Genomic DNA, 57,671 nt, shown 5'->3' on the forward strand with positions numbered 1-57,671 from the left:
GCCGACGAGGCCTACCCGCTGCATGGTTCCACCGGCGCCGACACCTACCTGAACATCGGCAAGATCATTCAGATCGCCAAGGACTGCGGCGCGGATGCTGTGCACCCCGGCTACGGCTTCCTCTCCGAGAACGCCGACTTCGCCCGGGCGGTGATTGATGCCGGCCTGAGCTGGATCGGCCCCTCGCCGGAAGCGATCGAGGCCCTGGGCAACAAGGTCACCGCCCGCACCATCGCGGTGAAGGCAGGGGCCCCGCTAGTTCCGGGCACCGACGGACCGGTGGACAACGCCCAGGCGGTGCGCGAGTTCGCACAGGAGCACGGCGTCCCGGTGGCCATCAAGGCGGCCTTCGGCGGCGGCGGTCGCGGACTGAAGATCGCGCACACCATGGATGAAATCCCGCAGGCCTTCGAGTCGGCGGTGCGCGAGGCGACGGTGGCGTTCGGCCGCGGCGAATGCTTCGTCGAGCGCTTCCTGCAGCGCCCGCGCCATGTCGAGGCCCAGGTGCTGGCCGATGCGCACGGCAATGTCATCGTCGTCGGCACCCGCGACTGCTCGCTGCAGCGCCGCCACCAGAAGCTCGTGGAGGAAGCCCCGGCACCGTTTTTGAGCGACGAGCAGCGTGTCCGCATCCACGAGTCGGCCAAGTCCATCTGCCGCGAGGCGGGCTATGTGGGCGCCGGCACCGTGGAGTACCTGGTGGCCCCCGACGGGCTGATCTCCTTCCTCGAGGTCAACACCCGCCTGCAGGTGGAGCACCCGATCACCGAGGAAACTGCGGGAATCGACCTGGTGGCCGAACAGTTCCGCATCGCCGACGGCCTGCCACTGTCCATCACCGAAGACCCGCAGCCGGTAGGCCACGCCTTCGAATTCCGCATCAACGTGGAGGACCCGGCCCGCGGCTTCCTGCCGTCCCCCGGCACCATCACCCGCTTCGAGGCGCCCACCGGTTCAGGCATCCGCGTGGACTCCGGGGTGCGCAGCGGATCGATCGTCCCGCCGTTCTACGACTCGCTGATCGCCAAGCTCGTGGTGCACGGCAAGGACCGCACCCAGGCACTGCGCCGCGCCCGCATTGCGGTGAAGGAAATGCTGGTGGACGGCGTGCCCACGGTGCTGCCCTTCCACCAGGCGGTGCTTCAGCACCCGGACTTCGCCTCGGAAGAGCAGCTGAAGGTGTACACCACCTGGATCGAAGACGAGTTCATGGAGCAGCTTGAATCCAGCGAGCAGCTGGACCTGCCGCAGCGGGACACTGCCCGTGAAACCATCACCATTGAGCTGGACGGCAGGGCCATGCAGCTGGGCCTGCCCTCGGCCATGGTCCAGGCCCTGCACCGCACCGGCGGTGCGGCGGCCTCAGGGCCCGAAGCAGCCCCCGCGGCAGAGCTCAACCAGAACGCGGTGACCAGCCCCATGGACGGCAACCTGGTGCGCTTCACCGTCCAGGACGGCGCCGAGGTTTCCGAAGGGCAGACCGTTGCCATCGTGGAGGCCATGAAAATGGAGTCGCCGGTGACGGCGCAGCGCTCGGGGATCTTCTCTCAGGGGGCACTGCAGGTCGGCACGGCGTTGACCCGCGGCCAAGAGGTCGGACAAATCCAGTAAATTTGATCCTATGAACGCACGCAGCATGCTCACCGAACAGCCAGCCAAGGCACCCCACGCGCATTCAAGCACCTGGGCCGCGGACCTGCTGCGTGCGCAGATCGCCTCCGGCGAGCTGCTGCCTGGCACCAAGCTGTCCGAGCAGGCGCTCGCCGAATCGCTGGGACTCTCGCGCAACACCCTGCGCGAGAGCTTCACGCTGCTGGACAGCGAACTGATCATCACCCGCATCCCCAACCGCGGGGTGTTCGTCGCCTCTCCCGATGCCGACGACGTGCGGGAGATCTACGCGGTGCGCCGCACCATCGAGCCTGCCTGCCTTGCCTGGGGGCCGAATGTCGATCTCGGGGCGCTCTCGGCCATCATCGCCACCGCACGCAAGGCCTATGCAGCCAACGACGTGGCGAGGATGGCCGACGCCAATCAGGAGTTCCACAAGCAGCTGGTGCTCACCTCCGGCAGCTTACTGCTGCAGGAACTGATGGGCCGGGTGCTGGCCCGCATGCGACTGGTCTTCCATGCGATGAGCGACGCCCCTGATTTCCACTCTCACTACGTGGAGCAGAATGCCACGCTGGTTGAGCTGCTCGCCGCAGGCCAACGGCAGGAAGCCGCGCAGACGCTGCGCGGATATTTGGATATGGCCGAGGCCGAGCTCCTGCGGCATTTGGCAGTCTCCGACCCGGAATAGGTTCACCGCCACGGCACTGTACTTCCATGCACTGTGCACATCACTTGCCGGATTGCCCGCGTGCTACTGGATATGCTTGCAGACATGAAACCTAGCCGCTCTCCTGCGCTCGGCTCTCGCAGCGTGACCTTTGCCCCGCTCCTCACCGACAGCCGTTCCTCCCAGGTGGCCCGCAGGCTTGCCGATGCCATCCTGCTCGGCGTCATCGTTCCCGGCGAGCGGCTGCCCATTGAAAGTGAACTGGCCAAGAAATTCGGTGTGGCGGTGGTGACCGCCCGCGAGGCTCTGGCAGAGATGCGCGACGCCGGTTTGGTGGAAACCAGGCGCGGCCGGGAGGGCGGATCATTTGTCACCGCTGATGCACCGCACAGTTCGCAGAAGCTCTTGGACTCGCGGCTGCGCGCCGTGTCGCGCACCGAGCTGTTGGATGCAGCCCTGTTCGGCGAAGTGATCACCGCCGGCACTATCGACCGCGCCTGCCTGGTCTGCACGGATTCTGAGATTCAGGCGCTCACGCTGTGGTTAGCCGAGGCAGATTTTTCCACCCCCGCGACAGCCGCAAGGGACCACGGGGGCTTCCTCCTAGAACTCTGCGTGCTGTCACAGTCGCCGCGGCTGGTGCGCGAACAAATCCAATTCCAGGCCCGCTATGGCCAACTGCTCTGGATGGGGCTCTCCGACGCTGCCCTCTCCCGGGCTGTCGCGGATATCGATGAGAAGATCCTGCAGGCGCTCTTCGAACGCAACACGTCGCTGTGCCGCGAGCTATGCCACAGCCTCTTTACGCAATTGGCCACGTGGCTGCTGCGCCGCAAACAAGAAATGGAAACTGCCTAATGGATCCGCTGTTATCCCTTGCAGAAATTTTCGACAAGCATTTTTGCAACCTCGATGCATTGCAACAACAACTGGTACAGTCCCCCGAGCCGAGCGGCGGGTCACTCATCCGTACACTGGTCGAACCATGGCTCATGGATCCGAGTTCAGCCGTGGTAGGTGCCGGATACATAGGACGCAATGAGCACGGCATGGACTTTGACTGGTGGCTGGCGCCCATGCAGGACAATCCCCTGTTTGCCGCTTCAGAGCAGATCACAAGGCTGCACCTGGAGCAGCGCGAGTATGCGGACTACGTCCGTGACTACTATCAACTCGAATGGTTCAAGGGTCCGCAGGATTCGGGCCAGCGCCATATCACCGGGCCGTTCGTCGACCACCTCTGCATCTGCGACTACGTGCTGACCCTGACGGTTCCAGCCACCGCAAGCACCTCGGGAGTGCTCGGGCTCGATCTTCAGGTGCGAGACATGGAACCGGAAATACAGCGCCTGTTGGCGAAGTTTGACGGCGAGGCGGCGCTGGTTTCACATCAGGGCAGGGTGATTACCTCCACCGACCCCCTGCACGGCCTCGGGGAAATTATTGCGGTGGACTCAACCGCGCAAAGCCTTCAGGTTCCGGGGACCAGCCTGAGAGTTGTCACGAAAATATTTAATCCTTCTAAATAGAATCTTTAAATGCTAGTCTCGATGTGTTCCAGTTCACACGCTCTATTGCGTCCACTCGCTTCGGGATTTCCATGCCTACAGATCGTCAATTACAAGATGGCCAGCACCTCGCCGTGCTCGGCTACGAGCAGTCCTTCGACAGGTCGATGTCGCTCTGGGCGAACTTCGCCCTAGGGTTCACCTACCTGTCTCCGCTGGTCGGCGTGTACTCGCTCTTTGCCATCGCCATGTCTACGGGTGGACCGCCCTCCATCTTCTGGATACTCATCGTTGCCGGCGGACAGTTTCTGGTGTCGTTGATCTTCGGCGAGGTGGTCTCCCAGTACCCCATCCACGGAGGAATCTATCCGTGGACGCGGCGCCTGTGGGGCAAGCGCTACGCCTGGATGGCCGCCTGGATCTACATTTGGGCAATGATCGTCACCATTACCTCGGTGGCGCAATTTGGTTCGAGCTTCGTCGCCAGCACCTTTAATATCGAGCTGACCCGCGCCAGCACCTTCTGGTTCGCCACCGCACTGCTGTTCATCGCCCTGCTGTTGAACTTCAGCGGCACCAAAACCATGGCCCGCATTGCCCGCATTGGATTGGCGGCCGAGCTGATCGGCGTCATCGCGGTCGGACTCTACCTGCTCATTTTCCAGCGTCAGCAGTCATTCAGCGTCTTCTTCGACTCCATGGGGGTCCAGGGCGACTCAAGCTACGCCAGCGCCTTCATGGGAGCGGCGCTCACCGGCCTCTTCCTGTTCTACGGCTTCGAAGCCTGCGGCGACGTCGCGGAAGAAGTCAGCAATCCAGCCCGCCGCATTCCCAAGGCAATGATGATGACCATTCTGGTCGGCTGCGTCTCGGCATTGCTGTCATTCTCCGGATACGTCATGGCGGCGCCGAATCTTCAGCAGATCGTCAATGGCGAAGATCCCGACCCGATCCCTGCAATTCTTGAGGCAAGCTTGGGCACCGTGGGGTCAAAGATCTTCTTGGTCATCGCCTTGACGGCGTTCCTCTCCTGCGTCCTTTCACTCCAGGCTGCGGCTTCGCGGTTGATCTATTCCTTCGCCCGCGACGGAATGCTTCCGGGACACCGTTGGCTCAGCTCGGTGTCCACCAAGGGCAAGGTTCCAGCCAACGCACTGCTCGTCGCCTGCTGCATACCGTTTGCACTGTGCATCTGCATCTATGTTGGACCGGAGTCGCTGCTGACACAGGTCACCAGCTTCGCCATCCTCGGCATCTACGTTGCATTCCAGGGTGTCGTGCTCGCCTCGCTGCGTCAGCGTCTGCGCGGCTGGAAACCAGCGGGCCCCTTCAGCCTGGGCTCCGCCGGAATGCTCGTCAACATCCTCGCTCTCGCCTACGGGATTTTTGCCATGGTACTACTGGCATGGCCTGGCTCTACGGGAGACTTCGTCGCCGACTGGATCGTGCTCATCGGCTTCGCGGTGGTCGCCGGCGCCGGAGCCCTCTACCTCTTCATCGCGAATCCGGACCGGAAGTCCGACGCCCCCAGCGATGACGCAATTGAGGTGGCGGCCAAGCTGCGCGCAGCGGCGCACGGCCCCGCTGCCGCTAGGGCGGACGAGTCGACAACACCGTCGCATTAAGCATGGAGTATCGCAGCATCATTAGCCGTCTTGGACATCGACCCTATAGAAATTTCTACGGAGCGCTTTGCCGAAGGCAGGGTACTACCAACGATTTCCAAGGGGCTGGTCACTGAAGGCAAAGAACAGAAAACCACAAGGGTTGCACGAATAAGAGCTGGGGTGGCGATACTTCGGTATCGCCACCCCAGCTCTATCTGCGAAGAAGTAAATTACGTGTCCACGGGCAAAACCGGCACCGGATTTAGTTCTTCGAACGCAGACGGGCATTGGCAAGCACTGGAAGACCTGCCCGGACGCGCTCCACTTCCTGCGGATCGATCTCGACGATGCGCAGAGCAGGGGACTTGCCCAAATCCTCCAGCACTGTTCCATCCGGTGCAATGAAGGAGCTGTGGCCCACTCCCAGAGGATCGTCAGTCACCAGCGCCTCAGGCACCGCGTGTGGGTCAGCTTGGTCCACAGCCACGACGTAAGTGGTGCTGTCCATTGCGCGGGCCCGGGTTGCCAGCTGCCACTGTTCCACTTTTCCTGGTCCCATTGCCCAGGAAGCACACACGATGTTCACCGAAGCTCCATTAGCTGCGTTCGCAAAAAAGATTTCAGGGAAGCGCACGTCATAGCAGGTAGCAACACCGAAAGTGATGCCGTCCACAATGAAGGTAAGAGTCTTGTCACCAGGAGTGACGGAAACCGATTCCTGGTAACCGTACGCATCGTATAGGTGGATCTTGTCGTAAGAACCGTCTACTTGAGGTCCGGTGATCAGCAGAGTGTTGCGTACGCGTTCACCTTCCCCTAGGGTGAACATACCCACCACGATAGTGATGTTGTATTCCGCTGCTATAGCACGCACAGCGTCAGCCCAGGACACACTGTTCTCCTGCGCTACCGACAACAGATCATTACCGAAGGAACGCATCGTCGCCTCCGGAAAGACAATCAGTCGTGCACCTAGAGCAGCCGCGTCGGCACTATGGGATTTCACCAGCTCGAGATTCGTTTGAATATCGGCTGTGCTAAGGATTTGTGCAAGTGCGATTTTCATTTTTCTACTCCTAGTTTTTTGCCTGAACCGGCTGATACTTCATTGGGTCGCAAGCTCAATGCTTGCGACTCAATGAAGATTATTGTGCTCCTAATGACGCCCTGTTAGAACAACCAGGGTGCCCGTTCATGGTGGAAGTCTTCGAAACTTCCGAACTTGCCGGCGTTGAAGGCCAGTCCGCTGCCATCACGGTCTCGGCTGGCTGTAACTTGGCCGAAGAACACCTGATGATCTCCGATGTCATACTGGTGAACTACCTTGCATTCGAGCTGGCTCAGCGCCTCGCTGATCACAGGCAGACCCCCAGGGGTTACGTCAAAGCTGCCTGCTTCAAATCGTGCACCACCACGAGTAGCGAATTGTCGTGCCACAGCCTCCTGCTTGGAACCAAGGATGGAGATTGCGAAACGTCCACCGTCCCGAATTGCATCGCCGGTACGGGTGTTAAAGTTCAGCGATACCATCAGGATCGGCGGTTCCAAGCTGATAGAGGTCAGCGAGTTGATAGTCATTCCTGAGCCCTCACCTTTATGCTCGGTGGTGACTACAGCAACGCCGGTCAGGAAGCGTCCCATTGCCTGGCGCATCCCCAGGGGATCTGGGACCGCAAAAGTCTGTGGCAATGCCATGACTCAGTTCTCCTTCTGGTAGTAGCGCACTTCGAACATTTTCGCGCCGTTCTCGGAGATCCATGGACCGTGTTCCATGCCAGGTGGGCGAGTTGCCCAGTCTCCTGCCTTGAAAGTACGGTTCAGCCGCTGGTCGACGAAGGAGCCTTCGAAGATGTAGACCTCTTCCCAGAAGTCATGGGTGAGTGCTCCGTTAGGGCTGGTGTCCGTGCCCGGCTCGAACTTCAAGATTCGGGTCACCGCATCGCTGGAGTCATCACACGCCAAGATCGCTTCAGAAAGACCTTCAACGTGAGGGTTGCAGTTGGTGAATTCAACGGCCGCGGTCGGGCCGAATTCGAATTCTGGCTTTGCCATTTTATGTCTCCTTGAAATTTAGTTTGTGGCGAATACAGCGGTGGTAGAGCTGTAGCTATTGAGGAATTCATCAAGTTCAGCGACATGATGCTCGTATCCGTAGTTGCGGAAGGTATATGCACCCTTCACTACGAATGGTGCGCCAGCGTAGAACATTTCGTATTGCTGGTGACGGCCGGCGAACTCGGTGCCGATGATGTCCCAGGCCAGGCGGAAGAGCTTGATTCGTTCTTCGCTACTGACATTCGGCGAGGCAATATAGCGCTCGACATCCGGTCCAGTGATTGAACTGTGCATGTCGTTGACGCCTGATGGCATCTGCAGCACACCGCCACCTACAAGATCGCGCAGAATTTCGATGACCTTTGGATAGGTCTCGGATTGCAAGCCCATTGCTCCATACAACGCACGCTTGCCTGGAATCAGGTAGCCCTGGGCGTCAGGTTCAGCAGTGTACTGTGCAGCGATCAGTGCTGACTCTACCGAGGAGATGGTTGCTGCCAATTCGCCAAGCTTCTCTTGTACGCCGGGGATGCGTTCGGTGCCGTTAACCTGAGTGATCTTGCGAGCTACAGCGCCGATGAATTGCAGTTTAGTGTTCAGACGAGTCTGTGCCTGCCAGTTGCCCAGAGCATGCGCTCCTGTTTCGAAGAACTGGCGGCGAAGCTTGTCGACGTCGCGGTCGATAAAGACCCGCTCCCAAGGAACCAATACGTCTTCGAAGATGACCAGAGAGTCCGGCTCGTCGTAGTTGCTGGTTAGCGGGTAGTCATACTCGCTACTTGCCTGCGGAGCGAAGGGTCGGCGGCACAAGAGTTTCAGGCCTTCGGTATCTACTGACAGTGCAAAGGAAACTGCAAAGTCGACGTCATCAGGGCCCAGAGGTTTGATGCAGGTGATGAAGATTTCGTCGGCGATGGCAGCACCGGTAGCCAGCATCTGGGAGCCACGGACAATCAGACCTTCCTCAGTCTCACGGACCACGCCCACCTGAATGAAATCTCCTTCCCAACCCGATGCAGTGGTTGCCCGCGAGTACTGCGGCGGGATGATCGCGTAGGAAACGTAGAGGCTTTCGCGAAGGATGCGCTCGTAGAAGCGACGTACGTTGCCTGCGAAATCGCGCTCTGGGTGTTCGAAGACTTCCAGGTGGGTGCCGAATGCCGAGAAGAAGGTGCCCACGTGGTCAGGGCTGCGGCCCACCCAGCCATGGGTGTGCTTAGCCCAGCGTTCGACAGCGTTGCGGCGCAACTGCATTTCCTCGGCGGTGCGCGGCGCGCTGAAGACCAGGTTTGCCGGTGCATCGATTTCTTCGGCGTGATACTGCATGCCGTTGGCTGGGTCGGCTGCAATGTCATAGAGCTCCGCGACGGTGCGGGCTACATTCGCGAAGGCAGGGTGGTTGACTACGTCGCTGACGACCTGTCCGTCGAGCAAGATGCGGCGGTTGTCGTTCAGAGAGTTCAGGTATTCCTGTCCGGTACGCATTATAGTTATGCTCCTTTGTAGGTGTTGTAGCAGTGAATGATGGTTGTTTCTGGATTGAGTTCGAGTTCGATACGCCAGTGGGATCCGTAGGTGAAGTGTCCGCCGATCACAGGCAGCGTGCCTCCGAGGCAGACGAAATCCTGATCACCGATATCGTGGCGTTCTAGGAACAAACCGACGACATTGGCAGGGGTTCGCAGGTTATTGAGTGTTCCGTCCTGGTACAGCACCCCGTCTACCCAGGTGCGGGCCCTTGCTTCGTCGAGGCTGAAGTTTTCGAGATCCGTAATCTCGACGACTTGGCGAGATACGGGTTTGGGGCAGGCGCGCTTGGATTCTGCGATGTCTCTGGTTTCAACTTCGCGGTCGGTGTGGTCTGAAGCGAGCCCTAAGTAGTAGCGCCCTTGATGGCGGATGTAAAGAGGTTCCACTTCGCCGCTCGTTGCAGTTCCCGCAACAGGGAGAGACTCAACTGAGGAGAATGATTCGACTTCAACCGGGTAGAACATAGGTACTGATGGTGGCGGTGCGATGCCGATGGCAGCTAGTTCATCGATATGTTCTTGAACTGCATGCTCATCTCTGCCGGTGTAGCCGGCGACCATGCCGGTGAAATCTGTCAGGCGGATGACTTCTTTACTTTCAATGACCTCGAATTCAATTACATGATCAGTGAGGGTCACGAGGTGCTCCTTTTCGGTTTTGATTGCTGACCGACGGTAAGACTGGGATCGATACTTGCACGGAGGAGTTGTCCGAAATCCGCATATTCACCGTCGAACTTTGGTTCAAGTTCATCGACATGCATCAAGGTGAATTCCATGTTTTCCACTGAACCTTTCTGATTTTGGGTGCACAGAACTAAGGCAAGGTGACTTCGTCGTTTTTGGGTACACAGAACTAAGGCAAGGTGCCTTCGTCGTTTTTTGGGTGCGCAGGCCTAAGGTCAGGTACTTTGGATCCTGACGTTAGGTCCTAATTAATTAGTAGTTTTTGCGGGAACCTATGGCATCTCTGGTTGAGTGGATGTGGCGTCGCGCTGACTTTTGTGCAAGGTCTGGGTCGCCAGACTTAATTGCTGACAACATATCTTCATGTTCGTGAAGAACTGCCTCATATCTTTGAGCAGTAGCCAAAACCGCTTGGATTCCTACGCGTTCCTGCTTGACTCGCTGAGAGTCATACACCTGCTCAAGCGTTGAATTGTTTGCCGCCTGAACAATGGCCTTATGGAAAGCAATATCTAGTTCAATGAACTTGACGGGGTCATCTGTGCTCTCGCGTTGTTGCTCCAGCAGTTCTTGAAGTACCTCAACAACCTGTGACCCACCGCTGGTGATCCTCCTAGTTGCCCACTCCCCAATGACTTGACGTACTTCCATCATTTCGTCGATGTCGGATTCGGTCATCGCTGGAATGTAAATTCCCTTGTGCGGAACTCTGCGAATAAGACCTTCCGCTTCCAAACGCAGAAGCGCTTCTCGAACCGGAGTGCGTGACACGCCCGTGGACTCGGCAATATTGTTTTCGCTCAGAAACGATTCCTGGTTCCACGGCAGATGTGCGATATGCGCCCGCAGCCACTGATAGGCACGTTCTGGTGCTGTCATTGGTGCTTTCTGATACACGCTCATAGTCCATGTCCTAAGGTTGTCGTTCTGAGTCAACTTGTAGTTCCTTTCTCTAACTTTAAGCGTCGAGGTCGGTGAGTTTGATGTTTTTGGTCTCTTTAGCGCAGAGAACAGAAATGATCGAGACCAATCCCATAACTGCTAAGTACAGCCCAATTGCTAAACCAGACCCAAACGCCTGATACAGCGCTAGAGCAATAAGGGGTGACAGCGAACCAGCGACAAGCGAAGCGATGTTATAGGACACAGATGTTCCGCTATAACGAACCTCAGTGGGAAAGAGCTCCGAAAAGAATGCACCAATGACTGAGCTGTACGCAGCGAAAATCAGCAGTCCGCCCACTGCCGCAAGAATGATCAGTCCACTTTGCATAGTGTCGAGCAGCATGAAGAAAACGAATCCCCAGACCACTGTTGCACCTGATGCTGTCAGAAGGATCGGCCGGCGGCCAAGTTTGTCCGCCAAGATCGCCATCAACGGAATGGCGACAACGGCCACGCCTTGGCCAATCATGACTGCTGTCAGGCCGACGCCACGGTCAAGATGAAGGATTTCAGTAACGTAAGTGATGATGAACAGGGAGTAGATATAGAAGCCCGCGTTCTCCCCCATACGGCTACCGGCGGCAATGAGAATCTGACGCCAATGTCCGCGAATCAGAACAGTCAAAGGTGATTTCTTGTGCGCATTACTCTCTTTATTTTTCTCCTGCTGCGCCTTGAATAGTGGAGTTTCTTCCACGTAAAGGCGGAGGATTAGACCAATGACTACAAGTAACGCAGAAAGCCCAAAGGCGATGCGCCAACCCCATGCAAGAAACTGTTCTTGAGGCAACGTTGCCGAAAGAACAGCAAGCACACCGGCTGCCAGCAGATTACCTAGCGGAGGGCCAACATTTGGCCAAGAGGCCCAGAACGCGCGCCGCTTCGAATCGTTGCTGTATTCCGAGACAAGGAGAACAGCACCGCCCCATTCGCCACCGAGCGCGAATCCTTGAATCAGGCGTAGCAGCAGTAGCAGCAACGGAGCAAAAATCCCGATTGTGGCGTAGGTAGGAATAATCGCAATGAGCGTTGTGGAGACGCCCATGAGCATGAGGCTTGCAACAAGTGTCGCTTTCCTACCCTTTTTGTCGCCGAGATATCCGAGAACGATGGCGCCCAGTGGTCGTGCTAGAAAGCCTGCGGCGAAAGTTCCCATCGCAAGCATGGTGCTGACGAATGGGTCAGAGCTTGGGAAGAACAACTTATTGAAGACTAGGGCGGCTGCGGTGCCGTAAAGAAAGAAGTCATACCATTCAACCGCTGTGCCGGCAAGGCTTGAAGCAGCAACGGTCGGTAGTGAAGTGTGCTTTCGAATTTTTGGAGCAGATGCGATTTCACTCATCTATCTCTCCTCTGTTTTGGTGAAGGATGACGGGATTACCGCCACTAAAGTCAGGTGATGTGCTTCACAGCATCAACTGTAGACGAGTTGTATACAACTTGTCTACATTTACTTCAACGGCAAGTTTGAGAAAACGCACTTCGCGCTGAACGCTCTAGCGATATGCACGTACGCCGACGCACTTGTGCTCATGAAAGAACAAGACTGATTGGCGAGTACTATCGATCCGGACTAGAGGCCGAAACACCACATCTACTAATGAGCGTCTCCAAATCACCATGTGGTTTCGCGCCAGAACTCCTTGCCGCCCGGGGAAACTCGATACATCATGCAAAGTAGTGGACTACCTTCCAGAGTTTCCGGCAAGTGAGTTCGATGACTGCAAAGCTCGAGAGGCTCTAGACATGTGCATCCCAGATAACATCGGACAAACCGCTCAACCCTCAGTTGTGAACTGCTGCCCTAAGGCTGTTTGCTTTTACAGTCCAATCTTTTTTGAGGAGCATTTCACCGATTCAGCAACGAGATGGCCCCTACTGCATCATGTCAATACCTTCGGCAAAACCTTTGCGAGGGCCGCGGCACCGCCCTCTTCCGCTGGACTGGCACCAACCACGAGAAACTCGGGAGTTTCCATCAAGTCCGAACGCGTTAGCCATTGAAGGTAGCAAAGATTAAAAACGAGCACTGTATCTTTCGGCGTTCAAATCCACCCGCTTTGCTCCAGCCAGCCGAGAGTGCTAGAACCGGAAACGGGTGCAGGGAAAACGTCAATACCAAGCACTCATCACTCTGACCCGCCGATTTCTCTCGGTGCCGTTCGCACCGCCCCGGGACGGGACGCTCTACAATGTTCCGGAGCTGAACATCGCTTGATCATCAGCATAGGACCGCAAGAACCACCCAGCGGTCCGAAGGCAAACTCCCGCGACATCTGGTTCATCTCGTCCAGCTGCCGCCCGCGCTGGCCTAAGGTAGATAGAAATTGTCGTCCCACCGCTATTGAGGGGTCATATCGTGAAGCTGCCAGTCGCCGAACTGCACATCCATCTTGAGGGCACCCTAGAACCCGAGACAATCATGGAGCTGGCGCAGAAAAACAGCATCGAGCTCCCCTATGAGTCCGTGGAAGATCTCAGGGCACGTTACAGCTTCACCAACCTGCAGTCCTTCCTGGACCTGCTGTACACCAACCTGATCGTGCTGCGCACCTCGGAAGACTTCCAACAGGTGACCCTGGCCTACCTTGAAAAGGCTGCGCAGAGCGGGGTACGTCATGTGGAGTTGTTCTTCGACCCACAGGCTCATGTGGAGCGCGGACTGAGCCTGGCCGAGGTCATCACCGGCATCCGCGCCGGCCTTGAAGAAGGTCAACAACGCTGGGACATCACGCACCGGCTCATCGCCTGCTTCTGGCGCCACGCGCCCGCCAGCGAAGCCTTGGAACTGCTGCAGACGCTGGTTGAAGAGCAGCACCCCATCGACGGCATCGGCCTGGACTCCTCGGAGATCGGCTTTCCGCCATCGCTGTTCGCCGAGGTCTACGACTATGCCCGCGAGCACGGACTGCATCTGGTGGCCCATGCAGGCGAAGAGGGCCCGGCCGACTACATCTGGCAGGCGCTGGACCTGTTAAAGGTGGAACGCATCGACCACGGCATCCGCTGCATCGAAGACCGTGCACTGGTGCGGCGCCTAGTGGCGGAACAGGTCCCACTGACCGTCTGCCCGCTGTCCAATGTGCGGCTGCGGGCCGTGGACTCGATCTATGCCCACCCGCTGCTGCAAATGCTGGAGATGGGCCTGAACGTCTCGGTGCACTCCGACGACCCTGCCTATTTCGGCGGATATATGGATGCGAACATCGCCGCCGCCATCAAGCCGCTGGGGCTGAATGCCGCCCAGTTGGCGCAGCTGGCCCGCAACTCTTTTGAATCCTCGTTCCTGGATGAGGAAACGAAGAAGAAGTATCTCGCAGAAGTTCAGCAGTGGGCCGACGCGCACTAATTTTCCTTCTGCACGACAAAGGCGATGCACCGTGCATCGCCTTTGTCGTATTCATGTCTTGTGCAGGGCGCGCGCCTACGGCACCTGGTACCGCGAATCCCTCGCGTCGGTGATCAGCATGTGGCCCGGCGCGTGGCCGATGGCCAAGGCGGGCCTTGACTCCATGACCGCCGCCTGAGGCGTGACCCCGCAGGCCCAGAACACCGGAATGCTCCCTTCGGGGATCTGCACAGCATCGCCGAAGTCGGGACGCGACAGGTCCTGAATGCCCAGCTCTTCGGGATTGCCGATGTGAACCGGAGCCCCGTGCACCGCCGGGTAGCGGGAGGTAATCCGCACGGCATCCGCAACTTGCGAGGCAGGGATGGGACGCATGGAAACCACCATCGGTCCGGACAGGGATCCAGCCGAGCTGCTGCGCCGGTTGGTCTTGTACATCGGGACGTTCACGTCCTGGTCGATGTGCGCCACGCGGATTCCCTCGTCCATGAGTGCCGATTCAAAGGTAAAGGAACAGCCGACGATGAACGTGACCAGGTCATCGCGCCAATACTCGTGCAGGCTGGTCGTTTCGGCGACCTTCATCCCATTTTCGTACACGAAATACAGCGGGACATCGGTGTGGATATCTCCGCCCGCCAACAGTTCGCTGGTCACTTCGCCGGCTTCCAGCACCCCGAGGATGGGGCAGGATTTGGGGTTGCGCTGGGCAAACAACAGAAAGTCGAATGCCAGCTCCTGGGGAACGATCATCAGGTTTGCCTGAGCGTAACCGGCGCTGATCCCGGCGGTGGGAAGCACCTGTCCAGCCCTGAAGTATTCACGGGCCTCGGCCGGGGTCAGCTTAGCCTTGCGTGCGGGGCTCAGCGAGCGAAGTTCTTCCATTTCCGGCTCCTCCTAGGAGTTCCACAGTGCGGCAAGGCCGGACAGCGAGCTGTAGCCAAGGTACACGGTCAACAGCCAGGCCAGTGTTCCGATGATCAGCAGGAACTTCGGGTATTTGTAGCCGTGCATCAAATCGCGGCGGCGCCACGCCACCCAGAGGAGCACCGCCAGACCTACCGGAAGGATCAGGCCGTTGAAAGCTCCGGCGAAGATCAGCAGGGTGGCAGGAGCCTTGCCCAGGAAGATGTAGATCACTGCGCAGACCGCAATGAAGCCCACGGTGATCATGTTGCGGGTTCGCTCGGGGGTGGTGGTCTTGGTGATGAAGGAGACCGAGGTGTACGCGGCGCCGATGACACTGGTCAGGGCCGCGGCCCACAGGATGATGCCGAAGGAGCGCAGACCCACCTGGCCCGCCGCGGCGCCGAACGCTTCGGCCGCCTTGTTGTCGCTAGTCAATGCCACGCCCCCGGCAACAACACCGAGGATGGCCAGGAAGAGCAGTACGCGCATCACGCCGGTGACAATGATGGCAAGGATCGAGGTGTTGGAAATCGACTTCACGTTCTCCACACCCGAGGTGCCCGAGTCGAGCATGCGGTGCGCTCCCGCGTAGGTGATGTATCCGCCGACGGTGCCGCCGATCAGGGTGGTGATGATCAGGAAGTTAACTTCCTCGGGGAACACTACATTCTTCAACGCTTCTCCGACCGGAGGTGCCGCCACGATGGCCACATAGAGCATCAGCAGGATCATGATCGCGCCGAGCAGCACCACGATGCGGTCCAGCGCCATGCCAGCCCTCTTGGACAGGAAGATCAAGATCGCGATGGCAGCGGAGATGACTCCGCCGATCTTGGGATCGATACCGAGCATCGCGTTCATGCCTAGACCGGTGCCAGCGATATTGCCGATGTTGAAGACCATGCCGCCGATGAACACCAGCACCGCCAGCAGCCAGCCCACACCCGGGATGACCTTGTTGCCCAGCTCCTGGGCGCGCAGTCCGCTGACGCCGATGACGCGCCAGACGTTGAGCTGAACTGCAATGTCTACGAGGATCGACACGACGATCGCGAAGGCGAAAGCTGCGCCGATCTGAACCGTGAATTCAGTGGTCTGGGTAATGAAACCTGGGCCGATGGCACTGGTGGCCATGAGGAACATTGCACCAAGTAATGCTGTGCGCTTGGCCTTTGAGCTGGCCTTTGGCGTGGAGTCAGAGACGGTCATTGTCTTATCCGATTCGCTAGCGGTGACGGCTGTCACAAGAACTTGTAATGCACAAGACAATACAGGTTGTTGAACAATCTAGGCAAGTAGTTGTTGAACAATATTCGACTTAGGAATCTCGCCCACCAGCTAATGCAAACGCCAGCCACTCGTTGACCTGTGCAGAGTTATGCCATCACTTTCCGCTTCAACCTCGAGAATTTCAATAAATTTTCCACCCCATTTTCTTCGCGCGGCAACACCCCTTCTCGGCAAAGGCTAAAAGAATGATCACGAAGGTCAACCACGAAATTCTTGTCGATCGTGGGGGCTGCAATGCTCTTCGAGCTCTCACCATATGCACGAAAAGTACGACGACGACCGGCGCCTGCCGGAGATTAAAGCGACATTATTGATCTACACGCGATACCGGGAGCTGATTGTCAAAAACCCACGAGGTACGGAACGACTCAGGCCCGAATACGAAGAGTAACCGCGAACGTCAAACGATAACTGACGAAACTGCCCCACCCAAGATTAGGGTGGGGTGGATTCGATCGTTAGGGTCAACCCTGACGGAACACGTAAAATCTGAAATCTGATCATCCACTAACCGCGTCACTCAGTTTGTCTTCTTCATCGTTAACCATCACTGAGCGGTAGGCAATTTTATAGATACCCCAGCCAATAACTGCACCAATGGCATAAACGAGAATGTCAGTCATGGTTAGCGCTCTCCCCCAATTGGTGATCCACTGAGTGATTTCGATGAGAACACCGAAGCCAACTACCGTAGCAAAAGCGGCCCTTGCACTCATCCGAGTAGCCCACAAGGTCAGAATCATACCTGGAACGAAGAGCAGCGTATTGAGTGCAGACTCCTTTACAGCGGCCAGGTTCAAACCATACTGGTCAAACCAACCGTCAAATGGGATAAATGAGTAGTTTGGCGCATCGCCTTCGAAACGTTCACGGACTAGTCCACTCTCAGGGATGACGGCAATCATGATGACACCGATATACCAGCAAACTAGGAGCCATAATCTAATCACTCCGCTGAGATCTCGTTTGTCCGCCCGCTTTGATACCTGGTTGATCAAGAGCATCGCAACTAAAACAATGACTACGAGAATGAGGAACCAAGGAATGAGCCAGCCGAATGCCCGAATTGCATTTGTCATGTAAGAGACGACCTTAATTACAGATAGCTGATTATTCCGACGATGGTGACAGCTCCACCGTCATCGACCGCAAAAATATACCGACGGCCAAACCTTGGGCATGTTCTCAAAAGTCTTCAATCCTGTGCAGTTGTAATTTGCGGTGAAGGTTCCCTTGTTCCGCCAGTCCAAGTTCACGCGTTCGAGTCTAACCATTTCTTTCATATTTGCCTTTGAACCGGTGCCGTAAACGATACTTCCCGCTAAAACCATAAGTTTCATATTCACTATCTTGCTAGCGTGAACCTTACGAGAAGTAACTCCACAATTAATATGCGCCCACAAGTTCATGTTTGAAATCGCGTCCTGAGCTGGTGCAACAGGAATGAGTACCGCAAAAACATTACCGAAACGGCACAGAGGCTAAACTTCCCACTGCACTTGTTCGTGTTCTTTCTGCTCCTCATGGTGTTCTCACTCCATAAGACCCCACTGCCACAAGCAAACTAGGCCCGGAGTCCAAGAAATCTTGGACTCCGGGCCTAGCAATTTTTGAGGTGAGGGTAAGCCCTCGAAGTTCCCTAGAAGTGGGTGCCGCCGTCGATGCGGATTTCGGTACCGGTGATGAAGTAACCTTCCTCGCTGGCCAGCATGGCAACCACGTTGGCCACAGCATCGGCGCCACCGAAGCCCTGACCCAGGGCCGGGGCAAGCTTCATGAACAGCGACATGTCGGCGTCTTCAGGCAGGCCTGGGCCTACGCTCTGCTGGCTGGCGCCGGAGCCATCGGTCATGCCCGATGAGATCGAGCCCGGCTGCACAGCGGTGAAGCGGATGCCGTCCTTGGCGAATTCCGAAGCCATGGCGTGGGTCATGGACTGGATGCCGCCCTTGCTGGCTGCGTAGGCAGACATGTATGGGTGGGCGAACATTGCCGAGGTGGAACTGAAGTTGACCACAGAAGGCAGCTTGCCGTCGCGCAGGTACTTGATGGATTCGCGGATCATCTGGAAGGTGCCGACCAGGTTGATGCGCAGGATCTGCTCGAAGGATTCGGTGCTGGTCTGCTCGGTGTGCGAGGAGCGCAGGATGCCTGCGGCGTTGACCAGCGCGTCAAGGCCGTCCAGCCATGCAACCGCTTCGGACACGCCGTCCTTGACCGACTGCTCCTTGGAGACGTCGATGATGACGGTCTTCAGGCGGTCGGCCATGTCGCCCGCCTTCTGACGGGTGTCTTCCAGACCCGCCGCGGACACGTCAGCCGCGACAATTTTTCCGCCCTCGCGCAGCATGCGCAGTACGGTTGCCTGACCGATGCCCGATCCGCCGCCGGTGACGATGACTCGACGATTTTCAAAACGCTCCATGATGAGCTCCTCTCCAAGTTCGATAACTTCACCATACGCCTAGTTGACACATTGTGCCATAGGTAAATTATGTGACGTTATAGATAGCGCTATCGTAGAACTGTGAAAGAACGGATGAGCCTGACCCAGCGACGCAAGGCCGCTACGGAACTTGAGATTGCCCGAGCCGCGGCGGCGCTTTTCGCGCGCCAGGGCATCGAATCCACCACGGTGGAAAGCATTGCAGATCAGGCTGGAATTTCCCTGCGTACCTTCTATCGTTACTTTCCCACCAAGGAAGAATCCTTGGCCCCCCTGATGCAGGTGGGCGCCGAAACCTGGCAGAAGACCCTGCGCGAGGAAGAAACCGGCACCCTGGGGCAGCGCATTGACGCGGCCCTGGCGACAACACTTGACCCCGCCGCTTTTGAAGTGGGAGACAACGGACTCGCGCTGCATGAACTGTTGGCGCTGCGGGAAAAGAATCAGGGCATTGAAGATGTCTGGCAGCGGGTCAATACCCGCTCCGAGCACGTCCTCGCCCGGCTGCTCCAGGAGCTCGAAGCTGGCCTGAGCCAGCGGACCGCCAAACTCTGGGCCGCCGCGGCAACCTGCGCCATCCGCCTGGCCTTGGAAGATTGGGCCGAAGGGGAGCTGGGCGCGAACCTCGACGTGGCCGCGCTGGCGCGGGAGAATTTCTCGTGGCTCAGCGCCGGCATCAAATAGCTGATTAAATACTTCAAGCCATGAGTCCTTGCCGGACTCATGGCTTGAAGTATTTATGGACTCAAGGCCCGTTGCTTCCTAGTGGAAGAAGTGGCGTGCACCGGTGAAGTACATGGTGATGCCTGCTTCGTTGGCGGCCGCGATGACTTCATCGTCGCGCACCGAGCCACCCGGCTGTACAACTGCCTTCACACCTGCGTCGATCAGGATCTGCAGACCGTCGGCGAAGGGGAAGAACGCATCCGATGCAGCTACCGCGCCGGTGGCGCGCTGTTCGGAAGCGCCGGTGGCGTTTTCCGCACCGCCGGCCGCGTCGGCACCGGATTCAACCTTCACACCGAGGGTGTTGGCACGTTCGACAGCAAGCTTGCAAGAGTCGATGCGGTTGACCTGGCCCATGCCAATGCCCACGGCCGCACCGTTCTTGGCCAGCAGGATGGCGTTCGACTTGGCTGCACGCACCGCACGCCATGCGAAGGCAAGATCGGCCAGGGTTGCCGCGTCGGCCGCCTCGCCCGCGGCGAGGGTCCAGTTGGCAACATCGTCGCCCTCGGCGTTGATCTTGTCGCCGGCCTGGACCAGCATGCCGCCGGAAACCTGGCGGAATTCGTTGGCGTTGCGGTCGTAGCCGTCCGGCAGCGACAGCAGGCGGATGTTCTTCTTGGCCGAGAGAATCTCAACTGCTTCCGGCTCGAAGTCCGGTGCGATGACTACCTCGGTGAAGATGCCCTTGACGGTTTCCGCCATGGACTTGGTGACGGTGCGGTTGGCTGCGATCACGCCGCCGAAGGCAGACACCGGATCGGTGGCGTGGGCCTTGCGGTGTGCATCGGCGATGGCGTCTGCTGCATCATCGGAGGCCACCGCAACGCCGCAGGGGTTTGCATGCTTGATGACTGCCACCGCTGGCTTCTCGAAATCGAAGGCTGCGCGCAGGGCCGCGTCGGCGTCAACGTAGTTGTTGTAGCTCATCGGCTTGCCGTGCAGCTGATCCGCCTGGGCGATGCCTGCAGGGGCTGCTTCGTCAACATACAGGGCCGCCTGCTGGTGCGGGTTTTCACCGTAGCGCAGCACCTCTGCACGCTGCAGGGCAACGCCGGCGTAGGCAGGCCAATCGATGACGCCGTCGCCGTCCTCATCAAGGAACTGGCTGGCGGTCCAGGAAGCCACCGCGGTGTCATAGGCTGCGGTGTGGGCGTAGGCCTTGGCAGCCAGGCGCTGGCGGGTCTTCAGGTCGAAGCCGCCGGCTGCAGCAGCGGCCACAACCTGTGGGTAGAAGCTTGGGTCCACCACGATGGATACTGCCTGGTGGTTCTTGGCTGCCGAGCGGACCATCGCTGGGCCGCCGATGTCGATCTGCTCGACAACGTCGTCCTGGGAGGCCCCGGAAGCAACGGTCTGCACGAATGGGTACAGGTTCACCACCACCAGATCGATCTGGCCGATGTTGCGTTCGGTCAGGGTATCCATGTGCTCCTGCACGCGGCGGTCTGCCAAGATGCCGCCGTGGATGATCGGGTGCAGGGTCTTCACACGACCGTCGAGCATTTCGGGTGAGCCAGTCACCTGCTCTACCTCGGTCACTGGGATGCCAGCGGCGGCGATCTTCTTGGCGGTGGAACCGGTGGAAATCAACTGGACGCCTGCAGCGTGCAGTCCGGCAGCCAGTTCCTCCAGACCGGTCTTGTCATAGACGGAAATCAATGCGCGGCGAATTGCGACTTTGTCCAGGACGGTCTTACTCACGAAAATTTTCTCCCGGCGGTGAGAATGAATGGGGCGGGCGGCCCGCAGGCCACCGCCTCCCATTCTAGCTAAATCTCCTACCGGACGATCAGTTCATTTCAGTGTTCGTCAATCAGATCCCCCAGCTGCGGGAAATGCTTCGCCAGCTGCTCGGGGCTCAGGCACAGTTGCAGCAGCCGCTCGGCGTGATCTTCATCGGCGACATAGGTGACCAGATCTTCGCTGGTGCGGGCGTTGAGCTCGTCGCGCAGCGAATGCGCCACCGCAACCAAGGTCTGGTAGTAGCGCTTGATGGTCGGCTCCCAGCCTTCGCGGGAGGCCAGCTCGGTCATCGCATCGGACCAGATTCCGGCGGCCGGGTCTTCGCACAGGTCGATGGACGACCAGTGCCAGTCGCTGGGTTCCCATTTATCCGAGTAGAAGCTTTCCGAGTCGTTCTCATCCAGATCCGCTTCGATAGAGGCGAGCACCTGGTCCAGGTCTTCGTCGTCGTCCTCGTCTTCCACCGCCTCCTCGTCATCGGGGCTGGCAACATCTGAGCTCAACCCCTCGACAAGTTCGGCATCGGCCCGGTCTTCGTAGTCGTCCGGATCGTCGAGGTCTTCTCCACGTTCAACAAACTGTTCACGCTGTTCGGTGTTTCTGTCGCGGGCAAGTGCCTGAAGTGAATTCAGGGCAAGCAACGGCATGGCAATGCTGTCGCTTTCTTCCGTACTGACCCCATGCAGGGATACGGCATAGAAAGTTTGCTCCGGGTGTCCATCAATGACTTCAGCCGCGTGTCGAAGGGCTGCCACCCGTAGAGCCTCTTCGAGAGCTGTCCAATCTACTCCCATGACCGAAGATTACTCCCTATCGAGCACGGGCAACAGGCCTTGACGTGCCGAGAAATCAGAAGTAGGGGCAACTAAGCGCCGCCCGAAAAATTCAGCTATGCTTCGACCCAGCGCAAGCCGCAATCATCTCGCACACCGAAAGGTACACCGCCGTGTCCACTGCAACCCTCCCCTCCGGCGCCCATGTGGTGCAGGAGCTGCCCTTCAAATGGAAGGTGCAGGGCACCATATTCATCATCGGCGGGCTTGGTTTCATGTTCGATGCCTGGGATGTCACTCTCAACGGCGCGCTGATTCCGCTGGTGGCCCAGGAATGGGGGCTGGACCGCCCCACCGCCGCCCTGCTGGGCACCTCAAACCTGGTGGGCATGGCCATCGGCGCCTTCCTCTGGGGCGGGATCGCCGACAGGTATGGACGAAAAAACGCCTTCAGCCTGACCCTGCTGATGTTCGCGGTCTTCACCGTGCTCGGTGCACTCTCCCCCAACTTCGGCTTCTTCTTGGCGTTCCGCTTCCTTGCCGGTGTGGGGCTGGGCGGATGCATCCCTGTGGACTATGCGCTGGTCGGCGAGTTCACCCCGGCCAAATACCGGGGCCGCGTGCTGACCGCGATGGACGGATGGTGGCCGGTGGGTGCGGCCCTGTCATTCTTCGTTTCGGGCTGGGTCATGGCTACCGCAGATAACTGGCGTTTGATCCTCGTGGTCATGATCCTGCCGGCACTGATGGTGTACTTCGTGCGCCGTTCCATGCCCGAATCCCCGTTGTATCTCGCCGCCAAGGGAAGGGAAGCAGAGGCCCGGGCGGTCATTGACTCCCTGGTTGAACGCACCGGAGCGGCACCGCGGGACTATGTCATTGACACCGCGCAGCTTCCTCACAGCCCGCGCTGGTGGGAACAGGTAGTGTCGCTGTGGCGCTATTCGTGGAAGTTGACCGCTACCAGCTGGCTGCTGTTCGTCACCATCTTGCTGGTGTACTACCTGGCGCTGACCTGGCTGCCGACGATCTTGACCGAGGCCGGCATGGCCCAGTCCGCTTCGTTCTTCGCTACCGCGGTGATGGCGTTGATGGGATTGGTCGGCGTAATTGTCGCCGCGCTGCTGGTGGAAAAGGTAGGCCGCAAGTGGCTGCTGGCGATTTCGGCTCCGGCCTCCGGCATGGTGCTGATCATTGTGGCGCAGAGCCTGCAGGCGCCGGCCGCGGCGGTGGCTTGGATCCTAGTTTTCGGCGCCGTGGTTCAGGTGGCAATTCCGGTGCTCTATGCCTATGTTTCTGAGCTGTATCCGACGGAACTTCGTGCCAGCGGATTCGGCTGGGCCTCAACCATGTCGCGCTTTGCGGCGGGGTTCGGACCGCTACTCTTCGCAGCCCTGTGGCCGGTCGTGGGACTGACTTGGCTATTCGCTGGTGCCACGGTTTTGGTGGTGCTTGCCATTGTGTTCATGGCGAAGTTTGCTCCAGAAACCCGAGGACATGAGCTGGGCTAGGAACTTAGTCGGCGCCTAGGATCCGGCTGGGGTTGCGGGGTGCAGGGACGGATTGGGCTTCATGCCGTCCATCATGATGCGGGTCAGGCGCTGGCTCAGCCCCGGTGCTGCCTTGGCAAATGCACGTGGAAGTGGACGGGTCACGATACCGATGCCCGTGATCAGTTCATTGCCGGTGATGTCCTGCCGGATCAGGTTCTCCTGCTTTGCCAGTTCAAGTGCTTCGTTGACCACCTTGACGGTAGTCCGCTGCAGGTCCATGATGCGTCCGCCTACGGTGGCGGGAAGCTGCACTCCCAGCGCCTCGCTGAGCGCCCCAAGGTTCAGCTTGATCAGGGTTTCCAGGAATTCATCCCAGGCGGTTAGGTCATGTTGGCCAAGCCGATCGACCGTTTGCTCCGCAGCGCTTTTCACATCTTGAAGCATGTCCAGGGTGACTTCTTCAACGAGCTCAGGACGTGCTGCAAAGTTGCGGTATAGCGTGCCGATGCCGACATTGCTTGCATCCGCAATGCTTTCCATCGCGATGTTTGCGCCGTGTTCGGCAAAGAGCTGGCGCGCGGTGCGAAGAATCAGCTCGCGTCGTCTGAGCGCATCTGAGCGCATCTACCAGTCCCCCTTTCAAATGTGGACAAACATATTTGGGCAGGTGATTGCCGCCGACAAGTGTTCCACGATAGTCGAGAATGAATGATCTGACGAAGCGGAAGTGAAGACTCCATAACTTCAGGCTCTTATCCTAAACACCTTCCTTGAGTGCCAGCTGAAGATGCCCAGTGCCCTTTTCCCTCGCTGCTGCAACGGTCATGATCCGCCCGTGTAGCCTACCTGCGTCCTCGGCTATTTTCCATAGTTCGCCTGCGCTGCCACCGCATTGCCGAGCAACATGGAGCAACCTATAACTAATTTCGAGGGTCGAACCAGCTCAGGTCTAGTATTTTTGGGTAGGGTGACCAAGGAACTGCACCTGAGCACGACCGCCACATTGAAAGGTTTTCATGCACGACGACGCCTCATTGACAACCGGACGAGTAAAGCGAGTTCTCGAAGAACGCATTCGCCCAGCCATCTACTCCCACAGTGTTCCTCTTGAAGTGTCGTGGCATGAGCTGGAGGGTGAACCGGTGAGTGCAGCCGAAGGTTTGGCATTGGATTTCAGCCCTATCGATGTAGGCACCGCGTGGGGAGCCGCCTGGGGTACGACCTGGTTCCATTTGACCGGACAGGTGCCTGCGCAGTGGGCAGGACGTCGCGTAGAAGCAGTCATCGATCTGGGCTTCGACATCAACATGACAGGGTTCCAGTGCGAGGGCCTGATCTACCGGCCCGACGGCATCACCATCAAGGCGCTCAATCCACGCAACCAGTGGGTTCCGGTGGCAGAACAGGCCGAGGGCGGAGAGTTCGTTGACCTGTACCTGGAGGCTGCCTCCAACCCGGTACTGCTTGACTACCACCCGTTCCTGCCCACCGAACAGGGCGACATCCTCACGTCCTCACCGCGCAAGCTCTACACCACACGCCGCATGGATCTGGCAGTCTTCGAACCCGAGGTCCACGATCTTGCACTGGATCTTGAAGTCCTCTTTGACCTGCAGGAACAACTTCCTGTCGGCCCCCGCAAGGCACAGATCCTGCAAGCCATGGACAATGCGTTGGACCGTTTGGACCTGCAGCGCATTGTTGAAACTGCCGCGGCCGCCAGGGCTGAACTCGATGCTGTTTTAGCCGCCCCCGCAGAACACAGCGCCCACCAGATTTCGGCCATCGGCCACTCGCACATTGACTCTGCGTGGCTGTGGCCGCTGCGCGAAACCATTCGCAAGGTCTCGCGCACCTGTTCCTCCATGGTGGAGCTGCTGGGTTACGACGAAGATTTCCTCTACGGAATGTCTAGCGCCCAACAGTACAAGTGGCTCAAGAGCCACCGGCCCGAAGTGTGGGAACGGGTCAAGAAAGCGGTCGACGACGGACGGTTCCTGCCCTTGGGAGGCATGTGGGTCGAGTCCGACACCGTCATGCCCTCCGGAGAATCCTTGGTCCGCCAATTCCTCTACGGCCAGAAGTTCTTCCGCGACGAGTTCGGCATCACCAGTGCAGGGGTCTGGCTTCCGGATTCCTTCGGTTACTCCCCTGCCCTGCCGCAGCTGATGCGCCGGGCGGGCTTCAAGTGGTTCTTCACCCAAAAAATCTCGTGGAATCAGCAGAACAAGTTCCCGCATCATACGTTTAATTGGGAAGGCATCGACGGATCGCGGATCTTCAGCCACTTCCCCTCCATGGACACCTACAACTCGCAGCTCTCCGGCGAAGAAGTTGCCAAGGCTTCCCGGCAGTTCCGCGAGGCACGCGTGACCAACAATTCCATTGCCCCGGTGGGCTGGGGCGACGGCGGCGGCGGCACAACCCGGGAGATGACAGGCAAGGCCAAGCGTCTTGCCAATCTTGAAGGCAGCGCAAGGGTCACATGGGAACACCCCAATGAATTCTTCAACCGGGCCAAGTCCGAGCTTCCCAACCCTCCGGTCTGGGTCGGCGAGCTCTACCTTGAACTCCACCGTGCGACGCTGACCAGTCAGCACCAGACCAAGCAGGGCAACCGTCGCAGCGAGCAGCTGCTGATCGAAGCGGAGCTGTGGGCCGCCACCGCGGCGATCTACACGGGTGCCGACTACCCCTACGATGAGCTGAACGAGTTGTGGGAAACCGTGCTGCTGCACCAGTTCCACGACATCCTTCCCGGCACATCGATTGCCTGGGTGCACCGCGAAGTCGTCGCCCGGTACGCGCAGGTCATGGAGCAGGCCCAGGCATTGATCCTCAAGGCCCAGCAGCGGCTCGCCGGCGAGGGAGACACCAAACTTGCCTTTAACGCGGCCGCCTTCACCCGCCACGAGGTGCCATTTGGCGCCGCCCGCGAAGTCAGCGCGGTCAACGGGGTTGCGGTCAATCTGAGCGCCGCCGACGGCGGCTACATCCTTGAAAACGAGCTGGTGCGCGTCGTCATCGATGCCCAGGGGCTAATGACCTCCGCCATTGATCTGGCCACCGGCAGGGAAACCATCGCCGCTGGCCAGCCGGCAAACCTGTTGCAGCTGCACCAGGATTTCCCGAACATGTGGGATGCCTGGGACGTCGACAAGTACTACCGCAACCAGGTCACCGACCTGCGCGAGCTCGACAGCCTTGAGGCGCAGGTCATCGACGGCAGCGCCGTGGTGACAATTTCCCGTTCCTTCTCCAAGTCAACGGTGGTGCAGGAAGTCTCTCTGGCTCCCGGCGAGCGCACGGTGCAGATCCGGCAGAGCACCGACTGGCATGAAGCCGAAAAGTTCTTGAAGGTGGCATTCCCACTGGACATCCGGGCAGAACACACCCTGGCCGAGACCCAGTTCGGCTACCACCAGCGCGTCACGCACGTGAACACCAGCTGGGAAGCGGCGAAGTTTGAAACGTCGATGCACCGCTTCGTGTTGGCCCAGGAGCCAGGCTTTGGTGCTGCCCTGATCAACGACTCGATCTACGGTTTCGACGTCACCCGCGACGCGGTGGATGCGAACGTCACCACCACGATGCGTTTGTCCCTCCTGCGCGCTCCGCGCTTCCCCGATCCAACGACCGATCAGGGCGTGCAGACGCACCGCTATGGACTGGTCATCGGCGCCGATATTGCGGCGGCTACCGAGGCCGGTGCGCTGTTGAACAGCGACGAGCAGATCATCACCGGCGGTGCTCCGGTGAACCCGCTCGTGAGCCTGCGCGGTGAGGGGTTGGTGGTCTCCAGCGTGAAGCTCGCAGCCGACCGTTCAGGTGATCTGGTCCTCAGGGTCTACGAATCGCTGGGCCGCCGCGCCCGCGGCGAGCTGAGATTCAATGCCCCGGTGGCTGCGGCGTCCACCGCGAGCCTGCTCGAAGATCGGATCGAAGATCTTGAACTCAACGATGGCGCGCTGTCCCTGCAGCTTGGCGCCTTCGAGGTGCGCACCCTGCGGGTGAAACTCGCCTAGCAGCTGCCCGCGAAGCTCATTGATGACGGCCCCTCGGGGCCGTCATCAATGGCTTAATTGCTGTTTCGGCGGACTTGGGCCGCACCCGGTGGGCTTACCAGGGCGAAGGTTCGTAGTCCTTGAGGAAGCATCCGTAAAGGTCGATGCCGCGTTCGCCGTCGACGATGGGCTGGTAGACGCGTGCGGCCCCGTCGATCAGGTCAAGTGGTGCATGCCAACCCTCGGCGACCATGCGCACCTTTGAATCATGCGGGCGTTCGTCGGTGATCCAGCCGGTGTCCACCGCGCTCATCAGGATGCCGTCGGTCTTCAGCATTTCTTCGGCGCTGGTGCGGGTCAGCATGTTCAGGGAGGCCTTGGCCATGTTGGTGTGCGGGTGTCCGGCCCCCTTGTACCGCCGCGAGAACTGACCCTCCATGGCGGAGACGTTCACGATGTACTTGCGGCGGGCCTTGCTCGCAGCCAGGGCGGGGCGCAGGCGGGATGCCAGCAGGAACGGAGCTGTCACATTGCACAGCTGCACCTCCAGCATCTCCAGCGCGTCGACGTCGCCGAGGATCTGAGTCCAGGAATTTTCGGTCACGATATCCGGGACCAGCCCGCCGGCGTCGATGGCGGTGCCCGCGGTGATGCGTTCAAGCGAGGCAGAGCCAGCGGTCATTGCCAGGTCCGCCAGCTTCTGCGCGTCGTACTCCCCCAGCGCGCAGGGGGCAAGCAGCGCCGAGTCTTCAAGCCGGAAGGCGCTGGCCAGGGCCCGGGGATGCTCGGCCGGCGGGTTGGTTTGGCCCCACAGTTCCGGACCGCCGGCGGCCAAAAGCTCCGGCGGCAGCGGCTGCGATTCGGCCTCGATCAGGTGCTGGTAGGAATTGGTGGTGCGCCGCACCGTCTGTGCTGCGTTGTTGATCAAGATATCCAGCGGGCCCTTCGCTGCGATGCGGTCGGCCAGGGAAATGACCTGGGCGGGGTCGCGCAGGTCGATGCCGACGATGCGCAGCCGGTGCAGCCACTGCTCGGAATCCTCGATGGCGGCAAAGCGCCGTGCTGCGTCCTTGGGGAAGCGGGTGGTGATGGTGGTGTCGGCGCCGTCGCGCAGCAGGCGCAGGGCGATGTGCATGCCGATCTTGGCGCGCCCGCCGGTGAGCAGCGCGCGTTTGCCGCTCAGATCCGTTCGGGCGTCTCGGCGTTCCCGTCCGGCCGCCGCGCAGTCCGGGCACAGGTAGTGGTGGAATGCGTCCACCGTGGTGTAACGCTGCTTGCAGATATAGCAGCCGCGCGGGCGGCGGAACTCCCCGGCGCTGTGGCCCTCGGTCGGTGTGCTCAAATCCAGGCCGAGGGTTTCATCGTCCAGGCGCTGGGGCGAGCCGGTGGCGGTGCGTTCGATGACTGCGCGGTCGGCGGCGCTGATTTCCGCGCGCTTTTGCGACTTGCGGTGGCGTTTGGCCGCCTTGAACATGTTGCTGGTGGCGCGGCGTACGGCAATGTGCCGTTCGTCGGCGGGGTCCAACTGATGCACCACCGCCAGGACTTTCAGGGCGGTGGCAAGTTCATCGTCGGTAAAAAGTTCAGTGTGTTCAGTCATCTCTGAACCAATTTTACCGAGGTTTGTCCCTAGGCTTTGGCGGCCAGATCCGCCAGGGTGGCGATGAGCAGGCGGCGCTCAACGATCTTGATGCGCTCGTGCAGGCTCTCCTCGGTGTCGTTCTCCTCGATGACCACTGCTTCCTGGCGCAGGATCGGGCCGGTGTCCACGCCGGCGTCGGCGATGTGGACGGTGCAGCCGGTGACCTTCACGCCGTAGGCCAGGGCGTCGCGAACGCCGTGGGCCCCGGGGAAGGAAGGCAGCAGCGCCGGATGGGTGTTGATGTAGGTGCCGTCGAAGGCGTTGATGAATTCTTCGCCCACGATGCGCATGAATCCCGAGGAAACCACATAGTCAGGTTCGTAGGACAGGCACTTCTGGGTCAGCGCATGGTTCCATTCGCCGCGATCTGCGTAGTCTTTGAAGTTGACCACGAAGGTTTCAATGCCAGCCTCTGCCGAACGCTGCACGCCGTAGGTGCCGTGCTTGTCTGCGCCCACGGCGGCAATGTCGACCTGGGGCAGCTCGCCGCTGGCCACGGCGTCGATGACTGCCTGGAGATTCGAGCCGGTGCCGGATACCAAAACCACAATACGCATGGCTCTTATTCTACGGTTGATCTGCACGTCACATCGTCACCAAAGCTGCGGGCCCGGAATTTCCGGTCATACACTGAACCCACCGGCCATTTTTCTTCAAGGAGCTGCCATGAGCCAGATCATTCCCGATGACAAGAACTGGACCTTTGTACTGGACTCGGTCTGCCAAGAATGCAATTACGACGTCCGCAGCATCACCCCGGACGACGTGGTGTCACAGCTTGAGGATTATGTTGAGCGCTTCGTTCCGCTGCTTTCCTCCCCGCAGGCGCGCACCCGCACCGACCCGGCCCGCTGGAGCGATCAGGAATACATCGTGCACGTGGCTCAAATGCTGTTGGTGATGGAGCAGCGCCTGGTGCTGATGCTGGAAAACACCGAGCCGACTTTCCCCAACTGGGACCAGGACCAGGCGGCCGAGGAGGGCGACTACAACCAGTTCAGCGCCGAAGAGGCGGAGGCCATGCTGCGCGCTGCGGCGGAGGCCTACGGCGCCAAGCTGGCTTCCATCGATCTCGTCGACTACTCGCGGCGCGGGCTGCGCTCGAATGGATCCGCCTTCACGGTGGAAACCCTGAACCAGTATGCCTGGCATGATCTGGTGCACCACCTGTGGGACCTGACCCAATAGGCATCGCCTGCAATAAAAAATGATTCCCGCCTCGTGGTGGGAATCATTTTTCTTAGCCTTCAAGCACCGGGTCTGCTTCAAACAACGGAGCGATCAGATAGCCGATGGCCGTGCCGATGCCGATCTCCAATGCCAGGGCGCCAGCGGTGGCCCAGAGGTTTGGCCCGATCTCTGTCAGCCGGCCGACGCCCAGCGATCCCGAGGCAAGCCACGAGCCGGCCAGGCTCAGCGCCCCGGCGACGATGCCGGTGAAGATTGCCAGGCAGGCGGTGGAGGCTCCCAGCGCCAAGGCATTGAACGGGATCCGGCGGGCAAACCAGTCTTCGAGGTGGTTCTCGCCGACCCGCAGGAAGTACCAGCCGGCAATGATGCCTGCTACCACCGGGATGAGCAGGAACAGCCACTGGTTGGACGGCTCCCCGGACGGCAGGGCCGCCAGCATCGGCACCGAGGGCAGCGGGCCGACGGTGGTTTCCAGGGTGGACAGCGTGCTGCCGACGCCCAGGCTGAAGCCGCCGCCGCTGATCCACGACAGCACCCAGAACACCGCGTTGGGGATGAAGGCGAGCTGCAGCAGGGTCAGCGCCGCGGAGCCGATGGGGCCCGGGCGCAGCTCCTGGGACACATTGGCCACGTCGGTCCAGTGCAGGCCCAGGGCCAGGCTCAATAGGATGCCTGAAATGCCCACCGCCGCCACATAGCCGATGAACCCGGACACGATCACGTGCCACACGTAGGAACCGGCCCAGCGCCGGTGCGGCGAGATGCTGCGGATATAGGCGGCGGTATCCATGCCTACCAGCCTGCCCCAGGAGCCGGCTTCGCGGCGTGCACCGACGATCAGTCCAACAGCGGCGATGATCAGCGGGATGAAGGTGGCCGCCAGGATGTTGACCTGGGCGTAGTCGTTGTTGGAGAGGTAGCCGATGCCGGTGCCGAGCACCCCGTAAGCGATGAATGCTCCGGCCAGCCCCTGCCACAGCTGATCGGTATAGGAGGCGCGGGCGATGCGCCGGCCGGCACGCAGGCAGAACAGGAAGGGCAGCAGGCTCAGGCCCAGCGGCATCAGGGTGAGCCAGCCGGTGGCCGAACTGGGATCGGCCTCGGGCCCGAGGTTGAGGATCTCAATGGGTACGCCGTGGATCAGCAGCCAGATGAAGCCGCCGAACTGCAGCATCACCTCAAATGAATCTTCCAGAAAACCGCCGCTGAAGTACACCGCGATCAGCGGCAGGGTAATCAGCGCGAGGCAGAAGACAACGGATTGCAGAATCTCGAAGGCGCCCTGCAGCGCAAGGGGCATCGGCCATCCATTGCGCAGTCGCAACATCACGGCTTTCATGGGTTTCTTTTCGCGGCTCATCATCTTCCATGGTGCCACCATCGACGCCGACCGATCATGATTGACGCGCAACGATGGCACCACACCGCGGGGCTCGGCGCAGGTTCTAGTAGCTGTCCGGCGAAGCCCCGGCAGACGGCTGCCCGTAGCGGGCGGCCAGCGTCTCGGTGGAGCGGGCCAACAGCGCCACGTCCGCGCCGACGCCCACGTACTGGGCCCCCGCGTCCATGTACTTGCGTGCGGTGGCCTCGTCGAAGGCGTTCACCCCGACGTACTTGCCGGCGGCGCGCGCGGCCTTGATGGACTTCATCACCCCGGCCACGACCTCAGGGTGGTTTTGCTGGCCGATCACGCCCATGCTCGCCGCCAGATCCGAAGGTCCAATGAAGATTCCGTCCAGGCCCTCGGTGGCGAGGATCGCTTCGACGTTCTGAACCGCCTGTGCCGATTCGATCTGCACCATGATGGTGATGGTCTCACCCGCCCGGTGCAGGTAGTCCGGGACGCGGTTCCAGCGCGCCGAGCGGGCCAGCGCCGAGCCGACGCCGCGTACGCCCAGCGGCGGGTAGTGGCAGGCGGCCACCGCGGCCGCAGCCTGTTCGGCGTCGTTGACCATGGGGATGATCAGCGACTGCACGCCCAGGTCCAGATACTGCTTGATGACCACAGGGTCGTTGACCGGCGGACGGACCACCGGCACCACCGGGTAGCCGCGCACCGCCTGCAGCTGAGCGAGGATGCTGCCCAGGTCATTGGGCGAGTGCTCGCCGTCGATGAACAACCAGTCGAAACCAGCACCGGCGCAGATTTCCGCCACCAGTGCGGAACCGGAGCACACCCACACCCCTGCCAGCGGCGTGGCCGCCTCGTGCAGTGCGTCCTTGAGCGATGGATCTGGTTCTACTCGAAATGACATGTCACGGTTCCCAACGGTCCATAGTCTGCGAACACTGTGTCGTTCTCGTAGACCCACATCGGCCGGGTGAAGGAACCGGCAAGGATCAGTTCGCCGGCATTAAGTTTGTCGCCGTGGGCGGCAATCTTATTGGCCAGCCAGTACACGCCGGCCGCAGGGTGGTTGAGCACGCCGGCGGCGACACCGGTTTCCTCCACCGTCTGGTTCTTGAAGAGGATGCCCGAGACCCAGCGCAGGTCTACCGCTTCGGGCTTGACCGGGTTGCCGCCGATGACCATGGCCCCCATGGCGGCATTGTCGCTGATGGTGTCCACAATGGTGCGGCCCTCCATCTCGATGCGCGAATCGAGGATCTCAAGGGCGGGGATGACGTATTCGGTGGCTTCCAGCACGTCGAAGATGTTCGCGTTGGGCCCCTGGATGTCCTTCTTCAGCTTGAAGGCGAGTTCCATTTCAATGCGCGGGTGGGTGTATTCGCTCCACTTCACCGTGCAGCCGGAGTCCAGCACCATGTCGTCGAAGATGATGCCGTAGTCAGGTTCCGTGATGCCGGTGGCCATCTGCATGGCCCGCGAGGTCAAGCCGATCTTGCGGCCCGCGAGCACCCGGCCGTTGGACTCGGAGCGCTGACGCCACAGGTTCTGCACCCGGTAGGAGTCTTCGACAGTCATCTCTGGGTAGCGCGCCGTCAGGCGTGGCACCGGGGTCCGTGTGGCTCCAGCCTGGACCAGCTCATCGGCAATTGCCGTGATTGTTTCCTCGGATAGCATCGACTGCTGCACCTTTCGAACTCAGTTCTAAGCGTTCGAGCGGGCCACAATTACCGCGGCATCATGGCGGCGCTCACATATTTTGATGGTATCGAGCTTCGGAAGGCATGGCACATCGTACTAACATTTTCTTTTCCGGGTGGCCCCGGGTGTTCGACGCAGACATCCCGCCTCCCCTCGACCGGTGCAGTCGATTAGCGGCGGGATGTTCAGGTGGTTCGCGCTAGTTGATGTCTGCGCGCACGTTGGCCAGCAGCGCCTCGAAGGGCAGCGAGGTCATATCGTCGTTGGGGTCGGCCAGGTCACTGACCGATGGCGCGATGGAGCGGGTGTCGCCCAGGTTGGCATCCGGGGACAGTTCACCGTCCACCGATCCCAGCGTGGCGACCACCTCGCGGGCCACGCGCTTGGTTCGGTCTGCAAGCGTTCCCGACAAGCCTTCGCCGCCGAAGTCTTCAGATGAGGCAAAGATCGTCGTGGGCATGACCTGCGCGCGCAGGTAAGAGAAGATGGGGCGCATCGCATAGTCTATGGCCAGCTGGTGGCGCGCGGTGCCCGCGGTCGCGGCAAGCACCACCGGCTTGTCCTGCAGGGACTTGGGGTCCAAGATGTCCAGGAACGACTTGAACAGTCCGGAGATCGACGCGGTGAACACCGGAGTCACCGCCACGAGGACATCCGAGTTGACGACGGCGTCGATCACCTTTTGCAAGGACGGCGCCGCAAAGCCGGTGAGCATGTTGTTCGTGATATCGCTGGCGAATTCACGAAGTTCAATGTTCGTAACATCGGCCTGCACCCCGGAAGCCGCCAGCTGCGCGCCAATGCTTTGACCGATCTGCTGGCCCAACAGCGAAGAGCTTGAAGGGGTTCCCAGTCCACCACTGATCACTACAACTGACTTGCTCATCGTTCACGCCTTTCTCAAATATTTATATGCGTATGCATGTAATAACAGAGCCCATCCGCAAACTATTCCCTGTGTCCTTAAAATCTTTCAAAGGTGTCCCTTCTCATCAAAACTGACACGTTCTCAGGTACTTGAGACATGTCCCATCCAACTTGACATTTGCCTCAGGATCTTGCGACGGGAATCTGATTTGACTAAGAACTCATCACTAGTCATAAGTTCGAATAGTGCTCACATTTCCTTCTCATTCAATCGAGCCCCTACCTTCGATCGACTTTTGTCGAGTCGAATAAGTTCTTGACGGAGTACATCGAGAAATTGACGGTCAAGACGTCAAGACATGGACCGGCTCACAATTGAAGAATGTACTCAACTTCGCGACTTTCCCGCATGGCCTCACAAGGGCAACTACTCCGGACATTTGTTACTAAGCCATTTGACGCGACACAGACCGTAAATCTCGTTCCGAGCCCATGCCCGTGTCTCATGGGCATTGTAGGTGGCACACAGGGAGTTGAACGAACGCATGAGCGATGACAGCTGCCGCGTATCATCAATGGCTGGTCTGCGTAGGAGATCAAGAGCAATGAGTGACATCCGGAGACCTCCGTAGGAGGAATAAGCGGATGCTTCAAAAAGTCAGCCTAAGACGCGATGCGGACACTCTGGGAGACGAATATTAGACCTCTTCGCTCCCACAAATTGTCCAATCGTGAATCATTGTTTTGTGCATTCATCGGTCGTTCAGAACGAGCACAAGGCGTCAATGGGCGGTGGTGCCAAGTCGGTGAAGTGAATAGTCGTGTGCATGATTCACAGCTCTGAGTTCAAAGATCTAAGTGACATGGGAAATTGCGTCCTGAGCTCTCGAGGCAACACGTAATATTTTGATTACGTATTCGCACCTCAAGATCCTTTGATGGGAAGGCGAATACGGACATGTGAGACTCTTCGGGAATCATTTTCATCATGCAACACAACGCGTGTGAACCATGAGGGGAGTTGATCAGATCGTGCAACGACCCATGGCGCCCGACATATGTACAGCGGTGGTACCGGCAGCGCCGACGAAGTCGCCTATGTCGGCTGGAGATCCAAAGCGGAGATTTCGCCTCTCAGCGGCCTGTGTTCATCGAGAGATGCTGACGGGCGTTCGAGTCAGTGCGTAATTATATTATCCGGAGGTGATCTGCGCTCGAATCACGTTGATGCTTATTGCCGCTCGCTCCAGTGGAATGCGCTCCTGTTCGATCCGTCGGTGCCCCCGAAGTTGTGGGCCGATGAGACGCAGATACAGGTTCTTCTCACTGACGCGAAGCCGTTCGACGGGTTTCGAATCGCTCGCGACGATCAATCTTCCGTGCTTGTCATGGTTCGTGCCGAACCGCTCGAACTCGTCGTAAGCCTCCTCGTCCATAAGCATCGTGTCGATGTCTCGGTCGAAGTCGACCCGGTATCCATTGAGGATCTCGAGTCCGTCCTTGTCGATGTCGCCCCAGTAGACGACGATGGGAGCGTTACGGATCCAGTCGAACGCGGCCAGCGTCTTACCTCCACTGCCCTGGCCTTCGACGCTGATACCACTGACGATGGGCGGAAAATGAATCGCCGTGTCCTTATTCTCCGAGATGACGACGATCTCGGGCTCATACGCCGGGCGGAACGCGTCGCCGACGGTGGCCGAGTCGTGAAGCCGAAGACCCGATGCCCGGTGTCGCGGATCGAGGTAGGTGAAGTGAATGCGCGACGGGTGGCTCGGCAGGACTCCAAGATCGTCAAGGCCAGTGAGAGCTCGCACACCCGCCCCGTGATTCTGTAGCCACTTAGCATGGACCCCGGGAATCGGAATCTGCCGCGGCGTGACGCCGAGTCGTGAACGTGACGCGTCGGCCATAAACCAATCGGCAACCGTGAGCAGGAGCTCGAAGTCCGTGTCGTGGTACTCATCAACCATGCGGATGATCTGCCCGGCATCGGCGATTTCGGGGAACCGAAAACGTACCACGTCTAGGCGTTCGCGCCCACGGGTGAGACGCGTTGGCCAGTTGTCGGCGACGATTGCTGCGGCATGGTCAATCGAGTCGATCCGTGCGTGCGTCGGCACTGCCTGTGTGGTACCGCCTCGAGCCGAGCGGTTCACGTACTCGAGCACGATGCCATGTACGCGAGCCCAGTCCTGCCACTCAACAGTTTTCGCGTGAATCGCGGCGTAGTCTTGGCGCAGATCGGCGGCCGTCGGCCGACCAAGCGGGAATCTATGAGGAAACGCCTGCTCAACACCGGAGAGATCCGTGTGCCACCGGGCGGTTAGACGGCGGCGAATGTCGTTCGTGATGTCCTCAGGCATTTTCATCTGGCGTCCTCGGCGTCCGGGGCATCCTGCAGGTCGACGACGAAAGAGTAGCCGCGCTCGTTCTTAGTGACGGTCAGCAGCAGATCCATGTGCGGCTCCAGCGCCGTTACCTTGTCCAGCGGCGCGCCGATGACAAGCTGGAACCCGAGGTCCTGCCAAGCGCGAACCGACCGTCCGGCGAACTCGCTGTCGGATTTCACGAAGCCTTCGTCGAGGAAGACCGGCGCGAACCTCGGCCGCGAGCGGGTCTCGTCGCCGAGCTGGTAGCGCAGCGCAGAGCCGACGATGAACGCGACGAGCTCTTGGGTCTCCCCGCCGGACTTGCCCCCCAGGGAGTCATGGGTAGCGATCTCGCGCCGGTTCGTGATGTCGTCGAGAACGACCGCGGTGATGACGACGTGCTGGCGCACGTCAAGATAACGATCGCGTTGCGACGTCGAAGCCCGGCCTTCGGGGATGGTGATGCGCGTCATGAATTCGCGGAGCCTCGTGAACCGAGTCATGATCTGCTGGTCGGACATCTCGAGCGCGAGCCCCGACGACAGCTCTCTCAGCCCCCGGCGGAATTTGATCAGATCATCGCTCTGCAGGCGTCGCGACTTGATCTGTAGCACACCTTTCCCGCCGAACGGGAGGTTCTCGAGGATTCGGTTGATCGGCTTGAGCCGCTCTTCGATGTCCTCGAGGGCGAGATCAAATGCGTCGTTGAGGCCCAGAAGGTCGTCGCTGGACCATGCGGCGAGCTCGCGGCGCCAGCGGTCGCGGCGCTCGTGCAACCCCTCGGAGCGGATCTTGTCGAGGATCTCGCGGTAGCCGTCGGCGGATACTGCGGCAGTACCGAGATTGTGCTCATCCCAGCGCGCCTTGTATCCCTCGAACATGCTCTCCATCGAGCTGGTGGCCCGATGGGCGCGCTGTCGGGCAGCGAGGATCTCATCGCTTAACCGCTTGCGCAGAGCGCGCGTGTTCGCGTTGAAGGCCTTGAGGTCCGTAGCGTCCCAATTCGCAGCGAACAGGTCGTCGAGATATGCCTGCTGCGCGTCGGTGACCGCCGCGGTCTGGGCAACGACCATCGCATCGATACCGTCCTGGACCATGTCCTGCTCGGAGACGAGGTCTCCATGCTGTTTGGTGAGCGCTTTGAGTCTTTCCTCCGCGAGCACCCTCACGCGCATCGATTCTTTGGACAGCGGTTTGATTCGCTCTTCCTCGGCCTCCAGCGCGTCGAGGATCGAGTTCGCTGCGCGCAGCCGCTGAATCTCGGCCTCGAGCCCGCTGATCTGTAGCTCGAGGCCGAGCCGGTCAATACTGGCCCACTCGGTGTCCACGACGAATCGGTGCGCGTCACGCTGCAGGCGAAGGCTGCTGAGCCGTGTTCGGATGGCCTTGATCCGGCTCTGTACAGCACCGATCTGCGGATCGAGCGCCGCGAGCTGCATCTCGATGTCAGCGAGTCGACGTTCGTTGGAGAAGCCTATGATGTTACCGTCACTGGACTCGCCGTGCGCTCCACGACTCCCGTTGCGTGTCTGCCCTGATGGGGTGACGCGTGCGCCGGGGCCGCTGAGAGACCCTGAATCAGGCACACAGAGGTGGTCGACGTTTTCGCCACTCACGCGCTCCTGGACCCATGCGGAGAAGGGAGAGTTCTTGAATGCCAGCTTCCCCGATATATAGCTCGGGTTTCCGCGCCACTCCTGGTGCTCCTTGAGCTGAATGGAATCGTAATTCAGCCGGGGACTGATCCGGAGGCCGTCGATCGCCGCCGAGAACCTATCGCGAATGCTACCGTCAATGAGAAGCGTGCGCGCGATGCCGCCGAGCGTGTTCTCCACTGCGGTTCGCCAGTGTGCCTCGTCCGGAAGCACGTCGATGAGTTCGGCGACGAACGGCAGCTGGGTCTCGGGATCGAGCCCAGCAGCCTCGGCCATGGCGACACGAGCGAGGTGCATTCGTTTCGGCACGGCGCTCTTGCGGTTCGCAAGCGAGCGTTTCTCATCGAGAAGGTCGAGCTGACGGCTCGTCAGAGGCGCGAGTTCGAGCTGGGCGGCGTCTTCCTCGGCCTGGAGCGCCCGTTCGCGCTCCTCGAATCCTGCAAGGAACTCGGCGGAGACGCATTGCGCTTCGACGAACTGCTCGGCAGACTCGGGGACAACGAGGTCGATATTTTCCGTGCGGGTCTGGAATCTGAGGAACGCCATGTGGACCTGGCCCTGGCTGCGTTCGAGCCGGGCGATCTCGTGCTTGCGCTCATCGATGGCCTCGCCGCCGTTGCTGCGCTTCTCCTCCCCAATCTGGGCGAGCCTCTCCTCGTACTGAGACTCCTCAGCCTTCGCCTGGACGAGCTTGGACAAGACACCGCCATGCTCGGTCCGGTTCTCGGCCACTGCCGCGTCGAGCAGCGCACGTTCGGTCCGAAGCCGCCACAGTCGGAAGGGCGAGGGGCCTTCGAGATCCGCGCCAAACTGGCTGATGATCTGCGTCGTTGTCTCGGCGTCCGTCAGCTCATTCTGCAGCTCAGGCAGGCGCGCCAGTGCCTTTTCTTTGTTCGCGGCATCGACCATCTTGGTGTAGGAGGCCTCGAGATCTGCGAAGTGCATGAGCGCAGTGTCGGCCGCCTCGTAGGTGATCGGCTGTTCGAGCACCATCGTCTTGTACAGTCCATCGACGCGCTTGACCTCCATGCCTGCCTGGACACGGGCGAGCAGGCGCATAGCTTTCCGTCCGCCGTCACCTCCGCCGATGTCCAGACGGGTGTGGATGGTGGCCTCGAATTCACGGAACGTGTTGAAGGTAGTCAACCCGGGGATGCTTGTTTTGAGCGCACGCTTCTCGAAGCGTGCGCTGGCCAACGGCTCAAGACGTGAGATGTCAAGATAGCCTTCGAAGGCCGCATAGGTCGTGGTGACGTCGGAGGTCACGCTCGCACCAGACTTCGCGAAGTAGAAGCGCGCTACTGTGTAGCGACGGCCGCCGTCGTTGATGAACGTCCCGGCCAGTGCTCCCCAGATCGGTTCGCCATCACCGCCGCGCAAGACCTGGTCGCGCATCTCTCCCGTGCCGTCCACGCTGTTGGCGTCCATCTTGCCTCGCAGGTAGCTCAGCAAGTTGCGCTGATCAGCTGAGCGGGCGCGTCCTCCTGCGTCGTTGGACGCGCCGTTAAACGGGATGTCCGAGGGCATCATCAACGCGAGGTACGCGTCGAGCACAGTGGACTTTCCAGTGCCGCTCGCGCCGGACATCAGTGTAGAACCCGGTGAGAACTTCACGTCATGCCGCCCGTGGAATCCACCCCAGTTCGCCATCTGGAGCGACTCGATGCGCCACTGCGCATGGTCGAGAGCAGGCGCAGGCTGAATGGGCATTACTATATCGAGCGTCATTCGTTCTCCTCCATCTCAAACAATTGATCGGGCACGTCCTCGCCGTCGAATGAGTTGTCATCCAGCTCGCCGGCGTCGGTGCTGTTCTGCGTCATGAACCACGCCAGCAGCGCACGGAGTTTCTCGATCGGCATGAGTACTTCGATGATCGGCGAGATCCGGAACCGATCCGGGTCGCCGGTCTTCAGGAGCACGCCCGCGGTGTTCAGGTTCTCGATTGCTTTATCGGCGCGCTTCTGATCCATGGCGCGGTCGGTCGCGTGCTCCGGCCTTTGACCTGCCACCTCGTCGAGCAGGCTCTGCCGGTCCACGAACACGGCGTCGTCGTTCTCCTGGCGCTGCGCGAAGAACCGCTGGCGGAGATGGACCATGACGATGGTCTCCTCCTTTTGGTGTGCGATGTCGTTCAGCAGCGACGGCAGCCGGTCTCCGGTCTCAGTACGGGCCTGGCGCTTGAATGCGACCTGATACCCGCGGTCGATGTGCAGCTCGAGGTACAGGTCATTGAGGCGACTCTTGATGAGGTCCTGGTCAGCGACGAGCGTCGCCCACTGCTCGGGGTGCCGATCGGCGGAGATGTACCGCTGCTTGAGCAGCGCGTGCAGACAACGGCGCTGCTCCGGGTAGAGCGTGCCGGTGTCGCCCTCGAACATCGCCAGGCTCTCTTCCTCTCCCTCGTCTTCGAGGTTCGGCGCGGGCTGATCAAGGGCGTCGAGGAACCTGAGCGCGTCGTCGCCGGTGCCGTCGTCAGTATTGTCACGCAGAGTGTCGGTCAACTGGGTTCTCCTTCGTCAGTGATGTCGGTTATTGTCTGGATGGCTGTTGACGGCATGTGGAATCGTCGGGTACTTCCGTCCGGGCGCACGGCCAAGACCTCCTCCGGCAGCGCAGGGTCGATCTCGGCCCCGATGCGGGTGAACAGGTGCAGCAGCCCAAGGACTTCGACTGGGCGACGCAGATCCACCGGCAGGTCGTTGAACAGCATTGCCGCAGAATCGAGATCGCCCGTGCTCAGCTTCGCCTCGATGAGCTTGCTCAACTGATCGAGAGAGGGCCCGCCTTGCTTACGGATCTCGTCCAGCGAGAGCGCGGCAGGCGCTTGGCTGGACACGTCCTCGAGCGGCGCAGGCGCTCGTTCACTGTCGGGATCGAAGATGCGAAACCGGAGCGCGGCGATGTCTATGGCCGGCGGGATGATCTCAACGTCGACCCGGTCACGAGCTCGTGCCGACTGCATCCACATGCGCATCTCGCGGTCGATGCCCTTGAGTGCTGCGTCGAGCTCCCGGTTGCGGATGTGGTCATAGTTCTCGATGTGTTCACGAAGGGTGGCGCTCGCTCGATGCCGTTGGTCCAGGACGTCGTCCCTTCCGCGGCGGATCACGTTCACGGCCGTCCGCAATTGACGCGTCTCGTCGGGCAGGAGCATACCCGCCAGCGGGTGCGCCAAGATCCGCTCGAGATCGTCGCGCAGGCTCATCAGCCAGTCGCGATTGCGCAGCAACTCCGTCGCGCCCTCGAACGCCCGGCCTTCCGGAGTCGAGGTCAGCAGCTTGGCCGACTGCTCGAGGTAGTCATCAACGACTTCGCCGATTGGGCGCTCCTCCTCGCGAAACTTCTTCGCGATGGCCCGGTGCATGTCACGGACGGCTTCTTCGACGCGGCGGAAGTCCGACGGCAGTCCGTCGAGCTCGCGCAGCACGTTCGAAAACTGTTCGGTCAGATCCGACTCGGTCACCTGCGGCATTTCACCACCTGAATCCAGATGCTCGTACTCGGCCTGCAGACGGGCAATCTCTTCAGCTAGCCGGCGCTTTCGCTCCTCGCGGTCCGGGTTCGCGGCCAATGCGGCATCTGAGATGACGCGGCGCATGGTCTCGATGCGCGACAGGGAGACATTCGGCTGCGTCCGAGTGGCCCGTGTGACGTATTCGAGGGCTTGCTTGGCATCACCGGTCAGTTGGTATGTCTCCTCGCCCTGGCCCGGGTCGCGGTAAAGCCAATGCTCGCGCACCCACTGCATGGACAGAGACTTTCCTGTGCTGTCCTTCGCGACGTCGTACCCACCGGCGCGCAGTTCATCGAGCAAAGCGTCGACGACGGTGTGGAACTGCTCGACCGAGACCGGCTGGGCGTCCTCGGGAAAGGCGTTGGCGAACAGTGGCAGTGCGATGCTGGCGGACTTGCGGTCCAGCAACTTCAGGGTTGGCGTGTTGAGGGCAGCCTCGATTCGGGCAACGTCGCCTTCGATCCTGCTCGCCATTGCTCCCCCTCCGTTGCCGTGATCTCCCAGGTCACGCACACGCTGAGCCTAACAGGTGCCACTGACATTACGAGATATGCCGAAGCTCCCCTGCTTCCAAGGGGTGGGATAAGTGAGGGGTGCTTCGTGCATCACTTCGACGTCGCAACCAATGGAACAGATCACTTGCCTTTAGCCTATCCGCGCTTGCGCCTAATAGCACTAGTCATATGGTCGATAAGAGTTGGCTACGAGATAAAAATGCGGATGTTTCGAAAGTCATCACTGAAGTGGTGCAGACGAAAAGTCGTGTACGAAGCTCGGCGATACTTATGAGTCTCAAAATGTGAAGCTGCATTTTTGCAATGCGCAATTACTGTCAACCTCGTTGAGACAATCACCGAATCCCGGCCTGCCTAAGAAACCCGAAATTCCGTAGTTGATGCATATTACGCACTTTCATATTTGATGCGACAGGACAAAAGATTAAACAGAATCATACTTTCATTATTATGACGATCGTAAATATATTGATAACCTAAGCGTCATGAGCACAGAGCAGCCACCAGCAAATCAGCGCGACATCGAAGAAGGCGTCCGCACAGACTTCCGCAATGCCATGTCCTATGGAAGCTACCTGGACCTTGAACGCATTCTTTCGGCGCAGCATCCGGTCAGCACCCCGGAGCACCACGATGAAATGCTGTTCATCATCCAGCATCAGACTTCCGAATTGTGGCTGAAGCTGATGCTGCATGAGCTGGTTGAGGCGCGTCGCCTGCTTGATGCCAACGACATCGGCAAGGCGCTGAAATGCCTGGCCCGCGTGAAGCATATTCAGAAGACCCTAACCGAGCAGTGGTCGGTTCTGGCTACCTTGACCCCGCGTGAATATGCACAGTTCCGCGGCTTCCTTGGATCGGCCTCCGGTTTCCAGTCATTCCAGTACCGCGCGGTGGAATTCATCCTCGGCAATAAGCATGCGGGCATGCTCAAGGTCCACCAGTCCGACCCCAAGGCCCACGAGCTGCTGGAAAACCTGCTGAACGAACCGACCCTCTATGACGCATTCCTGGCGGCGCTGGCCCGCAAGGGCTATGACATTCCAGCCCAGATCTTGAACCGCGACGTCACCAAGCCGTGGAGCTTCCAAGAATCATTGATCCCGGTCTTCAAGGACATCTACGAGTCTGAGGACACCCTGTGGAGCCTGTACCAGGCCTGCGAGGACCTGGTGGACGTGGAAGACAATTTCCAGGCGTGGCGCTTCCGCCACCTGCGTGTTGTCCAGCGCACCATTGGCTTCAAGCGCGGCACCGGCGGCTCCTCCGGCGTCGATTTCCTCAAGCGCGCGCTAGACCTGACCTTCTTCCCCGAGCTCTTCGCGGTGCGCACCGAAATTGGCAACTAGCAGCCGGCTTGGCGCGTTTGCCCTCGACGACTTCGAGGTCCGCAGCGGCAGCGCAACATCTGTCATACGCACGATTGCTGGCCTCTATATAAGGCATGAGCCGCAGCCGGTGGCGCGAGGCAAGGTTCTCGATCTTGCCGACGCCGCCGGCATACCGGCCCCCACCGCGCAAACTGCCATCTCCCGGCTGCTGGACCGCTCGGTTTTTGAGAGCATCGACGGATCACAGCTTCAGGTCTCAGCCCAGGCGTTGGCGATGTTCGCCAGGGGCAACCGACGCATCTTTACCCCGCGGCAGATGAAGGACGCGGATCCGTGGTCCCTGGTGGCCTACTCGCTGCCCGAAACCATGCGCCCGGTGCGGCATCAGCTGCGCAAGCACTTCCTACAACTGGGCGGCGGCCTGGTCGCCTCGGGACTATGGATCTTCCCCGCGTATCTCCACGACGAGGTGCTCCAAATACTTCAGGCGCTTGAGGTTCGCGCGTACGCCACGGTATTTACGACGCAGACTCCCGATTTCCCGGGATCCCCCGCCGAGGCGGCACGCCAGTGGTGGGACCTTCAACGCCTTGCCGCAATGCACCACGGTTTTATCGACCGGACAGGAGTTCTGGCAGCCGCCACCTCTGACGAGGACGCCTACCGGAACTATGTGACCATGATCGACGCGTGGCGTGCACTGCCCTACCTGGATCCTGGCCTGCCGCCAATGATGCTCCCGAAGGATTGGCCCGGAAACCTCAGCCGGCAGCGGTTCCTCGACCTTTCTGCTGCGCTCCAGCAGCGCTCAGCGCAGTTCGCCCGGCGGGTGCTGGGAAGCTAGCCCCAGTTCGGCGCGTCGGCGGCATAGGCGCGCGGCGCGAAAGGATAGTCTGCGGGCGATTCGCGATCGAGAAACGGCGGCATCACGTAGTCCAGCACCCCGTTGGCACTTTCGCGTCGCCCCATCAACGGATCAGCCAGCTGACCTCGCGCGGCGCCTTGCGGAGCACCGAATCGGTAGAGGGCCTGTGCGGTACGCGCCAAAGAGAATTCAACCCGGCCAGTTGAACCGAGGTGTCGTTGGGCATGCAGCAGGGCGATCACCGCAGCCGCGATCCCATAGCCTGTTGCGTGATCCAAGGCCTGCACCGGCAAGGCCCCTGGCGTTGCCGCAGCTCCCCTGTAGATCTCTGAGATTCCCGTCGCGGCCTGCACGATGCTGTCAAAGCCACGACGCGTGGCCCAGGGCCCCATGGAGCCCCATGCACTGAGTTTGGCAACGATCAAGTTCGGATGGCGCTCGCGCAGGTCTGTGTCAGACAGCCCGAACGCGTCCAGTGACTGCCCACGGTAGCCTGCGATGAGTACGTCAGCCTGAGCCAGCAGGTCATGGAAGACTGATAATTCATGACGCTGCGCTAAATCTAATTGAACACTGTATTTTCCGAATCCCGTGGCCAGGTACTGGTCGAGGATCTCGGGGTATTGCGGCGGGTCGAGGCGCATCACGTGGGCCCCGAAGAGTGCCAGGGTTCGGGTTGCAGTGGGGCCAGCAATCACTCTCGTCAGATCCAATACTCGAAGTCCTGCAAGAGGCGCGTCCGCAGCTGGGTCGTACAGCCAGCGAGGGTTCCCTTCCAGGTCCTGAAGGGAGAAATGCGCCCAGTGTCCCCGAAGGCCCTGCAGCGCTGGCGCACTGCACTCCCATTGGCGGCGAGTTCTCACGGCGGCGGCCACCCCTCCAGCGGCGACGATCCTTTCTTGAGCTTCCTCGGCATCCAGCTGGCGCAGCGCATCGGTCAGGTGCTCAGACCTTGAGATTTCCAACGCAGAAAGCAAGGCTCGTTCATGATGCCGATAGTTTGCGTGGGTTCTGAGCCAACCATCGCGGGTTGCAAAAAATCCGGACAGCGGTGCAAAGGTGGCGGCCCTTCGCCCGTCGATGCGCAGTTTCTTCAGATCATCGAATACGGCACCGATCTGAGCTGGACCAACTGAACCAAATCTCCGATCAGCGTCCAGCTGCTTCAGGACGCGCACCACCATGTCCACCGATCCCATGGCCAGAGACTCCACGTCCAGCGGGCCGCCCCACCAACGTGGAAACCCCGGCTGCTCGCCTACTCGTGGGTCGATCAGAGCAGCCTCAATAAATCCCGAGGCAAGGACGGCATCGTGTTCCCCGGTATTCTCTTGCGCTACAAGTTTGGTCATTGCCCGAGTCTACGACTGACAGCGCTCAGCAATGCGTTAAACGTAAAGATCCCACGCTGGGCATTATGCACAGCGTGGGATCTCCACAGTGTCTTACGACCTGATGCCTACTAAATTACTTGGTAGGAACGTTCAGGGTCTGACCAACCATGATCATGTCTGGGTTGGTCAGCTGGTCCGAGTTCAGCTCGAACAGGCCACGCCAGTCCTGGACGCCCAGCTTCTGAGCAATCTTGAACAGGGTGTCACCGGACTTGACGGTGTAGTTCTTGCCCGAATCGGTCACGTCTACGTTGTAGCTGACCTTGGCAGGAGCCTGTGCCACGCGCTTGCCGCTGGTGGCTGGAGCAACCGACTTAACCGACTTGGTTGGAACAGCGCTACGGGTCGAAGTGCGGACGTAGTCGTTGGAGTACGACTTGGCAGCCTTCTTGGTAGTGGTGGTCGACTTCTTTGCGTAAGAAGTTGCCTTCTTAGCGGTGTCGGCGGTGGAGGTGCCCTTAGGCGAACCGCTGATGCCCAGCTTGGCGGTGCATGCTGGCCATGCGCCCCAACCCTGGCCCTGCTGAACCTTGGTTGCAACGCGGATCTGCTCGGCCTTCGAAGCATTGTGGGCAGAGCCCTTGCCGCCGTAAGCCTTCCAGGTTGAAGGCGTGAACTGCAGGCCACCGGAGAAGCCGTTACCGGTGTTGATGGACCAGTTGCCGCCGGACTCGCACTGAGCCAGCTTGTCCCAGGTGCTTGCAGCCGAAGCTGGAGCAGTGGTGGCAACTACAGCGCCACCGGCTACTGCGAAAGCTGCTAGGGTGGCACCGCCGCGGCGGATAATCTTCTTAGTCTTCTGCTGGATCATAATTCTCCAGTGCTCTTTCAGCACTCAGGCCTTCCTAGGCCATCCTTGTGCACCGCTCAGCGTCGCATTTCGACGTTGATGAAATACTGCCCTGGCGAGCGGTCCGAAAGTCCCGGCAGTACCTGTTTCCCCATAACACCGCGAGTGTTATCGAAACGTTATAAAAGACTGTAGCCCACACCCCCACGGGGTGCGCAACTCAGGGATCTCCCAGAAACAGCGAAAATACAGGTCATTCCGGGCGAAAAAAATTTTAAATTTATCTCGCAGAACGCCCTCTACGCGCACCAAATCACCCAAAATGTTACATTCCCGAGGTGGATTCACGACCTTGAATTGTGATATAGATTCCACTCATTCGAGATGACGAAATCATCCAATGTAACGACCGAAATACCGTCGGGTTATTCAACGCCCAAAGCATTGACGCGGACATGCAGCAACACGGCGAAGTACCGCCGGCAGCTTGAGAACCTGTGGCCGAAGAGACTCACCCAATATTTAGATTTCTCCCATGTAGTTGGCAGTATTTCGGTAGTCTGAGTCAAAGGACCAACAGCAATTGCCCACGTGCGGGTAGCAGGAGATCACTGATGCCCACATCGAAAAGGCTCACGAAGGAACGCTTGAAGGAAGACTTCGTCTGCTTCCCTCGGGCGACCCGTGAGTTCTTCCGAAACGACGGGCTGGATACCGCTGCATCGTTGACCTACTACATGGTGTTGGCATTGTTCCCGGCATTGCTGGCATTTATCTCGATACTGACGTTCGCCGGAGCCAGTGAATCCGCCACCGACTGGCTCATGGGTGTCCTTGAATTAGCGTTGTCTCCCAACGGAGAACAGCTCAACGCGGAATCACAACAATTGCTGGACACAGCTGAACAGGTCCTCGATACGTTAGCCGCCAACGCCGCGGGGACCACGCTGGCGATTACCGTCGGTTCAATTGGTGCCTTGTGGAGTACCTCAGCGTATGTATCGGCCTTTGGCCGCGCGATGAACAGGTTATTCGGCGTACGCGAAGGCCGGCCGCAGTGGAAGCGTCGTCCGCAGATGTTCCTCATCACCCTTGCGATCATGATCTTGGCAATCGTCTCGGCCACGCTGTTCATCGTGACCGGAACCATTGCCCAAGGTCTTGGCAATATTTTGGGCATGGGCGACAGCTTCGTCATCATTTGGAATCTAGTGAAGCCGCTAGCCTTTCTTGTCATATTCCTTTTGGTCCTCGCACTGCTGTATTACTACACACCCAATGTGAAACGTCCAAAATTCCAATGGTTCTCCCCAGGCAGCATTACGGCCCTGATCGCCCTGGGGCTGGCGACAATCGGCTTCAGCTTCTACATCACGCATTTTGCCTCCTACTCGGCCACCTACGGCACCATTGGCAGCCTCATCGTCCTGGTGCTTGCCGGATGGATTGGAAACATCGCCCTAATTGCCGGCGCGCTGGTCGACATCGAGTTCATCCGCCTCAAGCAATTGCGCACGGGGCTGCCATCGGCTGAAATTGTTCATCTGCCGTTGCGTGATTCGGCGATAATCGCAAAGAAGAACTTGTCCAACTACAAGGATCTGGTGGAAGCACAGGAAATCCGGCTGCACCACGGTGGGGACCCGCTGCAGGACATGACCATCGATCCTCATGGCAAGGTCAAACGCAAGACCAAGCTCTCGTCCATTGCCTTAGCGAGCCTTGTGACATGGGCCATCACCCGCCGGTCCTACCGCAAACAGTTACGCCGACGTCCCGAAGAGAACAATTAGGCTTGAAACGGACCACCACAGGCACAAGGCGCCGAGTAGAAGCATCACCAGCAACCACAATGTGGCAAAGGTACCCGTCGATTCTGCGATGAGATAGGCGTCGGATTGACGCAGATCGTTGCGCCTGACGGTATGAACCGACAACAGCTTGATGAAGTCCCTGATTCCTGAACACAGCAGGAAACCGGCAATGAGCAATGCCAAATAAAGGTACGCATTCTCCGGGGCGAAAAAGACCACCCCTAGGGCCACGACCACGCTGACGGCACAGACCAATATGGCTGGCCAATTTCGGGCAAAGAATAATGCCACGATAAAGAACAGCGCATAAATTCCCAGCGCCCGCCCGGCATATCCGGCAGAAATTGCCCAGAACATCACCGCAGAGACGAACAGCGGTGCCGGGTATCCAAAGAGCCCCGAGAAAATAACGGAAAACTTTCCGCGCCCGCGACTGACCACTTCGCCCGAGTGATCCCACCCCAGGCGAAGCCCCATGACAAACCGTCCGGTGAGCATCGCAGAAATAATATGCCCCATTTCATGGATGAGCGTTGAATACAGTCCCGTAATGCGCCACACCGGACGAGGAACCACCAACAGCAAGACAAGGCCGGTCACCAAAGCCCACTGCCATACCGTCAGGCTGGCTTCAACCGGTTGGGATAGCCGTGCCCAAGCTTCACCAATATTAAGGTTCACGATCGGACTCCTACCCGGATATAAATTGACAGTTGCAGATATCAGCATTCTTCCAAAGCGCGTGAAGGAACCGGTCCTCGCCACCACCAGCACGTCATTTTCTAGGAATTGTCACAGCAATCAGACCTACGATGAATTAAAGAATCACAACACTTAACTGTGGAGGTACCCCGTGTCTCGTTTAACTTCAACCGCAGTCGCAGCCACCGGACTGCTTGGCGGCTATGCAACCGGCCGTGCGACGAAGAAGCGTCCGCTAGCAGGCGTGGTCCTAGGTGTAGCCGGCGTGGGCGCCTTCTTGCTGTGGCAGAAGGACGCAGGCACCGGAAAGGCAATTGCGTTGACTTCAGCCTACGTTGGAGGCTTCGGTGCATCCCACCCGTTGGCCAAGAAGATCGGCGCCTGGCCCGCAGTCAATACCGTCACGGCAAGCGTCGCTGCCCTGTCCCTGATCCTGGGCGGCTCCAAGAAACCAAAAGACGACTAAGGGTTTTAGAACGACGCAATGTCGGGGCCGAGTGCTACGTTGACTAAGTCAAAATCAGTCAGCGAAAGGCACCGGCCCCGTGTTCTTTTTAAATGATCACTTCGTCTTCTCCGCCAGCGATCTGTCGGTTGCTGTCGAATGCCAGTACCAATCGCTGTTCATGCTCGACATCCGGCTGGGGCGCCGGCAGAAGCCGGAGAATATCGCCGACGAAATGCTGGCGCGCACCGCAGAGCTCGGCGATATCCACGAACACAACGTTCTTGCCGAACTGATCAAAACCTATGGCGATTACGACCCGGTGTCCGGCACGGGGGTAAAGCAATTTCACGACCGACCGCAAATGACCGAAGCATCATTGCGTGCCGCCCACGAACAAACCATCGCCACCTTGCGAGACGGTGCGGACGTCATTTTCCAGGCGACCTTCTTTGACGGAAGCTTCATCGGTTTCGCTGATTTTCTCGTGCGTCAAGACGACGGTTCGTGGGCGGTCTGGGACACCAAGCTAGCCCGTCATGCAAGGGTCAGTGCGCTGTTGCAAGTAGCCGCGTATGCGGATCAGATGATGGCCGAAGGGATCCGCGTACATCCCACCACCACGCTTGTACTCGGCGATGGTTCGCATTCGACCCACCGCGTAGATGAAATCCTGCCGGTCTTTCGATCACAACGCCAGCGTTTCCTGGATAGGGTTTCAGCCCATCGGCACTCGGGGCTGCCTGTCGCGTGGAATTCTGATGTATTGCAGCTGTGCGGCCGATGCGACTTGTGCGCCGTGCAGGTCGAAGAAACCAGGGACCTTTTGATGGTTGCCGGCATGTCGATGGTGCAGCGTGAAAAACTGCGGCGTCAGGGCATCACTACCATCGATGCCCTAGCCGCGTTGGAGCCCGAGGAAGGCACAGCCTTGGGGCGCAGCATCGATCAAGCCCGCATGCAGTTGGGGCTCGGCGTCATCGACGGGAGCGAACACGGAGTCTCCTATCGTGTGAAATCATCGCAGACCATTTCCCTGCTGCCGGTCCCCGATCGGGGAGATATCTTCTTCGACTTCGAAGGTGATCCGCTGTATCAGGAGGAGTTCGATGGCTCGTGGGGACTGGAGTACCTGTTCGGTGTCATTGAGATTGACACCGGAGAACCAGTGTTCCGACCTTTCTGGGCGCATAGTCGGGCCGGCGAGCGCCAGGCATTTCTTGACTTCATTGCCTACGTGGAAGAACGCCGCGCACGCTTCCCACAGATGAAGATCTATCACTATGCAGCCTATGAGAAGAGCGCTCTGCGTCGGTTGTCTCAGGTTCATATCGCCGGTGAAGACGAGGTTGACCAGTGGCTGCGTGAGAACCTGCTGGTCGATCTCTATGAAACCGTGCGCAACTCGCTGGTGGTCTCCACCCGCTCCTATTCCATTAAGAAGCTTGAGCCGCTGTACATGGGCGAGCATCTTCGCTCCGGCGATGTCACCGACGCGGGCGCTTCGGTCGTCGCCTACGCCCATTACATGCAGGCCCGCGACGCAGGTGACGCCCAGACTGCCGATCAGGTATTGAGCTCCATTGCCGACTACAACGAATACGACTGCCTGTCTACGCTGCGCTTGCGCGACTGGCTGCTGAGCTTGGTTGACGAGCAGCCGCAATCCCTGCCGGCCATGCCTGCCGAGCAGAATCCCGCCGAGGGCTACGAGCCCACGGCGGAAGAAGTTCGATTGCAGGAGTACCTTGCATCGCTGCCAGCCGGTACGGCGCTCGGAGACGACGACAAGGCGATCGCCATGGTCGCGGCGGCCACCGGCTACAACCGACGCGAGAAGAAGCAGTTTTGGTGGGAGCACTTCGACAGGCTCTCCGCGCCTATGGAAGATTGGTCAGAGGTCCGCGGCGTCTTCTCGGTAGCTTCGGCTCAGGTGTTGGAGGACTGGCACAAGGCCACGCCACGGGCTAGAACGTTCACCCGCATCACCAAACTCTTCGGCACCCTGGCCGAAGGGTCGCTGTATTCCCCCGGTTCCTCGGTCTTCGCGATGTTCGCAGCCCCGCTGCCCGAGGGCATGGAGGTTGATGACGTTGCCTTGCGCGGTGGTGCATTCAACGCCACGGTGCTTGAACTGGGCGAGGGCTGGATCAGCATCAGCGAGAAATCTAGTGCAAAGATCCCGTCCTATGGTGCGTTCCCGGTGGCGTTGACACCCGACAAGCCCATTCCCACCAAAAGCATTGACGATGCGTTAGCCGAAATGGCCCGCCAGGTCGGGTCAACCGTGCCTGCTCTTCCACACAAGGCAGGAATAGATATTTTGCGCCGCCTGCCGCCGCGTTTGAAAACCCTGCAGGCGCCTGCCGAACCGATCGAACTGGACGGTCAATCTCAGGTATATCCCGCAGTGGTGCAGACCCTCTTGGATCTTGACCACTCGTATCTTGCAGTGCAGGGCCCTCCCGGCACTGGCAAAACTTATGTCGCTTCCCATGTCATTCGCGAGCTGATCGATCACGGCTGGAAAATCGGCGTGGTCGCACAATCGCATGCGGTGGTCGAGAATGTTTTGAACAAGGCAATTTCAGCTGGGGTAGACCCCGAGCTCGTGGCCAAGGAGGTCAAGCACAAGGACCCGGTACCGTGGCTGGGCACCGACAAGGATGCTGTTGCACAGTTGTTGGGTTCATCCGGTGGCGCCCTCATCGGCGGCACTGCCTGGACCATGACCGGTTCAACGGTCCCGGCGGACAGCTTGGATCTGTTGGTCATTGACGAAGCCGGACAGTTCTCCCTAGCAAATACGCTCGCTGTCTCCCGTGCTGCAAGGAATCTGCTGCTGCTCGGCGACCCGCAGCAGCTGCCTCAGGTCACGCAGGGATCACATCCTCAGCCCATCGACGAGTCCGCCTTGGGCTGGCTTTCGCATGGTTTACCGGTCCTACCCCATCAGCTTGGCTACTTCCTAGGCACCTCATGGCGTATGCATCCGGCGTTGTGCGCCAAGGTTTCTGCCCTGAGCTACGACCACCAGTTGTTCTCTGCCACTGCGGCAGGGCGCCGGCGGCTGGACGAAAGCGAACCTGGCGTACAGACCAGGTTTGTGGAGCACCGCGGTAATACTGTGAGTAGTGTCGAGGAGGCCGAACAAATCGCGGTGCTGGTGCGGGAGCATCTGGGGAAGATCTGGCATTCGAGTTCAGATGCCTCACCTCGTGCATTGCGTCAGGAGGACATTTTGGTGGTCGCCGCCTATAACGCCCAGGTGAATCTGGTGCGCGAGGTACTACAGGAACATGGTTTGGGCGAGGTCAGGGTGGGGACCGTGGACAAGTTCCAAGGCCAGGAGGCCCCGCTGGTGCTGGTGACGATGGCCTGTTCAAGTGCCGTTGATGCTTCTCGCGGCATCGATTTCCTGCTCAACCGCAACCGCATCAATGTAGCGATATCCCGTGGCCAGTGGAAGGCAATGATCGTTCGCAGCGAGCGATTGACAGATTTTCTGCCGTCCAGCCCTGCCGCCCTCTCCCAGCTGGGAGCGTTCATGGCACTGTGATCCGGTGCGCTGGATCTCTAGCGCGCCGGGTCGATGACCTTGTCGGCGTCGAAGAATTCGGAGAGCACCGGTCGGTCCCCGTCCTTTTCCTTGGCGAACTGCAGACCATCGACATTGATGCGCATCTGCCGCTGATAGTCATCGGTCTGCTGCATCCACGCATGGGTGGTCCCGTCAACGCCGTAGAAGTACTTGAAACCTTGGTCTTTGAGATAATTGTATTTAGCACCGGAATAGTAGTTCACCCGGGCAATATCAGAACCGAAGGGGTAGACGAATTGGTCGGTCTTGCCAACGATCGGTTCAACTTCCTTCTTCCACAGTTTCATATCCCTTTTAAAACGACCCATGTCTTCGGTTCCGGTGGAAATGTGGCCCCAAGAGTGGGAGGCGAAGACCCATCCCTCATCCTTGAGCGCGTCGGCGACCTTGGTTGCCGCCTGCTGATCTTGTTTGATGTGTTTGTTCTTCGGATACTGGCTTTCCGAGGTGCGGTAGCCGAATTCACCGTTATACCCGGTCATGGCGAGGATGCCGCGCGCATCACGGTAGGAAAAGTCGGGGTGTTCATCGATGAAATCGTCGACCATGGTGCTCACGTCGTAGGCGCCGACATGTTTCTTTCCTGACGCATCGGTGTACTCGTTGCGGACTTTTCCGTCCCTGTCGACAACAAGGCGGGAGGCGAAGCCGTCACCGTCCATGTACTCGTAGTAGCTGACGTCATCCACCGAAAGCACCAAGGGTTTCTTATCCTTGGGAAGCATTATTTTTCGGTACTCCATCTCACCCTTTTTGTTGGGGCGGGCAAAATCTCGTGGATTCACCAAAACGTAGCCGCGGTCATAGAGGGAATCTAAAATCTTGGAAAATTCCTTATGCGTGACCATATAGTCCTTGTAGCCCTGGGCTTGAGCGTCGGAGTCGAAGGCCCTGTCGGTATCGATAACAAGCGAGTGGAAGAACAGGTGCGGTATTTGATCAGGTTTTGGCCAGGCGGTCATCTGCGACTTTTCATCTTCGAGCCCGGACACCATCTTCTGCAATTCGGCATTGTCATCGTTCTTCGCCAACTTGATGGCGCCGTCGTAATCAAAGCCATCGGCCAGCCTGTTGATTTCGGCTTTCACCGATTCGACGCGGGACTGCTCCTTCTGGGCCGTCTTCGCTTCGGTAGTGCTTGAAGGATCCGCTGCGGGGTTGGGTTGCTCACTACTGCATCCGACCAGCGCAAGAACGAGAAGCGTTGCCGCCGTCATTTGTGTGAACTTCATGTCCCGAACCCTCCGTACTAGTTTCGGCTGCTCCGCGCCTAAAAATAGCGTGGTCACTTTGTCATTTCGACACTACACAGATGAGGTTGTCTGTCACGTCCAACACGGTGGTAGCAACAAAACCTATACCGAACTGGCACCTACCCCGGAGTAACTGCACATTTTTCGTCAAGCGCGATGATCTAGAATTGCTTAGTTAGGCGTCGAGAAGATCAAGGAAACGAATGCAGCCCTCGCACCGTGCGAATAGCTTGTGGATCCAGTCCCAGCAGTTCAGAAGCTCGGCGGCGTACCGGCTGATCACCTCGCAGCCTTGGGCCGTTGGTTTTATCCGCGCTGAGTTCACCGCTGATCGCCCGCGCATTGCGCTCGAACTCTTTCATGCGTCGCTGGACTCATTTTTGAAATCCGCACGCCAAAGCGATGAGCAGATCCCGGTCAGCTACACGGCGCAGGACGTGGCAGAGTCCTGGGTTAAACAAGGCATTCTTGCCCGCCCACTGATCGATGGAAGGTTCGTCTACGAACCCAGTGCGCAGACCCTGCGGACGCTGCGCTTCCTCGCGGATTTTTCGACCGACGACTCCCATCTGAATTCTTCACGCCTCAACACCCTGCTTTCTTCCTTGGAGTCGCTGGCCCACGAAACGGACCCCGACCCGCAGGCGCGTATTCGAGCCCTCGAATCTCAGATTGCGCTGCGCCAGGCGCAGATCGACCAGCTACGCTCCGGCGACGATCCAGACGTACTCTCCCGAACCACAGCGCTGTCTGCAACGCGTTCGGTGCTCGATCTTGCTTCCAGCCTGCCGGCAGACTTTCGACGCATGCGCGACGGTGTTCAAGACATGCTCCACTCGCTGCGCGAAGGAATCCTTGACGCGTCCACGGCCAAGGGTGTCGCCGTGGGCCAGGTATTGGAAGCGGACCGTCAGCTGCGCTCCACCGCAGAGGGCGAAACCTTCCGCGGCTTCACCGAGTTCCTCAACTCTCCAGATGCCCAGCTGCGTTTCCGTGCAGCGTTGGCCGAAGTCCTTGAGCGCGAGTTCGTCGACGACCTGGAGCTTCCCGAGCGACAGATCCTCACCAACCTGCTGCGTGAACTGCGCCGTCAGGCTGCTGAAGTACACGCCTCCTACGGCAAACTCTCCGAATCACTGCACGCATTCGTGCAATCCGACGACTGTAAGCAGGCAGAGTTGCTGCGCCGTGCGGTGCGCGAGGCAGAAGCGGCGATCAGCCGTTCCTCCGCGCTCAAGCCGCGCAACGGTGTGGCGCCGCTGCAGCTTTTTGCGCCCCAGTTCATCACCCTTTCCGGCCTGGGCATCTACGACCCCTCCGAACACGTCGCTCCTCCCCCGCTGGCTCAGGCACCGGAATTCAGTTCCGATGACATCGTGCGGACCCCGAGCACGCCGGAGGCCGACCTGCCTGCACTGCGCAGCTCGATTGCCGGCAAGGTTCGTCAGGCGGGCCAGCAGGCGGTGCCATTAGCGGAGGTATTCAATTCCTTGGATGCCGAGGCGCAGCACCTGAACACTATTCGTGCATTGATCGAGATCGGACGCACCACCGGTGAATCCCTCGACGACACCGAACTGATCAGCCTCGACTTTCTCCAGCTCGACGGTTCAACCCGCACCGCATTCCTACCCGCCCTCAGCTTCACCAAGGAGCCGCTATGACCCCCACCGATTCATACGCCGCACCAATCACCGAGCCTTTATTCGAGGGTGATACCGGCAGCTACCCGTTGGCGCTGCGCCAGTTGATCGTCCGGTTGCTGCGCGGCCCGTACCTCGATGGTTCTACGGATCCTGCCGCATGGCAGTTGCTGCTTGACTCGCAGGCCACGGTGGCTCGGTACTTTTCCGAAATCTTCCTTGCTTTGAGCCTGGACATGGATCGCAAGATCGCCATGCTGACCCCGGTGCAGATCGATCAGCCGCATACCGCGCCGATCGCGCCGCGCCGTGCGCTCAAACGCGATGAAACCCTGCTGGCCTTGCGCCTTCGACTGCTGTTGGAACAGCACTCCGGCACCGGCAGCGACGCAGTGATCTCCCGGGCAGGCATGCACGATGTGCTCGCCGAGCACCGCTCGGCAACCGACCGGGATGACAAGCGCTTCGCCGAGTCCTGCGATGCAGCGATCGCCCGCCTGAGCTCGCTGCGGCTGCTGACCAACACGGAATTGCCTGACGAATTCAGGATCTCGCCGGCGCTGGCCATGGCTCTGCCGATCTCCTCGATTCAAGATATTCCCCGCTATATCGCAGCCATCGACGCGAACCAGAGCGTCCTGTCATTCTCCGAGGCTCAGGGCGATGAATCGGAAAAGAACGACAATAGCGAACTAACCGAAGAACTAGTGCAGGAGTAGCCAATGAGCATCGAAATGACACTCCCGCTCGGCGGCGAAATCAACCCGGGCCAGCACCGCCTTTCGCGTGTACAGCTGGTGAATTGGGGTACCTTCCACGGACTTCACGATCTGGGGATCGACCGCGACGGCACGCTGGTCACCGGCCATCCAGGCGTAGGCAAGTCGACCCTGTTCGACGCGATGGGCCACGTCTTCTTTGCCAGCCCGCGGTTGAATGAGTCAGCCAATGATGCGGCGACCCGCGAAGACCGCCGCACCACCTATTCCTATATGCGCGGGCGCAAGTTCAAGACCAGCTCCGGCACCGTCTACCAACGCCCAGGTGCGACCTGGAGCGCCATTCTGCTCAGCTACGACGACGGCCTGGGCAACACCGTCAGCGCGGGAGCCGTCTTCGACCTTCCCGATGCAGGCCTTGAAGGCCAGGTTTCCAAGCACTACCTGTTGAGCGAAGGCAAGCTGAACATCGCGGACCTGGAAAACCACGGCCCGCGCCGATTCACCGTCTCCTCGCTGTCAAAGGCGCTGGCTCCTTCCGAAGCCTTCGACACCCACAAGGCCTTCATCGAACGGCTGCGCCGCCGCCTGGGCGTGGAAAGCGACAAGGCTTTTGCACTGCTGCGTACGCTGCAGAACGGCAAGGGTCTAGCCAAGGGCGTGAACCAGTTCTTCCGCCACGAGGTGCTTGAGGAACCCGCCACGCTCAAGGCGGCTGCCGCAGCGGTGGAGGACTTCGCCCACCTGAGGGGCATCTATCGCCAATTGGATACGGCCAGGGCGCAGCGCGATGTGCTGGCCGAGGTTCCACGGCAGGATCGGGACTACCGTCAGCTGGCAGCGCAGATCGGTGAAACAAAGACCCTGCTTGAAAGCGAATTGACCGCTCTCGAAGCCCAGGTCCGACAGCTGGTGTTGGGCAACGACCTTGCCGCGCACCGCAAGGAGCTGGCTACCC

At 59.6% G+C, this 57,671-nt stretch carries 46 protein-coding genes and 1 pseudogene (2 of these 47 cut by a window edge); 19 read left to right on the forward strand and 28 right to left on the reverse strand.

Translation table 11 applies throughout. The features are described 5' to 3' along the window. The 5 genes from RUH64_RS05400 to RUH64_RS05420 all read left to right on the forward strand — a co-directional run. Positions 1-1,611 carry the 3' portion of a biotin carboxylase N-terminal domain-containing protein gene (locus RUH64_RS05400; protein ID WP_313811910.1) on the forward strand. Its footprint begins 129 nt before the window's first position, so 1,611 of the gene's 1,740 nt are visible here — the last part of the coding sequence; the start codon falls outside the window, past its left edge; its stop codon occupies positions 1,609-1,611. Positions 1,612-1,621: 10 nt separating this feature from the next. Then, positions 1,622-2,302 carry a GntR family transcriptional regulator gene (locus RUH64_RS05405; protein WP_313811912.1) on the forward strand — a complete coding sequence of 227 codons (681 nt, stop codon included), beginning with the start codon at positions 1,622-1,624 and terminating at the stop codon, positions 2,300-2,302. An 84-nt stretch (positions 2,303-2,386) separates the two neighbouring features. Then, positions 2,387-3,139, forward strand: a complete 753-nt coding sequence (locus tag RUH64_RS05410) for a GntR family transcriptional regulator (protein WP_313811914.1) — start codon at positions 2,387-2,389, stop codon at positions 3,137-3,139. After that, positions 3,139-3,810: a hypothetical protein gene (locus tag RUH64_RS05415; protein WP_313811915.1), complete on the forward strand. Its 672-nt coding sequence runs from the start codon at positions 3,139-3,141 to the stop codon at positions 3,808-3,810. The genes RUH64_RS05410 and RUH64_RS05415 overlap by 1 nt, the downstream gene beginning before the upstream one ends. Positions 3,811-3,881: 71 nt before the next feature. Beyond that, a complete protein-coding gene (locus tag RUH64_RS05420; protein WP_313811916.1) occupies positions 3,882-5,414 on the forward strand; it encodes an amino acid permease in 1,533 nt (510 codons plus the stop codon). 244 nt (positions 5,415-5,658) lie between these two features. Here RUH64_RS05420 and RUH64_RS05425 read toward each other — a convergent pair whose 3' ends face one another. From RUH64_RS05425 to RUH64_RS05455, 7 genes are all read right to left on the reverse strand, one after another. Next, positions 5,659-6,462 (reverse strand): carbon-nitrogen hydrolase family protein, encoded by an 804-nt coding sequence (locus RUH64_RS05425; RefSeq protein WP_313811918.1) that lies wholly within the window; start codon positions 6,460-6,462, stop codon positions 5,659-5,661. Between the two features lie 104 nt (positions 6,463-6,566). Next, on the reverse strand, positions 6,567-7,091 hold the full coding sequence (locus RUH64_RS05430; RefSeq protein WP_313811920.1) for a flavin reductase family protein: 525 nt from the start codon (positions 7,089-7,091) through the stop codon (positions 6,567-6,569). 3 nt (positions 7,092-7,094) lie between these two features. Further along, entirely contained in the window at positions 7,095-7,448 is a 354-nt protein-coding gene (locus RUH64_RS05435) for a cupin domain-containing protein (RefSeq protein WP_313811921.1), read from the reverse strand. Positions 7,449-7,466: 18 nt separating this feature from the next. Continuing rightward, a complete protein-coding gene (locus RUH64_RS05440; RefSeq protein ID WP_313811923.1) occupies positions 7,467-8,936 on the reverse strand; it encodes a 4-hydroxyphenylacetate 3-hydroxylase N-terminal domain-containing protein in 1,470 nt (489 codons plus the stop codon). A gap of 5 nt (positions 8,937-8,941) precedes the next feature. Next, positions 8,942-9,619 (reverse strand): DUF2848 family protein, encoded by a 678-nt coding sequence (locus RUH64_RS05445; protein ID WP_313811924.1) that lies wholly within the window; start codon positions 9,617-9,619, stop codon positions 8,942-8,944. A gap of 300 nt (positions 9,620-9,919) precedes the next feature. Beyond that, positions 9,920-10,570, reverse strand: a complete 651-nt coding sequence (locus tag RUH64_RS05450) for a GntR family transcriptional regulator (protein WP_313811926.1) — start codon at positions 10,568-10,570, stop codon at positions 9,920-9,922. Between the two features lie 55 nt (positions 10,571-10,625). Beyond that, on the reverse strand, positions 10,626-11,954 hold the full coding sequence (locus RUH64_RS05455; protein ID WP_313811927.1) for an MFS transporter: 1,329 nt from the start codon (positions 11,952-11,954) through the stop codon (positions 10,626-10,628). A gap of 557 nt (positions 11,955-12,511) precedes the next feature. Here RUH64_RS05455 and RUH64_RS05460 point away from each other — a divergent pair. Together RUH64_RS05460 and RUH64_RS05465 are read left to right on the forward strand one after the other, a co-directional pair. Beyond that, positions 12,512-12,830: pseudogene (locus RUH64_RS05460) on the forward strand (transposase); the annotation flags it as partial. 141 nt (positions 12,831-12,971) lie between these two features. After that, entirely contained in the window at positions 12,972-13,961 is a 990-nt protein-coding gene (locus RUH64_RS05465) for an adenosine deaminase (RefSeq protein ID WP_313811928.1), read from the forward strand. Positions 13,962-14,036: 75 nt separating this feature from the next. On the opposite strand, the gene RUH64_RS05470 is transcribed toward RUH64_RS05465, so the two are convergent. From RUH64_RS05470 to RUH64_RS05485, 4 genes are all read right to left on the reverse strand, one after another. Then, positions 14,037-14,846 carry a putative hydro-lyase gene (locus tag RUH64_RS05470; protein ID WP_313811929.1) on the reverse strand — a complete coding sequence of 270 codons (810 nt, stop codon included), beginning with the start codon at positions 14,844-14,846 and terminating at the stop codon, positions 14,037-14,039. 12 nt (positions 14,847-14,858) lie between these two features. After that, on the reverse strand, positions 14,859-16,079 hold the full coding sequence (locus RUH64_RS05475) for a divalent metal cation transporter (protein ID WP_313811931.1): 1,221 nt from the start codon (positions 16,077-16,079) through the stop codon (positions 14,859-14,861). Between the two features lie 581 nt (positions 16,080-16,660). Next, positions 16,661-17,239 (reverse strand): VanZ family protein, encoded by a 579-nt coding sequence (locus RUH64_RS05480; protein ID WP_313811933.1) that lies wholly within the window; start codon positions 17,237-17,239, stop codon positions 16,661-16,663. 560 nt (positions 17,240-17,799) lie between these two features. Then, positions 17,800-18,585 (reverse strand): SDR family oxidoreductase, encoded by a 786-nt coding sequence (locus RUH64_RS05485; protein WP_313811934.1) that lies wholly within the window; start codon positions 18,583-18,585, stop codon positions 17,800-17,802. A 102-nt stretch (positions 18,586-18,687) separates the two neighbouring features. Between RUH64_RS05485 and RUH64_RS05490 the strand changes: the two genes are divergently transcribed. Continuing rightward, positions 18,688-19,290 carry a TetR family transcriptional regulator gene (locus RUH64_RS05490; RefSeq protein WP_313811936.1) on the forward strand — a complete coding sequence of 201 codons (603 nt, stop codon included), beginning with the start codon at positions 18,688-18,690 and terminating at the stop codon, positions 19,288-19,290. Positions 19,291-19,368: 78 nt separating this feature from the next. On the opposite strand, the gene purH is transcribed toward RUH64_RS05490, so the two are convergent. Further along, entirely contained in the window at positions 19,369-21,036 is a 1,668-nt protein-coding gene (gene purH / locus RUH64_RS05495) for a bifunctional phosphoribosylaminoimidazolecarboxamide formyltransferase/IMP cyclohydrolase (RefSeq protein ID WP_313811937.1), read from the reverse strand. 98 nt (positions 21,037-21,134) lie between these two features. Then, on the reverse strand, positions 21,135-21,872 hold the full coding sequence (locus RUH64_RS05500; protein WP_313811939.1) for a hypothetical protein: 738 nt from the start codon (positions 21,870-21,872) through the stop codon (positions 21,135-21,137). Positions 21,873-22,024: 152 nt separating this feature from the next. Between RUH64_RS05500 and RUH64_RS05505 the strand changes: the two genes are divergently transcribed. Continuing rightward, positions 22,025-23,362, forward strand: a complete 1,338-nt coding sequence (locus RUH64_RS05505; RefSeq protein WP_313811940.1) for an MFS transporter — start codon at positions 22,025-22,027, stop codon at positions 23,360-23,362. A gap of 15 nt (positions 23,363-23,377) precedes the next feature. On the opposite strand, the gene RUH64_RS05510 is transcribed toward RUH64_RS05505, so the two are convergent. Further along, the gene (locus RUH64_RS05510; RefSeq protein ID WP_313811942.1) at positions 23,378-23,968 is read right to left on the reverse strand and encodes a TetR family transcriptional regulator; all 591 of its coding nucleotides are present in this window, start codon (positions 23,966-23,968) and stop codon (positions 23,378-23,380) included. Positions 23,969-24,360: 392 nt separating this feature from the next. Here RUH64_RS05510 and RUH64_RS05515 point away from each other — a divergent pair, with 392 nt between their 5' ends. Beyond that, positions 24,361-27,369 (forward strand): glycoside hydrolase family 38 C-terminal domain-containing protein, encoded by a 3,009-nt coding sequence (locus RUH64_RS05515; RefSeq protein ID WP_313811944.1) that lies wholly within the window; start codon positions 24,361-24,363, stop codon positions 27,367-27,369. Between the two features lie 94 nt (positions 27,370-27,463). Here RUH64_RS05515 and RUH64_RS05520 read toward each other — a convergent pair whose 3' ends face one another. Together RUH64_RS05520 and purN are read right to left on the reverse strand one after the other, a co-directional pair. Further along, positions 27,464-28,948 (reverse strand): SDR family NAD(P)-dependent oxidoreductase, encoded by a 1,485-nt coding sequence (locus tag RUH64_RS05520; protein ID WP_313811946.1) that lies wholly within the window; start codon positions 28,946-28,948, stop codon positions 27,464-27,466. A gap of 29 nt (positions 28,949-28,977) precedes the next feature. Next, complete coding sequence (gene purN, locus RUH64_RS05525) at positions 28,978-29,547, reverse strand: phosphoribosylglycinamide formyltransferase (protein ID WP_313811947.1); 570 nt, start codon at positions 29,545-29,547, stop codon at positions 28,978-28,980. 109 nt (positions 29,548-29,656) lie between these two features. Here purN and RUH64_RS05530 point away from each other — a divergent pair, with 109 nt between their 5' ends. Further along, entirely contained in the window at positions 29,657-30,178 is a 522-nt protein-coding gene (locus tag RUH64_RS05530) for a DinB family protein (protein WP_313811949.1), read from the forward strand. A gap of 52 nt (positions 30,179-30,230) precedes the next feature. Here the strand turns inward: RUH64_RS05530 and RUH64_RS05535 are convergent, their stop codons facing one another. The 8 genes from RUH64_RS05535 to RUH64_RS05570 form a co-directional block, all read right to left on the reverse strand. Then, complete coding sequence (locus RUH64_RS05535) at positions 30,231-31,481, reverse strand: DUF6350 family protein (protein WP_313811950.1); 1,251 nt, start codon at positions 31,479-31,481, stop codon at positions 30,231-30,233. Between the two features lie 145 nt (positions 31,482-31,626). Next, a complete protein-coding gene (locus tag RUH64_RS05540) occupies positions 31,627-32,436 on the reverse strand; it encodes an aldolase/citrate lyase family protein (RefSeq protein ID WP_313811952.1) in 810 nt (269 codons plus the stop codon). Next, on the reverse strand, positions 32,421-33,206 hold the full coding sequence (gene hpaH, locus RUH64_RS05545; protein ID WP_313811954.1) for a 2-oxo-hept-4-ene-1,7-dioate hydratase: 786 nt from the start codon (positions 33,204-33,206) through the stop codon (positions 32,421-32,423). The genes RUH64_RS05540 and hpaH overlap by 16 nt, the downstream gene beginning before the upstream one ends. A 223-nt stretch (positions 33,207-33,429) precedes the next feature. Next, positions 33,430-34,116, reverse strand: a complete 687-nt coding sequence (locus tag RUH64_RS05550; RefSeq protein WP_313811956.1) for a CE1759 family FMN reductase — start codon at positions 34,114-34,116, stop codon at positions 33,430-33,432. Positions 34,117-35,290: 1,174 nt separating this feature from the next. Next, positions 35,291-36,469, reverse strand: a complete 1,179-nt coding sequence (locus RUH64_RS05555; RefSeq protein WP_313811957.1) for a Wadjet anti-phage system protein JetD domain-containing protein — start codon at positions 36,467-36,469, stop codon at positions 35,291-35,293. Then, positions 36,466-39,852, reverse strand: coding sequence for an ATP-binding protein (locus tag RUH64_RS05560; protein ID WP_313811958.1), 3,387 nt, complete (start codon positions 39,850-39,852; stop codon positions 36,466-36,468). The genes RUH64_RS05555 and RUH64_RS05560 overlap by 4 nt, the downstream gene beginning before the upstream one ends. Then, positions 39,849-40,628, reverse strand: coding sequence for a DUF4194 domain-containing protein (locus tag RUH64_RS05565; protein ID WP_313811960.1), 780 nt, complete (start codon positions 40,626-40,628; stop codon positions 39,849-39,851). The genes RUH64_RS05560 and RUH64_RS05565 overlap by 4 nt, the downstream gene beginning before the upstream one ends. Beyond that, complete coding sequence (locus tag RUH64_RS05570) at positions 40,625-42,115, reverse strand: DUF3375 family protein (RefSeq protein WP_313811961.1); 1,491 nt, start codon at positions 42,113-42,115, stop codon at positions 40,625-40,627. Before RUH64_RS05570 ends, RUH64_RS05565 begins: the two co-directional genes overlap by 4 nt. A 526-nt stretch (positions 42,116-42,641) precedes the next feature. On the opposite strand from RUH64_RS05570, the gene kynA reads away from it, so the two are divergent. Both kynA and RUH64_RS05580 read left to right on the forward strand, forming a co-directional pair. Continuing rightward, on the forward strand, positions 42,642-43,505 hold the full coding sequence (gene kynA / locus RUH64_RS05575) for a tryptophan 2,3-dioxygenase (RefSeq protein WP_313811962.1): 864 nt from the start codon (positions 42,642-42,644) through the stop codon (positions 43,503-43,505). Beyond that, positions 43,495-44,331 carry a PaaX family transcriptional regulator C-terminal domain-containing protein gene (locus RUH64_RS05580; protein WP_313811964.1) on the forward strand — a complete coding sequence of 279 codons (837 nt, stop codon included), beginning with the start codon at positions 43,495-43,497 and terminating at the stop codon, positions 44,329-44,331. The genes kynA and RUH64_RS05580 overlap by 11 nt, the downstream gene beginning before the upstream one ends. On the opposite strand, the gene RUH64_RS05585 is transcribed toward RUH64_RS05580, so the two are convergent. Further along, entirely contained in the window at positions 44,328-45,704 is a 1,377-nt protein-coding gene (locus RUH64_RS05585) for a CoA transferase (RefSeq protein ID WP_313811965.1), read from the reverse strand. The genes RUH64_RS05580 and RUH64_RS05585 overlap by 4 nt on opposite strands. Before the next feature lie 115 nt (positions 45,705-45,819). After that, positions 45,820-46,557: a transglycosylase family protein gene (locus RUH64_RS05590; RefSeq protein ID WP_313811966.1), complete on the reverse strand. Its 738-nt coding sequence runs from the start codon at positions 46,555-46,557 to the stop codon at positions 45,820-45,822. Positions 46,558-47,150: 593 nt separating this feature from the next. Between RUH64_RS05590 and RUH64_RS05595 the strand changes: the two genes are divergently transcribed. Further along, positions 47,151-48,329 carry a YihY/virulence factor BrkB family protein gene (locus RUH64_RS05595; protein WP_313811967.1) on the forward strand — a complete coding sequence of 393 codons (1,179 nt, stop codon included), beginning with the start codon at positions 47,151-47,153 and terminating at the stop codon, positions 48,327-48,329. On the opposite strand, the gene RUH64_RS05600 is transcribed toward RUH64_RS05595, so the two are convergent. Then, positions 48,300-49,031: a M50 family metallopeptidase gene (locus RUH64_RS05600; RefSeq protein WP_313811968.1), complete on the reverse strand. Its 732-nt coding sequence runs from the start codon at positions 49,029-49,031 to the stop codon at positions 48,300-48,302. The genes RUH64_RS05595 and RUH64_RS05600 overlap by 30 nt on opposite strands. Before the next feature lie 172 nt (positions 49,032-49,203). Here RUH64_RS05600 and RUH64_RS05605 point away from each other — a divergent pair, with 172 nt between their 5' ends. Together RUH64_RS05605 and RUH64_RS05610 are read left to right on the forward strand one after the other, a co-directional pair. Next, positions 49,204-49,518 carry a hypothetical protein gene (locus RUH64_RS05605; RefSeq protein ID WP_313811969.1) on the forward strand — a complete coding sequence of 105 codons (315 nt, stop codon included), beginning with the start codon at positions 49,204-49,206 and terminating at the stop codon, positions 49,516-49,518. A 79-nt stretch (positions 49,519-49,597) separates the two neighbouring features. Then, positions 49,598-53,056 carry a TM0106 family RecB-like putative nuclease gene (locus RUH64_RS05610; RefSeq protein ID WP_313811970.1) on the forward strand — a complete coding sequence of 1,153 codons (3,459 nt, stop codon included), beginning with the start codon at positions 49,598-49,600 and terminating at the stop codon, positions 53,054-53,056. Positions 53,057-53,073: 17 nt separating this feature from the next. Here the strand turns inward: RUH64_RS05610 and RUH64_RS05615 are convergent, their stop codons facing one another. Next, on the reverse strand, positions 53,074-54,330 hold the full coding sequence (locus tag RUH64_RS05615; protein ID WP_313811972.1) for a polysaccharide deacetylase: 1,257 nt from the start codon (positions 54,328-54,330) through the stop codon (positions 53,074-53,076). Between the two features lie 224 nt (positions 54,331-54,554). Between RUH64_RS05615 and RUH64_RS05620 the strand changes: the two genes are divergently transcribed. The 3 genes in view from RUH64_RS05620 to RUH64_RS05630 are tightly spaced (at most 3 nt apart) and all read left to right on the forward strand, a layout consistent with a single transcriptional unit that may run on beyond the window. Then, complete coding sequence (locus RUH64_RS05620; RefSeq protein WP_313811974.1) at positions 54,555-56,015, forward strand: DUF3375 domain-containing protein; 1,461 nt, start codon at positions 54,555-54,557, stop codon at positions 56,013-56,015. Further along, on the forward strand, positions 56,012-56,713 hold the full coding sequence (locus RUH64_RS05625; protein WP_313811976.1) for a DUF4194 domain-containing protein: 702 nt from the start codon (positions 56,012-56,014) through the stop codon (positions 56,711-56,713). The genes RUH64_RS05620 and RUH64_RS05625 overlap by 4 nt, the downstream gene beginning before the upstream one ends. 3 nt (positions 56,714-56,716) lie before the next feature. After that, positions 56,717-57,671, forward strand: partial view of an ATP-binding protein gene (locus RUH64_RS05630; protein ID WP_313811977.1) — the beginning only. It continues 2,372 nt past the right edge of the window; the window shows 955 of its 3,327 coding nt (coding positions 1-955); the start codon lies at positions 56,717-56,719; its stop codon lies off the right edge, out of view.

The sequence above is a fragment of the Glutamicibacter sp. genome (assembly GCF_032154645.1).
Classification (GTDB): Bacteria; Actinomycetota; Actinomycetes; order Actinomycetales; family Micrococcaceae; genus Glutamicibacter.

Excerpts from the sequence above, each read along its gene's own strand:
- RUH64_RS05570 (WP_313811961.1), bottom strand. The coding sequence starts at position 42,115 with ATGGCGAGCAGGATCGAAGGCGACGTTGCCCGAATCGAGGCTGCCCTC.
- RUH64_RS05530 (WP_313811949.1), top strand. The coding sequence starts at position 29,657 with ATGAGCCAGATCATTCCCGATGACAAGAACTGGACCTTTGTACTGGAC.
- RUH64_RS05535 (WP_313811950.1), bottom strand. The coding sequence starts at position 31,481 with ATGCCCCTTGCGCTGCAGGGCGCCTTCGAGATTCTGCAATCCGTTGTC.
- RUH64_RS05450 (WP_313811926.1), bottom strand. The coding sequence starts at position 10,570 with ATGAGCGTGTATCAGAAAGCACCAATGACAGCACCAGAACGTGCCTAT.
- RUH64_RS05550 (WP_313811956.1), bottom strand. The coding sequence starts at position 34,116 with ATGAGCAAGTCAGTTGTAGTGATCAGTGGTGGACTGGGAACCCCTTCA.
- RUH64_RS05520 (WP_313811946.1), bottom strand. The coding sequence starts at position 28,948 with ATGACTGAACACACTGAACTTTTTACCGACGATGAACTTGCCACCGCC.
- RUH64_RS05625 (WP_313811976.1), top strand. The coding sequence starts at position 56,012 with ATGACCCCCACCGATTCATACGCCGCACCAATCACCGAGCCTTTATTC.
- RUH64_RS05585 (WP_313811965.1), bottom strand. The coding sequence starts at position 45,704 with ATGACCAAACTTGTAGCGCAAGAGAATACCGGGGAACACGATGCCGTC.
- RUH64_RS05595 (WP_313811967.1), top strand. The coding sequence starts at position 47,151 with ATGCCCACATCGAAAAGGCTCACGAAGGAACGCTTGAAGGAAGACTTC.
- hpaH (WP_313811954.1), bottom strand. The coding sequence starts at position 33,206 with ATGCTATCCGAGGAAACAATCACGGCAATTGCCGATGAGCTGGTCCAG.
- RUH64_RS05470 (WP_313811929.1), bottom strand. The coding sequence starts at position 14,846 with ATGGAAGAACTTCGCTCGCTGAGCCCCGCACGCAAGGCTAAGCTGACC.
- RUH64_RS05590 (WP_313811966.1), bottom strand. The coding sequence starts at position 46,557 with ATGATCCAGCAGAAGACTAAGAAGATTATCCGCCGCGGCGGTGCCACC.
- RUH64_RS05620 (WP_313811974.1), top strand. The coding sequence starts at position 54,555 with ATGCAGCCCTCGCACCGTGCGAATAGCTTGTGGATCCAGTCCCAGCAG.
- RUH64_RS05485 (WP_313811934.1), bottom strand. The coding sequence starts at position 18,585 with ATGGAGCGTTTTGAAAATCGTCGAGTCATCGTCACCGGCGGCGGATCG.
- RUH64_RS05415 (WP_313811915.1), top strand. The coding sequence starts at position 3,139 with ATGGATCCGCTGTTATCCCTTGCAGAAATTTTCGACAAGCATTTTTGC.
- RUH64_RS05515 (WP_313811944.1), top strand. The coding sequence starts at position 24,361 with ATGCACGACGACGCCTCATTGACAACCGGACGAGTAAAGCGAGTTCTC.
- RUH64_RS05540 (WP_313811952.1), bottom strand. The coding sequence starts at position 32,436 with ATGTCATTTCGAGTAGAACCAGATCCATCGCTCAAGGACGCACTGCAC.
- RUH64_RS05475 (WP_313811931.1), bottom strand. The coding sequence starts at position 16,079 with ATGACCGTCTCTGACTCCACGCCAAAGGCCAGCTCAAAGGCCAAGCGC.
- RUH64_RS05500 (WP_313811939.1), bottom strand. The coding sequence starts at position 21,872 with ATGGGAGTAGATTGGACAGCTCTCGAAGAGGCTCTACGGGTGGCAGCC.
- RUH64_RS05435 (WP_313811921.1), bottom strand. The coding sequence starts at position 7,448 with ATGGCAAAGCCAGAATTCGAATTCGGCCCGACCGCGGCCGTTGAATTC.
- RUH64_RS05410 (WP_313811914.1), top strand. The coding sequence starts at position 2,387 with ATGAAACCTAGCCGCTCTCCTGCGCTCGGCTCTCGCAGCGTGACCTTT.
- RUH64_RS05430 (WP_313811920.1), bottom strand. The coding sequence starts at position 7,091 with ATGGCATTGCCACAGACTTTTGCGGTCCCAGATCCCCTGGGGATGCGC.
- RUH64_RS05440 (WP_313811923.1), bottom strand. The coding sequence starts at position 8,936 with ATGCGTACCGGACAGGAATACCTGAACTCTCTGAACGACAACCGCCGC.
- RUH64_RS05480 (WP_313811933.1), bottom strand. The coding sequence starts at position 17,239 with ATGACAAATGCAATTCGGGCATTCGGCTGGCTCATTCCTTGGTTCCTC.
- RUH64_RS05555 (WP_313811957.1), bottom strand. The coding sequence starts at position 36,469 with ATGAAAATGCCTGAGGACATCACGAACGACATTCGCCGCCGTCTAACC.
- RUH64_RS05455 (WP_313811927.1), bottom strand. The coding sequence starts at position 11,954 with ATGAGTGAAATCGCATCTGCTCCAAAAATTCGAAAGCACACTTCACTA.
- RUH64_RS05615 (WP_313811972.1), bottom strand. The coding sequence starts at position 54,330 with ATGAAGTTCACACAAATGACGGCGGCAACGCTTCTCGTTCTTGCGCTG.
- RUH64_RS05425 (WP_313811918.1), bottom strand. The coding sequence starts at position 6,462 with ATGAAAATCGCACTTGCACAAATCCTTAGCACAGCCGATATTCAAACG.
- kynA (WP_313811962.1), top strand. The coding sequence starts at position 42,642 with ATGAGCACAGAGCAGCCACCAGCAAATCAGCGCGACATCGAAGAAGGC.
- RUH64_RS05560 (WP_313811958.1), bottom strand. The coding sequence starts at position 39,852 with ATGACGCTCGATATAGTAATGCCCATTCAGCCTGCGCCTGCTCTCGAC.
- RUH64_RS05420 (WP_313811916.1), top strand. The coding sequence starts at position 3,882 with ATGCCTACAGATCGTCAATTACAAGATGGCCAGCACCTCGCCGTGCTC.
- RUH64_RS05510 (WP_313811942.1), bottom strand. The coding sequence starts at position 23,968 with ATGCGCTCAGATGCGCTCAGACGACGCGAGCTGATTCTTCGCACCGCG.
- RUH64_RS05405 (WP_313811912.1), top strand. The coding sequence starts at position 1,622 with ATGAACGCACGCAGCATGCTCACCGAACAGCCAGCCAAGGCACCCCAC.
- purN (WP_313811947.1), bottom strand. The coding sequence starts at position 29,547 with ATGCGTATTGTGGTTTTGGTATCCGGCACCGGCTCGAATCTCCAGGCA.